The organism is Micromonospora sp. NPDC005161 (assembly GCF_053599855.1).
Genome location: NZ_JBSFYQ010000049.1, coordinates 1 through 44218, shown reverse-complemented (window position 1 = coordinate 44218; position 44218 = coordinate 1). Strand labels below are relative to the sequence as shown.

Annotated in this window: 44 protein-coding genes and 4 pseudogenes; 21 read left to right on the top strand and 27 right to left on the bottom strand. The window is 69.9% G+C overall.

The features are described 5' to 3' along the window. Positions 1–187 precede the first annotated feature (187 nt). The 4 genes from ACWD5O_RS31705 (at position 188) to ACWD5O_RS31690 (ending at position 5307) form a co-directional block, all read left to right on the top strand. Positions 188–481 (top strand): hypothetical protein, encoded by a 294-nt coding sequence (locus ACWD5O_RS31705; RefSeq protein ID WP_450087569.1) that lies wholly within the window; start codon positions 188–190, stop codon positions 479–481. An 18-nt stretch (positions 482–499) separates the two neighbouring features. Next, a complete protein-coding gene (locus tag ACWD5O_RS31700) occupies positions 500–703 on the top strand; it encodes a hypothetical protein (protein ID WP_450005261.1) in 204 nt (67 codons plus the stop codon). Positions 704–1050: 347 nt separating this feature from the next. Continuing rightward, on the top strand, positions 1051–2607 hold the full coding sequence (locus ACWD5O_RS31695; RefSeq protein ID WP_450087568.1) for an esterase/lipase family protein: 1557 nt from the start codon (positions 1051–1053) through the stop codon (positions 2605–2607). A gap of 357 nt (positions 2608–2964) precedes the next feature. Further along, positions 2965–5307: a lysylphosphatidylglycerol synthase domain-containing protein gene (locus ACWD5O_RS31690; protein ID WP_450087567.1), complete on the top strand. Its 2343-nt coding sequence runs from the start codon at positions 2965–2967 to the stop codon at positions 5305–5307. A 114-nt stretch (positions 5308–5421) separates the two neighbouring features. On the opposite strand, the gene ACWD5O_RS31685 is transcribed toward ACWD5O_RS31690, so the two are convergent. After that, the gene (locus ACWD5O_RS31685; RefSeq protein WP_354967832.1) at positions 5422–5586 is read right to left on the bottom strand and encodes a hypothetical protein; all 165 of its coding nucleotides are present in this window, start codon (positions 5584–5586) and stop codon (positions 5422–5424) included. A 118-nt stretch (positions 5587–5704) separates the two neighbouring features. On the opposite strand from ACWD5O_RS31685, the gene ACWD5O_RS31680 reads away from it, so the two are divergent. Beyond that, positions 5705–6994 (top strand): low temperature requirement protein A, encoded by a 1290-nt coding sequence (locus ACWD5O_RS31680; protein WP_450087566.1) that lies wholly within the window; start codon positions 5705–5707, stop codon positions 6992–6994. 145 nt (positions 6995–7139) lie between these two features. Further along, the gene (locus ACWD5O_RS31675; RefSeq protein ID WP_450087565.1) at positions 7140–8207 is read left to right on the top strand and encodes an integrase core domain-containing protein; all 1068 of its coding nucleotides are present in this window, start codon (positions 7140–7142) and stop codon (positions 8205–8207) included. Positions 8208–8424: 217 nt separating this feature from the next. On the opposite strand, the gene ACWD5O_RS31670 is transcribed toward ACWD5O_RS31675, so the two are convergent. Then, positions 8425–9420, bottom strand: a complete 996-nt coding sequence (locus ACWD5O_RS31670) for a helix-turn-helix domain-containing protein (protein WP_450087564.1) — start codon at positions 9418–9420, stop codon at positions 8425–8427. Positions 9421–9546: 126 nt separating this feature from the next. Between ACWD5O_RS31670 and ACWD5O_RS31665 the strand changes: the two genes are divergently transcribed. Next, positions 9547–13263, top strand: coding sequence for a S8 family serine peptidase (locus ACWD5O_RS31665; RefSeq protein ID WP_450087563.1), 3717 nt, complete (start codon positions 9547–9549; stop codon positions 13261–13263). A 132-nt stretch (positions 13264–13395) separates the two neighbouring features. Here the strand turns inward: ACWD5O_RS31665 and ACWD5O_RS31660 are convergent. After that, positions 13396–13566 (bottom strand): annotated as a pseudogene (locus ACWD5O_RS31660) (IS256 family transposase); the annotation flags it as partial. 139 nt (positions 13567–13705) lie between these two features. Here ACWD5O_RS31660 and ACWD5O_RS31655 point away from each other — a divergent pair. From ACWD5O_RS31655 to hypF, 5 genes are read left to right on the top strand one after another with little or no spacing between them, the layout of a single operon-like run. After that, complete coding sequence (locus ACWD5O_RS31655; protein ID WP_354967838.1) at positions 13706–14083, top strand: helix-turn-helix transcriptional regulator; 378 nt, start codon at positions 13706–13708, stop codon at positions 14081–14083. A 10-nt stretch (positions 14084–14093) separates the two neighbouring features. Beyond that, complete coding sequence (locus tag ACWD5O_RS31650) at positions 14094–14708, top strand: D-sedoheptulose-7-phosphate isomerase (protein ID WP_354967839.1); 615 nt, start codon at positions 14094–14096, stop codon at positions 14706–14708. Next, the gene (locus tag ACWD5O_RS31645; protein ID WP_354967840.1) at positions 14705–14947 is read left to right on the top strand and encodes a HypC/HybG/HupF family hydrogenase formation chaperone; all 243 of its coding nucleotides are present in this window, start codon (positions 14705–14707) and stop codon (positions 14945–14947) included. The genes ACWD5O_RS31650 and ACWD5O_RS31645 overlap by 4 nt, the downstream gene beginning before the upstream one ends. Before the next feature lie 55 nt (positions 14948–15002). Further along, positions 15003–15668 carry a D-sedoheptulose-7-phosphate isomerase gene (locus ACWD5O_RS31640; RefSeq protein ID WP_354967841.1) on the top strand — a complete coding sequence of 222 codons (666 nt, stop codon included), beginning with the start codon at positions 15003–15005 and terminating at the stop codon, positions 15666–15668. 9 nt (positions 15669–15677) lie between these two features. Then, positions 15678–17957 carry a carbamoyltransferase HypF gene (gene hypF, locus ACWD5O_RS31635; RefSeq protein ID WP_450087562.1) on the top strand — a complete coding sequence of 760 codons (2280 nt, stop codon included), beginning with the start codon at positions 15678–15680 and terminating at the stop codon, positions 17955–17957. Positions 17958–18023: 66 nt separating this feature from the next. Here hypF and hypE read toward each other — a convergent pair whose 3' ends face one another. Genes hypE through ACWD5O_RS31570 form a run of 13 tightly spaced genes read right to left on the bottom strand, consistent with a single transcriptional unit; the run spans position 18024 to position 27975 of the window. Beyond that, positions 18024–19175 carry a hydrogenase expression/formation protein HypE gene (gene hypE, locus ACWD5O_RS31630; RefSeq protein WP_450087561.1) on the bottom strand — a complete coding sequence of 384 codons (1152 nt, stop codon included), beginning with the start codon at positions 19173–19175 and terminating at the stop codon, positions 18024–18026. Next, the gene (hypD, locus tag ACWD5O_RS31625; protein ID WP_354967844.1) at positions 19172–20299 is read right to left on the bottom strand and encodes a hydrogenase formation protein HypD; all 1128 of its coding nucleotides are present in this window, start codon (positions 20297–20299) and stop codon (positions 19172–19174) included. The genes hypE and hypD overlap by 4 nt, the downstream gene beginning before the upstream one ends. Before the next feature lie 13 nt (positions 20300–20312). After that, positions 20313–20585: a HypC/HybG/HupF family hydrogenase formation chaperone gene (locus ACWD5O_RS31620; protein WP_354967845.1), complete on the bottom strand. Its 273-nt coding sequence runs from the start codon at positions 20583–20585 to the stop codon at positions 20313–20315. 21 nt (positions 20586–20606) lie between these two features. After that, positions 20607–20708, bottom strand: coding sequence for a DUF6893 family small protein (locus tag ACWD5O_RS31615; protein ID WP_387329349.1), 102 nt, complete (start codon positions 20706–20708; stop codon positions 20607–20609). A 29-nt stretch (positions 20709–20737) separates the two neighbouring features. Beyond that, a complete protein-coding gene (locus ACWD5O_RS31610; protein ID WP_450087560.1) occupies positions 20738–20941 on the bottom strand; it encodes a hypothetical protein in 204 nt (67 codons plus the stop codon). Positions 20942–20955: 14 nt separating this feature from the next. Beyond that, complete coding sequence (locus ACWD5O_RS31605) at positions 20956–21570, bottom strand: DUF5947 family protein (protein WP_450087559.1); 615 nt, start codon at positions 21568–21570, stop codon at positions 20956–20958. Next, positions 21567–22178 (bottom strand): hypothetical protein, encoded by a 612-nt coding sequence (locus ACWD5O_RS31600; RefSeq protein ID WP_449939229.1) that lies wholly within the window; start codon positions 22176–22178, stop codon positions 21567–21569. The genes ACWD5O_RS31605 and ACWD5O_RS31600 overlap by 4 nt, the downstream gene beginning before the upstream one ends. Then, complete coding sequence (locus tag ACWD5O_RS31595; RefSeq protein ID WP_387329361.1) at positions 22171–23970, bottom strand: nickel-dependent hydrogenase large subunit; 1800 nt, start codon at positions 23968–23970, stop codon at positions 22171–22173. Before ACWD5O_RS31595 ends, ACWD5O_RS31600 begins: the two co-directional genes overlap by 8 nt. Continuing rightward, positions 23967–25088 carry an NADH-quinone oxidoreductase subunit B family protein gene (locus ACWD5O_RS31590; protein ID WP_450087558.1) on the bottom strand — a complete coding sequence of 374 codons (1122 nt, stop codon included), beginning with the start codon at positions 25086–25088 and terminating at the stop codon, positions 23967–23969. Before ACWD5O_RS31590 ends, ACWD5O_RS31595 begins: the two co-directional genes overlap by 4 nt. Beyond that, entirely contained in the window at positions 25085–25624 is a 540-nt protein-coding gene (locus ACWD5O_RS31585; protein ID WP_354967851.1) for a hemerythrin domain-containing protein, read from the bottom strand. The genes ACWD5O_RS31590 and ACWD5O_RS31585 overlap by 4 nt, the downstream gene beginning before the upstream one ends. Continuing rightward, positions 25624–25980, bottom strand: coding sequence for a hydrogenase maturation nickel metallochaperone HypA (locus ACWD5O_RS31580; RefSeq protein WP_354967852.1), 357 nt, complete (start codon positions 25978–25980; stop codon positions 25624–25626). Before ACWD5O_RS31580 ends, ACWD5O_RS31585 begins: the two co-directional genes overlap by 1 nt. Then, on the bottom strand, positions 25973–26569 hold the full coding sequence (locus ACWD5O_RS31575; protein ID WP_387329366.1) for a hydrogenase maturation protease: 597 nt from the start codon (positions 26567–26569) through the stop codon (positions 25973–25975). The genes ACWD5O_RS31580 and ACWD5O_RS31575 overlap by 8 nt, the downstream gene beginning before the upstream one ends. Beyond that, positions 26566–27975, bottom strand: a complete 1410-nt coding sequence (locus ACWD5O_RS31570) for a hypothetical protein (RefSeq protein ID WP_354967854.1) — start codon at positions 27973–27975, stop codon at positions 26566–26568. The genes ACWD5O_RS31575 and ACWD5O_RS31570 overlap by 4 nt, the downstream gene beginning before the upstream one ends. A gap of 194 nt (positions 27976–28169) precedes the next feature. Between ACWD5O_RS31570 and ACWD5O_RS31565 the strand changes: the two genes are divergently transcribed. The 4 genes and pseudogenes from ACWD5O_RS31565 (at position 28170) to ACWD5O_RS31550 (ending at position 29374) form a co-directional block, all read left to right on the top strand. Next, positions 28170–28304: a hypothetical protein gene (locus tag ACWD5O_RS31565; protein ID WP_354967855.1), complete on the top strand. Its 135-nt coding sequence runs from the start codon at positions 28170–28172 to the stop codon at positions 28302–28304. 1 nt (position 28305) lies between these two features. Then, a pseudogene (locus ACWD5O_RS31560) lies at positions 28306–28614 on the top strand (IS5 family transposase); the annotation flags it as partial. A gap of 11 nt (positions 28615–28625) precedes the next feature. Further along, a complete protein-coding gene (locus ACWD5O_RS31555) occupies positions 28626–28883 on the top strand; it encodes a hypothetical protein (protein WP_450087557.1) in 258 nt (85 codons plus the stop codon). Continuing rightward, the gene (locus tag ACWD5O_RS31550) at positions 28859–29374 is read left to right on the top strand and encodes a hypothetical protein (protein WP_354967857.1); all 516 of its coding nucleotides are present in this window, start codon (positions 28859–28861) and stop codon (positions 29372–29374) included. Before ACWD5O_RS31555 ends, ACWD5O_RS31550 begins: the two co-directional genes overlap by 25 nt. On the opposite strand, the gene ACWD5O_RS31545 is transcribed toward ACWD5O_RS31550, so the two are convergent. Then, positions 29346–29840 (bottom strand): transposase, encoded by a 495-nt coding sequence (locus ACWD5O_RS31545; RefSeq protein WP_450087570.1) that lies wholly within the window; start codon positions 29838–29840, stop codon positions 29346–29348. The two genes, ACWD5O_RS31550 and ACWD5O_RS31545, sit on opposite strands and share 29 nt — an antisense overlap. Between ACWD5O_RS31545 and ACWD5O_RS31540 the strand changes: the two are divergent. Together ACWD5O_RS31540 and ACWD5O_RS31535 are read left to right on the top strand one after the other, a co-directional pair. After that, positions 29751–30200: pseudogene (locus tag ACWD5O_RS31540) on the top strand (type I restriction-modification system subunit M N-terminal domain-containing protein); the annotation flags it as partial. The gene ACWD5O_RS31545 and the pseudogene ACWD5O_RS31540 sit on opposite strands and share 90 nt — an antisense overlap. A 149-nt stretch (positions 30201–30349) precedes the next feature. Next, on the top strand, positions 30350–30796 hold the full coding sequence (locus ACWD5O_RS31535; protein WP_450087556.1) for an HsdM family class I SAM-dependent methyltransferase: 447 nt from the start codon (positions 30350–30352) through the stop codon (positions 30794–30796). A 239-nt stretch (positions 30797–31035) separates the two neighbouring features. Here ACWD5O_RS31535 and ACWD5O_RS31530 read toward each other — a convergent pair whose 3' ends face one another. From ACWD5O_RS31530 to ACWD5O_RS31510, 5 genes are all read right to left on the bottom strand, one after another. Further along, positions 31036–31947 (bottom strand): NADP-dependent oxidoreductase, encoded by a 912-nt coding sequence (locus ACWD5O_RS31530; RefSeq protein WP_322439610.1) that lies wholly within the window; start codon positions 31945–31947, stop codon positions 31036–31038. A gap of 44 nt (positions 31948–31991) precedes the next feature. After that, positions 31992–32372, bottom strand: coding sequence for an MmcQ/YjbR family DNA-binding protein (locus ACWD5O_RS31525; RefSeq protein ID WP_354967861.1), 381 nt, complete (start codon positions 32370–32372; stop codon positions 31992–31994). 45 nt (positions 32373–32417) lie between these two features. Further along, a complete protein-coding gene (locus ACWD5O_RS31520; protein ID WP_354967862.1) occupies positions 32418–33065 on the bottom strand; it encodes a nitroreductase family protein in 648 nt (215 codons plus the stop codon). Between the two features lie 61 nt (positions 33066–33126). Continuing rightward, positions 33127–33948 (bottom strand): isocitrate lyase/PEP mutase family protein, encoded by an 822-nt coding sequence (locus ACWD5O_RS31515; RefSeq protein WP_387329381.1) that lies wholly within the window; start codon positions 33946–33948, stop codon positions 33127–33129. An 80-nt stretch (positions 33949–34028) separates the two neighbouring features. Continuing rightward, entirely contained in the window at positions 34029–34562 is a 534-nt protein-coding gene (locus ACWD5O_RS31510) for a carboxymuconolactone decarboxylase family protein (RefSeq protein ID WP_354967863.1), read from the bottom strand. Positions 34563–34699: 137 nt separating this feature from the next. Between ACWD5O_RS31510 and ACWD5O_RS31505 the strand changes: the two genes are divergently transcribed. Further along, complete coding sequence (locus ACWD5O_RS31505) at positions 34700–35335, top strand: TetR/AcrR family transcriptional regulator (protein WP_354967864.1); 636 nt, start codon at positions 34700–34702, stop codon at positions 35333–35335. Positions 35336–35490: 155 nt separating this feature from the next. Next, positions 35491–36384, top strand: a complete 894-nt coding sequence (locus tag ACWD5O_RS31500) for an IS5 family transposase (protein ID WP_450087555.1) — start codon at positions 35491–35493, stop codon at positions 36382–36384. A 55-nt stretch (positions 36385–36439) separates the two neighbouring features. On the opposite strand, the pseudogene ACWD5O_RS31495 reads toward ACWD5O_RS31500, so the two are convergent. From ACWD5O_RS31495 to ACWD5O_RS31480, 4 genes and pseudogenes are all read right to left on the bottom strand, one after another. Then, a pseudogene (locus ACWD5O_RS31495) lies at positions 36440–36682 on the bottom strand (IS630 family transposase); the annotation flags it as partial. 83 nt (positions 36683–36765) lie between these two features. Then, positions 36766–37269, bottom strand: a complete 504-nt coding sequence (locus ACWD5O_RS31490; RefSeq protein WP_449941775.1) for a hypothetical protein — start codon at positions 37267–37269, stop codon at positions 36766–36768. Between the two features lie 63 nt (positions 37270–37332). After that, positions 37333–37515: a hypothetical protein gene (locus ACWD5O_RS31485; RefSeq protein WP_354967866.1), complete on the bottom strand. Its 183-nt coding sequence runs from the start codon at positions 37513–37515 to the stop codon at positions 37333–37335. A gap of 311 nt (positions 37516–37826) precedes the next feature. Next, positions 37827–38825, bottom strand: coding sequence for a helix-turn-helix domain-containing protein (locus ACWD5O_RS31480; RefSeq protein ID WP_450087554.1), 999 nt, complete (start codon positions 38823–38825; stop codon positions 37827–37829). Between the two features lie 184 nt (positions 38826–39009). On the opposite strand from ACWD5O_RS31480, the gene ACWD5O_RS31475 reads away from it, so the two are divergent. Further along, positions 39010–43296: a carboxypeptidase regulatory-like domain-containing protein gene (locus ACWD5O_RS31475; protein WP_450087553.1), complete on the top strand. Its 4287-nt coding sequence runs from the start codon at positions 39010–39012 to the stop codon at positions 43294–43296. An 82-nt stretch (positions 43297–43378) separates the two neighbouring features. On the opposite strand, the gene ACWD5O_RS31470 is transcribed toward ACWD5O_RS31475, so the two are convergent. After that, positions 43379–44218 (bottom strand): hypothetical protein (locus ACWD5O_RS31470; RefSeq protein WP_450087552.1); only part of this gene is annotated, 840 nt, incomplete at its 5' end.

Here is a 44218-nt window from a genome sequence, read left to right as displayed (position 1 = left end):
GGACAGCCCTGTCATCCGACGATCCGTCATGATCGCAGCACCAACCATGGCACGATCATCGATGCTCAAGCATCTACAACCGTGCACGAGGTCGTAAGGGATGTCTCGTAATGGTGGGAATCATGACTGGCCTTCTTCCGCCTGCTCCCTGATCACCGGGCCACCCGGCGCCCACTACATGCCGATCTTGAAGGGGAATCAGCCGCTCACCTATCAGGCCGCCCAAGCACTGCTGTCCGGCACCGACACCGAGTACGCCGACCACATGAGCATCGACGAGGACCGGGGACACGGGCGTAACGAACGCCGAACCCTACGGGTCGCACCCTGCGACGACAGCCTGTTCCCCGGCGCCCGGCAAGTCTTCCGACTACGCCGCGACACCGGCGGACTCGACGGCATCCGCACGAGCGAAGAAATCATCCACGGCATCGTCAGCCTGAACGCCGACCCGGCCAGCCCGCACCACCTCAACGCCTAACCCCGGGGGCATTGGTCCGTGGAGAAACGTCTGCACTGGACCCGGGACGTGACCTTTCGAGAAGCCGATTCCCAGCTCAGGACCGTTGCCGCGCCACGAGCCCTGGCCAGCTTCCGCAACCTGACCCTCAACACCTTCCGCCTCGCCGGACGCGCCAACATCGCCCATGCCCGCCGCGACCTACACGACCGCACCGACGCCTTCGCCGTCTACGGCATCTAACAAACCGTGATCAAACCGGACACTCCCGAACAACGCCGGGGCCGTGGAGCCGATCCGACGCACGGGGAGAGCCAGCCCACGTCCGCGGGCGCGGGCTGCTCCACCCGAACCGGCCGGTCCTCCTGCCCGTCACTGGTGTCCCATCCATTGGACGGAGAACACGCTCGGACTTACCAGTCACACCACCGCGCAGGTACCGCCGCCGAAATCGGAGGAATGTCCTGCAGGGAAGCGGGTACCCGGCGACGCCAAGTTTGGGCCGAACAGCGAGGTGTGTGATGCGATCAGCACGGCTACTCCCACTTCTCGCATTGACCACCTTGGCGGCAGCGGCGGAGGCAGGGGCGATGAACGCGGCCGGCTTCGAACGCACCAGGGCGATCGCACCTCAATTCGCCACTATCTGGCCGTACGGCATGTTCCACGACCTGCGTTGGGTATTGGTCTACCACGACAGCTGGTTCAGTTTCGGCATCGGGCTGGCCTGCGCGGTCATCGTACGAGGGCTGTTCTGCGCTGGATGCGTCGCGCTTGCCTGGCCCACGGCAATCCCGCGGCCGCCACTACGCCGGCTCATCGGACGTAGCCTGCTCTTCGCCGTGTTCATCGCCGTGATTCTGCTGCCCTGGGCCGCGGTCGCGGTTGCCACCGCCCAATTCGCGTTGGCCGGGATCCTGTTCCTCGAACTGCTGCCAGTGCTGATCCTCGCCCCGCTCGTTGCCCGCGGCGGAATCGTGCCCGACTGGTGGCGTGGCCTACCCACGCTCCGACTGGCCGGCTGGTCGCTGCTCACCTTCACGTTGCTCACCCTGGGTGGCGCCGAAGTGGCTGCCACTCCAGGCTGGAGCGTGGTGGCAACGGCAGGCGCGGTAGGCGCGATCAATGGTCTACTTTGGCGACAAATGGTCCACGCCGCCCTCCGTCAGAAGCCAGTGCACTGGCGACTGGCGCCGGTAGCTCCGCTCGTCGCCGTCCTGGCAGTCGGCTGTTTGTATGCCGTCGATATTGCCTCGACAAGGTTCAGCAGCAAGCGGCCCGTACCGGCATCGTCGCTGCCCGACCTACCTGCCGTACCCCAGGCTGTGATCTACCTTGCTGGCTTCAACTCCGCCTACCCCGGTGATCCCGCGCCACCGACCGGACCGGTGATCCGCTTCTCCTACCGGGGCATCGATGCCGACGGCCGGGCTCGGCCGTACGGACCCGTCGACACCCATCAGTCGATCGTCGACAGCGCCCGCCTCCTTGCCGAGCAGGTGGACCGGGCCCATGCCATTACAGGCCGCCGGGTGGCACTTGTCGGAGAGAGCGAAGGGGCAATGGTCGTCCACTACTACCTCCGCCGACTGCGGAAGCCGGCGGTGACAAGCGCCGTCCTCACCGACCCGTTGATCCGGGCCGGCCGCACCTACTACCCACCGCCGGACGCCGAAAGCGGGTGGGGAATCGCTACCGGCTGGTTGATACGCACCTTGCTCGCAGTGCCCGGCGGAGCCAGCTCGGGCGCCCCGGACCAGCCGTTCCTGCGTTCACTTCTGGACAACGCGCCGCTGTTTCGCAACCACCTGCTCTGTCCGGTGCCTGGGGTAACGACAATCGCGTTCCTGCCGACCATCGAAACGATAGTCCTCCCGCCCTCGGGACGGAGCGTTCCGCAGATCCCCCTACTCGAGGCCAGCGGTATCCACGGCCAGCTCACCAATCGGCCATCCGTGCAGCGCGCCATCGGCGCCTTCCTCAACGGCCAGCCACCGGTCGACCCACAGCTGCATCGCTACCGCCGCGCCCGACTGGACTTCTTCGTAGCGTGGCAAGCCCCAGCCCTCCCGCTGAGACTGAACCCGATGTGGCGGACGCAGGCCCGCTCTGACGCCCTGTTCCAGCCGGTGGGCTGCCAGTCCTGACACATGCCACGACGACACCGCACCGCACGATCCGGTGCAGCGTTTCGAGCGCCGCCGCGAACACCAAGGCCCGCAGCGGCCCTGCGGCGTGCGCTGCCAGCCCGCCGATCAGGATCGCCGTCTCGCCCGGTACGACCAGCCCGAGCAGGGTCGAGGACTCCAGGGCCGGCAACACGAGCACCAGGGCCAGGACGAGGCCCGGCGGTAACCGGTGAGCACCGCGATTACTTTGTCCACCTGCTGATTGTCGCCCCTAGCGGGTTGATATTCGGGCAAGAACCGATCCGCCCGCGGGCGGTCCGTAGGGTTCGGACCGACAGCGGGAATCGAGCCGGATGAGGGGTCAGCCGAGGATCGGTGGTAACGCGGAGGCATCGCCCGTCGCCGGCGCTGCTGGTCAGCCTGGCCGTCTCGGCCGGTCTGCTGGTCGTCGTCAGCGTCTTGGTGCGGCACCGACCCGTAGCGCTGTGGGAGCGGGACCTGTTCGCCCTGATCAACCACCTACCCTCAGGGCTGACGCCGGTGCTGGTCGTCGTCATGCAGGCCGGCTCGTATGCGGCGGTGTTCGTCGCCGCCGCGACGGCCGTCATCCTGCGGCGCACCGGCGTCGCGTGGCGTTTCCTGCTGGCCGGCAACCTCGCGTACTGGCTCGCGCTCGCCGTCAAGGCCGCGGTCGCCCGGCAACGACCGGCGGCGCTGCTGACCGAACTGACCCTCCGGGACACGATCACCGGAGCGCTCGGCTACCCCTCGGGGCACGTCGCGGTCGCCACCGCCCTGGCCCTCGTCGTGGCGCAGGCCGGCAACTCCCGCTGGCGCCGCCTGGCCTGGGCGGTGATCGCTCTGGTCGCCGTAGCGCGGATCCACGTCGGCGCTCATCTGCCGGTCGACGCGGTCGGTGGGATCCTCGTCGGTTGGCTCGCGGTGTGCCTGACCCGGCTCGCCGTCGGCGAGGTCGGACCGCAGCAGTCCGCCCGCGATCTACGCGAGACGCTGCGGCGACGCGGATTCGACGTGCGGCGGCTGGAACCGATCGGCGGTGACGCCCGCGGCTCCCACCCGTGGCAGGCGGTCACCACCGATGGACGGCGGCTGTTCGTGAAGGTGACCGGCGGCCAGCAACGCGATGCGGACTGGGCCTACAGGCTCTACCGGAGCCTGCGCTACCGGCACGTCGCCGACGCACCGCCATACCTGAGTCCCAAGCAGCAGAGCGAACACGAAACCTACCTGACCCTGCTGGCCGAACGCGCCGGCGTCCGAGTCCCGGCCGTCGTCACGACCGCCACCGCACCCGGCGGAAACGCCCTGCTGGTGCAGGAGTTCATCGACGCGGCCCCCCTCGGCGCCGTCGTCGAGCCGGTCCCGATCGCCGCCGTGCGGGACGCCTGGGGACAGGTGGCGCTGCTGCACCGGGCGGGCATTGCGCACCGCGACCTGCGGGCCGCGAACGTGCTCGTTGACGGCGACCGCGCGTACCTGGTCGACCTCGGGTTCGGCGTCGACGACGCCCCGGCCGACCAGCGGGCCCGGGACATCGTCGAACTGCTGGTCGCCCTCGCCAGCCGGGTCGACTCGGCGAGTGTGGTCGCAGCCGCAGTCGACCGACTCGGCGCCGAAACGGTCGCGGACAGCGTCCCGTTCCTGCAACCGCCGGTGCTCTCCCGCGCCGGCCGCAACGTCCTACGCGCCCACCCCGGCCTGCTGGAGTGCCTCCGCGAGGAGATCCTGCGGCGCTGCCCGGACCGGGAGCGGCCCCCGGCCAAGGTGGTCCGGGCAGCGCCGCGGGACATCCTCCTGCTGGTGGTCCTGGGGCTGATCGTGCTCCTCCTGCTCCCGCAACTTGGCGAAGTACGCACCGCAATCCACCTGATGGTGCACGCGAATCTGGTGGCCGTCGCGGCAACGCTGCTCGGCTCGGCCCTCACCTACCTGCTCAGCGCCGTCGTGCTCCGGTTGGCCACGGCCGGCCGGGTACCGCTCGGCGAGGCCACTCTGGTGCAGGTCGCAGCGTCGTTCGCCAACCGGCTGGCCCCCGGCAGCCTCGGCGGTGCCGCGCTCAGCCTGCGCTACCTGCACCAGAAAGGACTCGACACCGCGGTGGCGGTCACCGCCGTGGTCGTCTCCCGCACCGCCGGCGTGGTCTCGGTCGTGGTGCTGCTGCCGATCCTGCTGCCCTTCGCGCGGCAGCCCGCCCGGACCCTCACCCACGGCGCGACCAAGGCGCTGCCGCTGCTGCTGGGCGCCCTCGTCGCGCTGCTCGTCCTCGCGGCCGTCCTCGCCGCACCCCGGATCCGGTGCCGCGGACGCGCGGCGGCCGGCCGCGTCATCGCCGCCCTGCGCACCTTGATTCACCAGCACCGCCTCCGGCGGCTCGTCGCCGCGTCCGTGACGCTCACCCTCACCTACGGCCTCTGCCTCTACCTCGCGCTACTCGCCACCGGCCAGACCGTCGACATCGCGCTACTACCTCCGGTGATCCTGGTCTGCGTCATCGGCGAGGGCGTCGCCTCCGCCGCGCCCACCCCCGGCGGGCTCGGTGCCACCGAGGCCGCGCTCGTCTCCGGCCTGCTGCTCTACGGAGTGCCGCTGGACACCGCCGTCGCCGGCGTCCTGATCTACCGTCTCGCGACCTTCTGGCTCCCGGTGCCGCCGGGCTACCTAGCCCTCCGCCACATGACCCGTCACCGCTTGCTGTAACCACGACGGCGCAGAACGAGACGACGACCAGCGCTGCGGCCCACACTCGACGGGAGCGGACCACCAAGGGCACACGACACCAAGGCAACGTTGCACATGGTGCGATGTCCGGGTTCAGTGGCCGCGGCTGTAGCGCACGGCCACCCGATCGGCTGCGGCGAACAGCCACCCGTGGTGCGCGTCGTCGGTCTCCTGCCGCGCCCGGTGGTGCATCTTCTCGAACACCCGCGGCACGGCGAGAATGAACGTCGGCTGATATTCGCGCAACTGGTCCAGCACCCCGTGACTGCCGGATCAGCGATGAACACGAATACGAGACAGTTGGATTACGCGACCCTGCCAGTCCGTTGTGTGGCTTCCGCCGCCGGGACGGGCGGGGGCTGCCAGACTGGGCGGCATGAGCACCGGCCACTGGCGGGGTCGGATCCTGCCTGCCGCGCCGGGGTCCCGCGTCACTCGCCTGGAGTTGTTCTACGACCTGGTGTTCGTGCTCGCGTTCCTCAACGTCACCACCCTGCTGTCGGCACACCTGCACGTACGCACGCTGCTCGCGGGGCTGGTGGTGCTGGCCCTGCTGTGGTGGTGCTGGGTCTCCTTCGCCGCCCTCGGCAACATGGTCCGCACCGACCAGGGGGTGCTGCCGCTGATCGGCGCGGTGACGGTGGTCGCCCTGTTCGTGCTCAACCTGAGCGTGCCGGAGGCGTTCACGAACCGACCCGGTGGGCCGCCCGGCCCGCTCATCTTCGCCGCCTGCTACCTGGTCATCCGGGTGGTTCAGGTGCTGGCGCTGCTGACCCGCGCCGACGCCCCGGGCCGCGCGGCACTGCGGTCTGGCCTGCCGCTGCTGGCCAGCGTGATGCTGATCCTGGTCGCCGGGGCGCTGCCCCACCCGTCCCAGGTCGGAGTGACGTGGCTGCAGCTGGCGCTGTGGGCGGCCGCCGTGGGCATCGAGTTCACCGCCGGGGGCCTGGTCCGCAGCGCCGGTCTGGCGGTGGTCTCCGCCGCCCACTTGGCGGAGCGGTACGCGCTGATCCTGCTCATCGCGCTCGGCGAGTCGATCATCTCGCTCGGACTGGGAACCAAACCGGCCGCCGGCCTGCCGCTCAGCTGGGCGGTGATCGTGGCGTCGGTCCTCGGCGTCACCACCATCGCGGCGCTGTGGTGGATGTACTTCGACACCCTGACGCTCGACCTCGAGCAGAGGCTGCACGGCACCCGCGACCCGGACGCGCGGGCCGCCTACGCCCTTGACGTCTACGCGTACCTGCATCTGCCGTTGATCGCCGGGATCATCCTGTTCGCCCTCGGCCTGAAGCGCTACCTCGCCGTGATCGCCGACCCGCACGGTGACCCGTGGCGGGTGCGGGCGCTCAGCCTGGACTACCGGGTGCTGTTCGCCGGCGTGATCATCTACATTCTGGGTCTGCTGGCGTTGGGGGTGCGGGCCAGCCACCGGGTGCGCCTGTGGCCGACCGTGACGGTGGTGGCGCTGGCCGTCGTGCTGCTGCCCGCAGGCCGGTTGCCGGCGGTCGCCGGCCTGGCGGTGCTCGCCGCGGCCTGCGTCGCGCTGGTGCTGGCCGGGCTGCGCGCCAGTGACCCGCTGCGCCGCGAGGTGCGGCAGGTCGCGCTGCAGGAGCAGGTCGCCGCCGAGCAGGAGCAGTCCGAGTGGCGCCGCCGCCACCTGTGAGCCGAGGGGCCGGCCCTTGAGGATCGACGGCCGGAAATCCGGCGCTGTGCCCACACCCCCCGCCGACAACACCCCCCCGGATCATACGTACGTGCGCGTGTGGCTGGACGACCCGCCGCGGGACCCCAAGGGCTGGCTGGTCACCGTGGCCGCCGTCCTGCGCCGGCAGAACCCGAAACCGCGCCTGGACTGGGCCGACCGGGCGGTGCTCGCGGCTCTGATCAGGCTCCTACCTCGGCCGTTGAAGACGCATCGGCTCGTCACCCCGGCCACGGTCCTTGCCTGGCATCGGCGGCTGGTGGCGCACCACTGGACCTATCCGAATCGGCCCGGCCGGCCACCCATCGACCCAGCCATCGCCGCCCTGGTTGAGCAGATGGCCCGGGACAATCCCGGCGGGGGCTACCTACGCATCCAAGGCGAACTACTCGGACTCGGCCACCGCGTGGGTGCCTCCACGATCCGCCGGATCCTCAAACGACTCGGCTTACCACCAGCGCCGCTGCGCCGCGACCACACCATCTGGCGGCGGTTCCTGCGCACCCAGGCGTTGACCATGCTGGCCTGCGACTTCTTCCACGTGCACTGCACACTCACCCTCCAACGCCTGTACGTGTTCTTCGTCATCGAGGTCGACAGCCGCTACGTGCACATCCTCGGCATCACCACCAACCCCAACGGGCCGTGGACCAACCAGGCGGCCCGTAACCTCCTTATGGACCTTGGTGAACGCGCCGAGCAGTTCAAGGTCCTCATCCGTGACCGAGCCGGCCAGTTCACCGCCGCCTTCGACGCCGTACTGGCCGATGCCGGCGTGACCGTGTGCAAGATCCCCCCGCCATGCCCGCGGGCGAACGCGCATGCGGAACGGTTCGTCCTGACCGCCCGCAGCGAGGTGACCGACCGCATGCTCATCTTCGGCGAACGACATCTACGCCGAACACTCGATCAGTACGCACGTCACTCCAACGGCCACCGTCCGCATCGGGCCCTGCAGTTGCTGCCCCCACGGTCCGACCGCCCGTCGTTGACCTCACGCATGAGCGGATCAAACGCCGACCTTCCTCGGCGGGCTGATCAACGAGTACGAACGAGCCGCGTAGAAGTCCAGCTCGGGCCCCATGACAGGGATTTGGCACCCCACAGGTCAACGAGTGCTACGCACAGGAGGCACTCGCAGAGGCGCGGCGAGCTCTTCGGCCGGGAAGCATGACCGGCTAACTGGCAAGAACGCGGCGGATCTCGTCACGCAGGCTGGCGGGGTGCGCGGCGCAGCGCTCAAGTTCGGCGATCACCGTCCGCTCGCGACAATGAATCTGCCCGGAACCTCTGCGAACAGACAGGATCAAGAGGGGACCAGCAGGTCGATAGGCAGCAGCGCGAGCCAAATTCCTCGCGGACGGACCGCCTGGCCGCACCAGGTCGCCCGCTCACAGCCAGCCGCGGCGTTCCGCCAGGCAGCCTGCTTGGAACCGGCTCGACGCTCCGAGCTCGGTCATCACGCGCTGGAGCCGGCGGTACGTCGTCCGGGTGCTCCAGCCGTTCACGCGCGCGATCGCCGTGTCGGTCAACCCCGCCATCATCATCGTGAGCAGTGACCGGGTTTCCTCGTCCGGCCGAGTGAGGCCACCAAAAGCACTCGGCGTCACCGCGGACGCGTCGAGCGGGGCGGCCTGGGCCCATTCGCCCTCGAACAGAGCTTCGAGGGCGGTGAGCAGCGGGGAGCGCCGGACGAGGTAGGCGACCTGCAGGCCGCTCCGGCTGAGGTCGAACGGGATGAGGGCGTCCTGGTCGTCGCGGATGATCAGCTTGATGGGCAGGGTCCGCCGGGTCCGGGCTTCTTCGCCGCCGCGTACGGCGGGCAGGATGTCCGTCTCCAGCTTCTGGGGCCAGGTCACCGCGTCCAGGCTGTAGATCACGCGGTGCGCCACGCCGTCGTTCTGGTGGCGGGCGATCTGCGCCTGGGTGTTCCTGGCGGCGCCTGCGCCCCCGGGCACCTCGTAGTAGGGCGGCGTGTCGAACACCCGGACCTGCTGGTGCGCCTCGGATTCCAGGTGGGCGACGGCCGCGGCGATCGTTTCCCGGTCGGTCAGCTGCTCGATCACGAGTTCGGGGCTCGTCCGGTGCGCGCTGCGGTGAATTTCCGAGAGCGAGTGCACCTTCGCGCGCGCCGCGCTCAGTTCGCGCTCCCGCAGCTGCACGAGCTGGTTGATCGCGATGTCAGGGGGAGCGGCCAGGTACCGCGCCGGGCTCCCACTACCGGCCACCAGGTGCTTCGCGTTGAGGGCGGCAAGGGTCCGCTGCAACGGGCCCGCCGGGGTCGACAAGTGGTCGGCGAGCGCGGCGACCGTCGACCCGGGCAGGGCGACCAGCGCTTCGTAGACCCGCTCCTCGTCAGCGGACAACCCCAGGACTGCGAGCTTCATTGTCGAGATTGTGCCAGCTGGCAGTAAGCAGCCACGAGGGGATCTTGCGGCGTTGATCGACGGCTGGCACTGTTCGGCCGCAGTGGCGCCCGTTGAGCTGCGCCCGCGCAGGAAGGAACCCCACCGTTGAGAACTTCACGCACGCGTCGGGCCATCGCGGCGGCCGCATGCCTCGCGTTGTCGCTCAGCTCGATCGTGGTCGCCGGTTCGGCGTCGGCCGCTCCCGGCGGATCATCGGGGCGCACCGCCCCGCAGACCCACACTGTCACCCTGATCACTGGTGATGTCGTCACGGTGAACGCGACCGGTGACGCCGGTGACAGCGGAGGGACGATCTCGGTCAACGGACCGGACGGCGGACCCGCCGACGCGAGGATCTTGGAGTCGGCGGGAGACGTGTACGTCTTTCCGTCCTCGGCGCTGACCTACCTCGGCAAAGGCGTGCTCGACCGGCGGCTCTTCAACGTCACTGACCTGATCGCCGACGGCTACGACGACGCTCACCGCGCCGACCTGCCCCTGATCGTCTCCTACGCCACCCAGTCGGCGGGGTTCCGCGCGAACGCCGCGCCACGGGGATCGGCGCTGGTCCGTCCACTCACGAGTGTCGACGGTGCCGCCATCACCGAGAACCGCGTGCAGGCGCGCGATTTCTGGGCCGCGGTGACGGCAGGCACGCCGTCGTTCTTCGCGGCGGGTGAGGTGACCCCGGCTTTCGCCAACGGCATCAAGCAGATCTGGCTCGACGGCAAGGTGTACGCGGACCTGGCCGAATCGGTCGCGCAGATCGGCACGCCGGAGGTCTGGGCCGGCGGCGACACCGGGCAGGGCGTCGACGTCGCGGTCCTCGACACGGGTGTCGACGAAGGCCACCCCGATCTGGCGGGACGCATCGTCGAGACCCGCAGCTTCATCGCCGGCGAGGACGTCCAGGACGTCCGCGGCCATGGCACCCACGTCGCTTCCACCATCGCCGGCACGGGCGTCGCGTCCGGCGGCGCCGAGAAGGGTGTCGCCCCCGGCGCTCGCCTGCACATCGGAAAGGTGCTGGCGAACTCCGGCTCCGGCAGCGACTCCCAGGTCCTCGCCGGCATGGAGTGGGCGGCGGTCGAGCAGCACGCCAAGATCATCAACATGAGCCTGGGTACGCAGGAGCCTTCCGACGGTACGGATCCGTTGTCGCAGGCCGTGAACCGGCTCAGCGCGCAGACCGGCGCGCTGTTCGTGATCGCGGCGGGCAACACCTCCGGCCCCGGTACGGTCAGCTCGCCAGGTGCAGCCGACGCGGCCCTCACCGTGGGCGCCGTGGACAGCGGTGACCACCTCGCCGATTTCTCGAGCCAGGGTCCCCGGGTCGGCGACGGTGCGCTCAAGCCGGAGATCACCGCACCCGGCGTCGACATCCTGGCCGCGCGGTCGCAGTACACCGCCGAAGGGGAGGGCTTTTACCAAACGATGAGCGGCACGTCGATGGCCACGCCGCACGTGGTCGGCGCTGCCGCGCTGCTCGCCGCGAAGCACCCCGAACTCACCGGCGCCCAGCTGAAGGACCTGCTGACCAGCACCGCCAAGCAGACTCCCGACTACACCGCGTTCCAGGCCGGCAGCGGCCGCGTGGACGTGGCAACCGCCGCCCGTGCCGGGATCTTCGCTTCGGCCACCGCCTCCGCCGGGCAGAACGAAGCCGGCCCGGTCCGCCGCCCGGTGACGTACACCAACCTCGGTGGCACGCCGACGACGCTCGCACTGTCGGTCGCGGCCTCCGGCGTACCCGAGGGAATGTTCCGGCTCTCGGACGACCGGGTCACCGTGCCCGCGCACGGCACCGTTACGGTCACCGTGACCATCGATCCGTCGGCCGCGCCCGGCGGGTCCAACGGCTTCAGCGCCCAGATCCTGGCCACCGAACCGGACGGCGCGCTCGCCGCGCACACCGCGGTCTCGGTCGGCGCGCCGGCGCACCTGCTGACCATCAACGTCAAGGACGCCGCGGGCAAACCCGCGTCGGCGTTCGTCATCGTGCTCCGGGCGGGCGATCCAAACCCGATACCGGTGCCGGTCGACGGCACGGTGAGCTTCTACACACCGGACGACCAGTACTCGGCGCTCGGCTACCTGGCCGTGTCCGGGGTCCACGGCCCGAATTCACAGGGGCTGGCGCTGCTCGGCGATCCCGACTTCACGTTAACCCGGGACCGCACGATCACGCTTGACGCCGGCCGCGTCCGGCTGGTCGACGAGACCACCCCGCAGCCCGGCGTCCCCGCCTACCTGCGGCTCGAGTACTCGCGGATGGTCCACGAGGACGGCCGCTGGCACGACTTCGTTCTCGCGAACGAAAGCGTCGACAGCTTGTGGATCCAGCCGCAAGGCAAGGTGACGCACGGCGACTTCATCGTCGGTGCGCGGTGGCGCAAGGAACAGCCCGCGCTGACGGTGTCCGCCCGGGGGACCGATTACACCGACGTCCTCCGGCAGCGGGGCGTCACCGCACTGCCCGACGGAACCCGGACCCTGCCGTTGGTCTTTGCGGGTGCGGGGGCGCCGTCGGACTACGCCGGCCTCGGCGCGAGGGGCAAGGCGGTGGTCATCCGGCGGTCCGCGTCGGCGACCCCGTCCGCGCTCGCCGAGGCGGCGGCTGACGCGGGCGCCAAGCTGCTGCTGGTGGCCAACGACCGGCCCGGCCGGCAGAGCCTCTATTTCGGGACGGCCTCGGGGCAGCCGAGCCCCGTCGACGTCGGGCTCCTCAGCTCCGACGAGGGCGAGAAGCTGATCGCCCAGGCCCGGCAGCGCAACGCGCTGCGCACGGAGTCGCACCCGGCGCCGGCCTACGTCTACGACCTCATGCACACCTGGGACAACGAGTTGCCCAAGAGCATGGTCGTCCACGCTTCGAGCAAGAACCTCGCGCGCATCGACCAGACGTTCGCCGGCGCCGTCCCCGCTGGTGCGGGCGAGGAGTGGCGGTACGACTTCCCGGCGTACTCGGAATGGGGTATCGGGAACTACGTCGCCATGGCCGCCAGCGGCCGCCGCACGGACTGGGTCAGCACCGACGGTGCGAACCGGTGGGGCCACGAGGTCTACGACGGCCTCCTGGGCCAGTGGGGCGTCCGCCGGTCGTACAAAGCCGGCACCGTGTCGGACGACGAGTGGTTCACGCCCATCCAGCGGCCCTACCTCAACAACAACTACCTCGGGCCGGCGCGTACGGAGAACGAGATGCGGATCGACGTGCCGGGGTACGGCAACGCCGACCACACCGGCGCGATCTCGGACTTTCAGCACGCGAGTCAGACCGTGACCCTCTACCAGGGCGACACCCAGCTGGGCACGTCCAGCAACGGGCTCATCATGTACCCGACGGCACCCAGCGCCGGGCCGCGGCAGTACCGCCTGGTCGTCGCGAACCAGCGCGACGCGTCCGTCAGCCCCTACTCGTCCTCGACCACGACAGCATGGACGTTCACCTCCGCCGCCCCGAAGGTCCCCGGCCAACGGGACCTGCTCCCGCTACTGCAGATCCGCTACGCCGTTGACCCGGACGCCTCCGGATCCGTGCCCCGCGACTCGACGTTCGGCGTCACCGTCGAACAACGCGCCCCTGTCTCAGTCGGCCTGACCGCGGTAACGGTCGCCGGCGGCGGCACCCCTCGCTCGCCCGGCGTCGAGGTCTCCTACGACGACGGCGCCACCTGGACCCGCCTCCGCGACGACCACCGAGGCGCCTACCGCCTGGACGCACCGAAAAAGGCGCACTTCGCCTCCCTCCGGGTAACCGGCACCGATTCCGCCGGTAACTCCGTCACCCAAACAATCCTTCGCGCCCTCGGCCTCCACTAACCCTTACCCCTTGCGGCCCGCCCCAAGGGGCGGGCCGCAAGTACGCGAACCTCAACGTTCTTTCGCGGTCACTTGCCCTGTGGGGTGCCAAATCCGGGGCTGTCTCGCTAACGGTGTTTCCGGCGATCTTGGTTAGTAGGTTTCAGCGGCCGGGAAGCGGTCGCTGAAGGTGATGGCGAAGGCGTTCAATGCGGGTTTCCAGCGCATCGTCCATCGGGTTCTGCCTGCTCCGGTGGGGTCCAGGGACCGGGTCACCAGGTACAGACACTTCAACGCGGCCAGCTCGTTGGGGAAGTGGCCGCGGCCCGCGGTTCCGGATGTTCGATCCGGCCGCGGCCGCGGCGCTGCTCATGGTCCGAGCCGAACCGGGCATTCCGCCTCGTTTGGGAGCGAAAGTGTGTTTAGCTGTTGAAAAGGTGGCGCGCGGCGGGAAGGGATTGGCATGCACGGACGTGAGCTGCGTGGTCTGCTGCATCCGTTCCTCCTGCTCCTGATCTTCGAGCGGCCCGGTCACGGGTACGACCTGATCGACCGGCTCCGGGACCTGGGACTGACCGATGTGGAACCCGGCCATGTCTACCGCGTGCTGCGCGGCCTGGAACGCGACCGGTCGCTGGTCTCCGGATGGGAGACCGCCGAAGCGGGGCCGGCCCGCCGGTGCTACCAGCTCACCGCCAAGGGCCGCGACGATCTCCGGTCGTGGACCGTCCAGCTGGCGCAGCTCGACCAGGTCATCGGCGCCTGTCTGCGCCGCTCGGCAGGCGCCTTCCAGAGCGCGCATCCCGGCGGCGCTGACCGGTACGTCGCTGCCCGACCCTGAACGGAGGAGCATGGAGTCGTCTGTCCTGCCGGCCGTTGGCCGCGCGTTCGCCCGCCGGGTGGCACCGGCGCAGGCGCTCGCCGGCGACGCGCCGCAGATCGCCCGGGCCTGCTACGAGATGGCCGTACGCTTCCATCGCGGCGGAAAGCTGATCGTCTTCGGCAACGGCGGGCCGGCGACCGACGCCCAGCACATCGTGGTGGAGTTCGTTCACCCGGTCATCGTCGGCAAGCGAGCCCTGCCGGCGATCTCGCTGACCAACGACGCCGCCACCCTCACCGGGATCGCCCGGGCGGAGGGCTTCGACGAGGTGTTCGCGGCTCAGCTGCGCCTGCTCGCCGCCCCGGAGGACATCGCGCTCGGCCTGTCCGCCGATGGCCGGTGCACCAACGTGCGGCGCGGTCTGGTGACGGCCCGCGACCTCGGTCTCCTCACCGTCGGACTCCTCGGTGGCGATGGCGGTGACATCGCTCGGGACGCCATCGCCGACCACGTCGTCGTCGCCCGCTCCGAGGACCCGTGCATCGTCAAGGAGGTGCACGTGACGATCTATCACATCCTGTGGGAGTTGGTGCACGTGTTGTTCGAGCAGCCCGGACTGCTGGAGCCGGAGCTGGTTCGGTGAACCCGCAGCCGGTGACGACGACCCGGGCCATGCCCGAGTGCCACGACGACGTGTGCATCACCTGTTCCGATGCGGCGGTCGCCGTCCGGGTACGGGAGGTGCTGGCCGGCGGCTTGGCGATGGTCGACACGGACGCCGGGCCGGAGGAGGTCAGCGTGGCCCTGGTCGACGCGGGACCGGGCGACGTAGTGCTGGTGCACGCCAAGGAGGCCATCGCCGTCGTGGAGAAGCGGTCGTGAGCGCGAGGAGTGAGCCGGATCTGCGAGCCCCGCAGCCGCGAACTGAGGTGGCCCCGTGAGCGCCGGGGTCGAGGGCGCGATCGGGGCGCTCTACCCGTTCCTGGACACCCGGCCGACCGACGTGGACGCGGTGCTCGCCGAGGTGGCGCAGTCTACCGCGGCGAAGGCGGCGGAGATCGTCGCCCTGCGCGAATCCCTTGTCGCCGAGCACGGGCAGCGGCTGGTCGACTGCGCCCGCCGGTGCTCCGCGGCTTTCCGGGCCGGCGGCACGCTGTTCGCGTTCGGCAACGGCGGCAGCAGCACCGACGCGCAGGACATCACGCAGTTGTTTCTGCACCCACCGGCGGTCGCCCGGCCGTTGCCGGCCATCTCATTGGCCCACGACGTCGCGTTGATCACCGCACTCTCCAACGACGTGGGGTTCGAGGTGGTCTTCGCCCGGCAGCTGGCGGCGTTCGGTCGGGCCGGGGACATCGCGGTGGGGCTGTCCACCAGCGGCGGATCGAACAACGTGCTGCGCGCATTCGAGGAGGCTTCCCGGCGCGGCATGCTCACCATCGGGCTCGCCGGGTACGACGGCGGCCGGATGGCCGAGTCCGAGTTCGTCGACCACCTGTTCGTGGTGCCGTCGGCATCGGTGCACCGGGTCCAGGAGGCGCAGACGACGGTCTACCACGTGCTCTGGGAACTCACCCAGCAGGCGCTGGCCGACGAACTCTGACCGGTCGTCATGGACCTGGCCAGCGTGCGGCGGGTGCACGTCCGCGTCGAGGGCATCGTGCAGGGGGTGGGCTTCCGGCCGTTCGTGCACGCACTCGCCACCGAGTACGACCTGGCCGGCTTCGTCGGCAACGACACCGCGGGCGTCTTCGTGGAGGTCGAAGGGGACGGGGAACGGCTGGCCGCCTTCGTGGCCGACCTCAGCCGGCGGGCGCCGACCCTCGCCGAGGTCGAGCGGCTCACCACCGAGCCGGTCCCGCCGACCGGCCGGCCCGGCTTCGCCATCGTCAGCAGCGTCACCGGCGCCGGCCGGGACGCCCTGATCTCCCCGGACACCGCCACCTGCCCGGACTGCCTCGCCGAGCTGGCCGACCCGGCGGACCGGCGCCATGGCTACCCGTTCACGAACTGCACCAACTGCGGCCCGCGTTTCACGATCGTCGAGGACGTCCCGTACGACCGCCGCACCACCACCATGGCCGGGTTCCCGCTCTGCGTCGAGTGCGCCGCCGAGTACGCCGACCCGGCGAACCGCCGCTTCCACGCCGAGCCGGTGTGCTGTCCCGCCTGCGGTCCCGCCCTCCGGTTCGTCACCGCCGACGGCGCCCCGGTCCCCGGTGACCCCCTGAACACCGCCGTACGGTGGCTGCGGGACGGCCGGATCGTCGCGGTCAAGGGCCTCGGCGGCTACCACCTGGCCACGAGAGCCGACGACGATCGGGTCGTCACGGCGCTGCGCGCCCGCAAGCACCGCGAGGAGAAGCCGTTCGCCGTGATGGCCGCCGACCTGCCGACGGCGCGCACCCTGGTCGACGTGGCGCCGGCGGCCGAGGCGGTGCTCACCAGCGCCCGCCGTCCCGTGGTGCTGCTGCCCCGCCGCGCCGACGCCCCGGTCGCCGGGTCGGTGGCGCCGGGCAACCGCGAGCTGGGGGTGCTGCTGTCGTACACGCCGCTGCACCAGCTGCTGCTCGGGCGACTGGGCATGCCGATCGTGTTGACCAGCGGCAACGTCTCCGACGAACCGATCGCGCACCGTGACGACGACGCCCGTCGGCGGCTCGCGCCGATCGCCGACGGATTCCTCGTGCACGACCGGCGGATCCACGTCCGGACCGACGACTCGGTGGTCCGCGTGTTCCGCGGCCGGGAACTGCCGGTACGGCGGTCCCGCGGTTACGTGCCCGCCCCGATCACGCTGCCGTGGCGGTTCGACCGGCCGGTGCTGGCCTGCGGCGCGGAGCTGAAGAACACCTTCTGCGTGGCGAAGGGACGGCGCGCGTTCGTGTCGCACCACATCGGCGACCTGGAGAACTACGAGACGCTGCGGGCGTTCACCGACGGCATCGCGCATTTCACCCGGCTCTTCGACGTCCGGCCGGCGGTCGTCGCCCACGATCTGCATCCCGAGTACCTGTCCACGAAGTACGCCCTGCGGCGCGATGACGTCGAACTGCTCGGCGTCCAGCACCACCACGCCCACATCGCGTCCTGCCTGGCCGACAACGGCGACCCCGGCCCGGTGATCGGCGTCGCCTTCGACGGTCTCGGGTACGGCCCGGACGGCACCCTCTGGGGCGGGGAGTTGTTCGTCGCGGACCTCACCGGGTTCGAGCGGGTCGGTCACCTCGGCGCGCTGCCGATGCCGGGTGGGGCCGCGGCGGTACGCGAGCCGTGGCGGATGGCGGCGGCCTATCTCGACGAGATCTACGGCGACGCCGTACCGGAGCTGCCGGTGCTGCGCCGGCACGAGCGGCAGTGGCCCGCGGTGGTGGCGCTGGCGCGGACCGGGACGAACTCGCCGCGTACCTCCAGCGCCGGCCGGCTCTTCGACGCCGTCTCGGCGCTTCTCGGCCTGCACGACCGTGTCACGTACGAGGGGCAGGCCGCGATCGCCCTGGAGCAGCGGGCCCACCGTGACGAGCGGGGCGGCTACCCGGTCGAGGCGGGCGGCCCCGTGCCGCTCCTGGAGGCCGGGCGCGGGCTGGTCCGGTGCGTGGTCGACGACCTGCTCGCCGGCGTGGATCCCGGCCGGATCGCCGCGCGCTTCCACCATGGCCTGGCGGACGCCGTGGTCCGGTCGGCAGGAGCCGTCCGGGAGAACACGGGACTGACCACCGTCGCGCTCTCCGGCGGGGTCTTCCAGAACGTGCTGCTGCTCGACCTGGTGGTGAGCGGGCTGGAGCGGGACGGCTTCCGGGTGCTGGTGCACTCGCGGGTGCCACCCAACGACGGTGGCATCTCGCTCGGCCAGGCCGTGTTGGCCGCAGCGCGGGCCGTACCGGCCGGCTGACCTCGCGGCGCGATCAGCGGTGGCCGCGGCGCGCGCCGTGCCCGCCGGCTGGCCCCGCGACCGCCGTCAGCAGATGCGGGGGAGTGGGTCGCCGACCAGCATGTCGACCACCCGGGTGCCCCCGAACGCGGTCCTGAGCAGCACCATTCCGGGCGGGTCGGCGGCGACGCGGCCGATCACCGCCGCACCTTCGCCGAGCGGGTGGCCGCGCAGCGCCGCCAGAGCGGCCTCCGCCTGCGTGCCGTCCACCACGGCCACCAGGCGTCCCTCGCACGCCACGTAGAGCGGATCGATGCCGAGCAGCTCGCAGGCGCCGGTCACGGCCGGACGCACCGGTACGGACGCCTCGTCGACGACGACGGAGACCTGCGCCGCCTGCGCCACCTCGTTGAGGACGGTCGCCACACCGCCGCGGGTGGCGTCGCGCAGCAGCCGAGCCCCGGGAGCCGCGTCCAGCAGAGCGTCCACCAGCCCCGGCAGCGCCGCGGTGTCCGAGGCGAGGTCGGCGGCGATGTCCAGTTCACCGCGGGCGAGCATGATGGTGACTCCGTGGTCGCCGATCGGCCCGGAGACGACGACCGCGTCACCCGGGCGGATGTGCGCGGCGCCCAGGCTCAGCGGCCGCTCCAGCACCCCGACGCCGGCCGTGTTGACGTAGCAGCCGTCGGCCTTGCCCCGCTGCACCACCTTCGTGTCGCCGGTGACGACCTGGACTCCGGCGCGCGCCGCGGCGGCGGCCATGGAGGCGGTGATCCGCCGCAGGTCGGCGACGGGGAAGCCCTCCTCTAGGATGAACCCGGCCGACAGGTACAGCGGCCGGGCGCCGCTGACCGCGAGGTCGTTGACGGTGCCGTTGACCGCGAGGTCGCCGATGTCCCCGCCCGGGAAAAACAGCGGCGACACCACGTACGAGTCGGTGGTGAACGCCAGCCGGCCGGTGCCCACGGAGAGCACGGCGGCGTCTTCGAGCGCCTCCAGCGTCGGGTTGCGGAACGCCTCGACGAACAGCCCTTCGACCAGGCTGTGCGTCGCCTTCCCACCCGCGCCGTGCGCAAGCGTGATCCGGCTCTCCCGGATCTTCGGCGCGCGCCGGCGGGCCCGTTCGATGCGCTTCAGCACCTGCTGCTCCGGCGACAGCCGCCCCAGCTCGCGCTCGGTCGTCGCCTCCGCCTCGGCCACCGGGCGCTCGGCCCACCCGGCGGTGCGTTCGGTCGTCATGCCCGGACCGCCTCCGTCAGCCGCTGCCTCGTGAAGCGGCCGAAGTTGTAGTAGGCGGCGCACGCACCCTCCGAGGAGACCATGCACGTGCCGATGGGGGTCTCCGGCGTGCACGCGGTGCCGAACACCTTGCACTCCCAGGGCTTGAGTACCCCCTTGAGCACCTCGCCGCACTGGCAGGCCTTCGGGTCGGCCACCCGTACCCCGGGCACGTCGAAGATCCGCTCGGCGTCGTACGCCGCGTACTCGTCCCGCATCCGCAGTGCGGAGTGCGAGATGAAGCCGAGGCCGCGCCACTCGAAGTACGGCCGCAGCTGCATGACCTGGCCGATCGCCTCCAGCGCCCGCAGGTTGCCGTCCCAGGGCACCACCCGGGTGTACTGGTTCTCCACCTCGCAGCGCCCCTCGGCGAGCTGTTTGAGCAGCATGAAGACCGACTGCAGGAGATCCAGCGGTTCGAACCCGGCACACACCAGCGGTTTGCCGTAGTCGCGGGTGATGAACTCGTACGGCCGACAGCCGATGACGGTGGAGACGTGCCCGGGTCCGAGGAAGCCGTCGAGCCGCAGGTCGGGTGAGTCGAGGATCGCCTTGATGGCCGGCAGGATGGTGACGTGGTTGCAGAACACCGAGAAGTTATCGATGCCGTCGGCGGCCGCCCGCAGCACGGTCATCGCGGTCGACGGCGAGGTAGTCTCGAACCCGATCGCCATGAAGACCACCCTGCGGTCCGGGTTGGTCCGGGCGATCTTCAGGGCGTCCAGCGGCGAGTACACCATCCGGATGTCCGCACCGGCCGCCTTGGCGTCCAGGAACGAGCCGTTCCCGCCCGGGACCCGCATCATGTCGCCGAACGCGGTCAGGATGACGCCCGGCTCGTTGGCGATGGCGATGGCGTCGTCCACCCGGCCCATCGGGATGACGCAGACCGGGCAGCCCGGCCCGTGCACGAGTGAGACGTTCTCCGGCAGGTAGTCCTCGATCCCGTGCTTGTAGATGGTGTGCGTGTGCCCGCCGCAGACCTCCATGAACTTGTACTGCCGTCCCGGCTCGCACAGCGCGGCGATCTGGGTGGCCAACGCCTGGGCCTTGTCCGCGTCGCGGTACTCGTCGACGAAACGCATCTGGTCGCCCCCTCTAGGTGATGTCAGATTCGGCGAGCGCCTGCAGCTCGTCGGTGTACGCCTGCCCGAGGCCGGTCAGCAGCGCCAACGTGGCGGCCGCCTCGGCTTCGTCGATCTTCGACATGGCGAACCCGACGTGGACCAGCACCCAGTCCCCGACGCCGATCCGGTCCGCTCCGAGCAGGCCGATGTTGACCGCCCGCCGGACGCCCACGACGTCCACGACGGCCAGGTCGTCGTGACCGGCCTTGATCTCGACGATCTCGCCTGGGATCCCAAGACACATCGACTTGCTGGTCCTCTCCGGTCACATCTTCTCGATCTTGATGTAGCGCCGCAGTGCGGGAAGTTCCTTCCAGAACACCCCGACCACGGCGACGCCGGCCAGCAGCGCTAACAGCTTCCGCACAGCTCACCTCCTTCGGACCCGCGCCGGGCTCAGCCGGGCGGCAGGTTCGGCATGATCGGCAGGATCGGGCCGTGCTTCTCGGGCCGGATGCCGGTCGAGCGGCGGCCGTCCACCGTCCCGTCCGCGTTGTGGCCCGCCTGCTTCTTTCTCCGCGAGTTGCCCTCCTCGACGCCCTTGGTGTGCGCCGGCGCGTCGAGTTCGATATCGGGATCGCCCACCCGGATCTCGCCCATTACCGCCCCCTCCATCAGTTGTCGCCGGACGGCCCACCGTGCCGCCGCCCGAGATCGTCGAAGAACCCCGCGATTTCCCGCCACACCGCGCTTCCCCCGGACATGCCCGTCCAGTGCCGGCGGATGAGCGCCACGAGCCGGAAGCAGTCGTCGACCGGCACCACCCACTGCTGGCCGCCGCCGCGCGGCGTGCCCGTCCACACCAGGAACGCCTCGACCCGTGGCGCGAGTTCGGCCAGCGCGGGTGATCGTGCCTCGATGGCCTGCCAGGCGCCGGCATCGATCTCCGACTCGGTCGTGCCGAGCGGGCTCGGGTAGTGCCCGAGCACCCGGCCGTCCCGCTGCTTCACGAAGAACACCAGGCCGACGGGCACGCCGAGCTCGTCGGCGGACAGCCGGGTCAACCGTCTGCCCTCGGTGGGGACGAGCTGGTACCGGCCGCCGCCGGCCGCCTCGCGGTCGAACAGCAGGGAGCACGGCGTGCAGGAGCACATCAGCTCCCCGTCCTGCTCGTCCCAGACGTGCCGGTGCTCGGGGCCGACCGGCTCGGCGCACATGCCGCAGCGCTCGACCGCGGCCGCGCGCTCCCCGGCGCGGCGGATCGCCCGCTGCAGCGCGCCTGCCGTCATGCCGGGCCACCCAGCGCCACCGGCCCCGCAACGCGCCCCGCCTCGCGCATCGTCGCCACCTCGGGCCGGTCCGGCCGTTGCCACAGACTGGTGACCGGGATCAGCGGCGGAGCCGGCGCGGGTGCTACCACGTCGACGGCGGACAGCTCCGGCGCGAACGTCAGCACCTGCTGCTGCACCAGGTCCCGCAGGACAGTGCCGCCACCGCCGCACGACCTCGCGGACAGGCTGATCCGCGCCACCTCGTCCTGGACACCGATCAGCGCGATCTCGGCACCCTGCGCCTGCAGCTGCGGCCGAAGGTCGTCCACCGCACGGGCCACCCGCCGGTCCAGCGGATCCGGATGGACGCGGTGCAACAGCAGCAGGTGCCGCAGCAGCTCGTCGCCGGTCAGCCGGTCGAGCGCGCGAGGGTCGTCGGCGGCGAGGTCGGTGACCCGGGCCAGCGCCTCGCCGTACACCTCGGTCAGCACCTCGACGGCGTTCAGCGCCAGCTCGGCGGTGCGGCCGGGGGTCTGCTCGAGCTGGGCGAGCACGGCGTCCAGGCGGGCCAGCCGCGGCTCGACGGCGGCGTCGTCGAGCCGCGGGACGTCCGGCGGCTCAGCCATGCGACGCGCCGAACATCGGCGAGTGGATCTTCTTGAGGGTCTGGCCGCCGCCGACGTACATGTGCACCCCGCACGGCAGGCAGGGATCGAAGCTGCGCACCGCCCGCATGATGTCGACGCCCTTGAAGTTGTCCGGGCCGTTCTCCTCGAAGATGGGCGTGTTCTGGATCGCGTCCTCGTAAGGCCCGGGGGTGCCGTAGCTGTCGCGGGGACTGCCGTTCCACGGTGTCGGCGGGTACGGTTGGTAGTTGGCGATCTTGCGGTCGCGGATCACGATGTGGTGCGACAGGATGCCCCGGACGGCCTCGTGGAAGCCGCAGCCGATGGCCTCGTCCGGCACCTCGAACTCGGCGAAGACCCGCATGTCGCCGGCGCGCATCCGCTCCATTGCCCGCTCCAGGAAGTACAGCGACATCGCCGCGGCGTACGCGATGAAGTAGGCCCGCGAGCGGTCCCGCTCCAGGGCGTTCGACCATTTCGGGATCTTCCACTCCAGCGTCATCTCGGGCAGCTGCTGGCTCTTCGGCAGCGAGATCAGCACGCTGTTCCCTGTCGACTTGACGTACGGGGTGTCGACCATCTTCGCCAGCGCCGTGGTGTACAGCCGGGCGAAGCAACCGCCGCCGGTGTCCAGGGCGAGGTGCTCCCCGCTGCTCTTGTCGAACCAGCGGGGGCTCATCACCCAGCTGTACTTGTCGCTGAAGTCGCGCTTGCCGGGATCCGGGAGGGTGGTCTGGTTCCAGGGGTGGCGGATGTCGACCGGGTTGCCGAGCGGGTCGTACTTGACGAACGGATCCTCCTGGCCCGCCCAGTCCTTGTAGTAGGAGCTGCCGAGCAGGATCCGAATGCCGAGGTTGATGTCGACCAGGTCCGTGGTGAGCAGCTTGCCGTCGACGACGATGCCGGGCGTGACGTGCATGGCTCGTCCCCAGTTCGTCATGGTCTCGTATCGGTAGTCGACGACGTCGGGGTTCTGGAACGAGCCCCCGCAGCCGAGCAGGACTCGGCGGCGGCCGACCTCCTCGTAGCCCGGCAGCGCCTCGTACCAGAAGTCGAAGATGTCGTCGTTCATGGCGACGGCCTTCTTGACGAAGTCCAGGATGCTGATCAGCCGGCTCAGGTAGTCGGTGAACAGCGACGGCTGGGGCATCGTGCCGACGCCGCCGGGATAGACCGTCGACGGGTGGACGTGCCGGCCCTCCATGAGGCAGAACATCTCCCGGGTCGTCCGGCTGACCTTAAGCGCTTCCTTGTAGACCTCGCCTTCGAACGGGTTGTAGGCCCGCATGATGTCGGCGATCGTCCGGTAGCCGTGGATGTCCCGGCCCGGTGCCGCGGTCTTTTCGGCCAGGGCGAGCACGCTCGGGTTGGTCTGCTTGACCATCGCCTCGCAGAAGTCGACGAAGACGAGATTGTCCTGGAAGAGGGTGTGGTCGAACATGTACTCGGCGGCCTCGCCGAGATTGATGATCCACTCGGCCAGCGGCGGGGTTTTGATGCCGTACGCCATGTTCTGCGCGTACACCGAGCAGGTCGTGTGGTTGTCGCCGCAGATGCCGCAGATCCGGCTGGTGATGAAGCCGGCGTCCCGCGGATCCTTCCCCTTCATGAACACCGAGTAGCCGCGGAACAGCGACGACGTGGTGTGGCATTCGGCGACCACGCGGTTCGCGAAGTCGATCTTCGTGTAGACGCCGAGGTTGCCGATGATCCGGGTGATCGGATCCCACGCCATCTCCACCAGTTCGCCGGGTTTCTGGCCAACGGCCGGCTTCGGTTCCGTCGCGGTCACGACTTGTTCCTTTCCATTGCCGCCTGTCGACGGGGATCTGCCGGAGCGTACGGGCGCCACCGGGGGTTGTAGCCGCTGGTGAGTTCCGGACCGTTGTGGTGCCACTTCGGTTCCTTGTTGGCGGTCGCGTTGGTGATGCTGCGCAGGCGGCGGATCAGGGCGCCGTACGGCTTGATCATCAGCGTGGAAAGGCTGCCACCGGGAGGCATGTCCATGAACGGCATGAACTTGTCGGGGAAGCCCGGCATGGTGCAGCCGATGCAGATGCCGCCGACGTTGGGGCAGCCACCCACGCCGCCCATCCAGCCGCGCTTCGGGACGTTGCAGTTGATGACCGGTCCCCAGCAGCCGATCTTCACCTGGCACTTGGGCGAGTTGTAGTCCTTGGCGAAGTCGGCCTGCTCGTAGTAGGCGGCCCGGTCGCAGCCCTCGTGCACGGTCTTGCCGAACAGCCACTGCGGCCGCAGCATGTGGTCCAGCGGCGGGGGTGGGGCCGAGCCAGCGGCGTGGTAGAGCACCCAGGTCAGGGTCTCCATGAAGTTCTCCGGCTGGATCGGGCAGCCGGGCACGTTGACGATCGGCAAACCGCCCCGCGACCGGAAGTCCCACCCGAGATAGTCGGCCAGGCCCATGCACCCCGTCGGGTTGCCCGCCATGGCGTGGATGCCGCCGTACGTCGCGCACGTGCCGGCCGCGACCACCGCCCACGCCTTCGGCGCCAGCTGGTCGAGCCACCAGTTCAAGGTCAGCGGCTCACCGGTGCGCTCGTCATTGCCGAACGAGGTCCAGTACCCGTCGCCGTTGATGTTCTCGTTCGGGATCGAGCCCTCGATCACGAGGATGAACGGCTCGCGCATCTCCCCACGGGCCGCCTTCCGGTATGGCGCCAGGAACTCCTCACCGCCGGCGGTCGGCGACAACACCTTGTTGTGCAGGTTGACCTTCGGCAGACCGGGAACGAGCCCGAGAACGACGTCCTCGATCGCCGGCTGAGCGGAGGCCGTCATCGACACGGAGTCGCCGTCACAACTCATGCCCTCGGAGATCCAGAGGATGGTGACCTCGTCGAACCCGTTCTCCTGCGGGATCACCGCGGTGTCGCGTACGCCCTGTGTCATGTGCGTGGCCTCCCTTGGATCCGATCCCGCAGCCGGTCGTAGATGGCCGCCACCGGCACCGCGAGGGCCAGCGCCGGCGGCTTGTCCGGCGCGTGCGGGTGCGGGCGCGTCGGGGCCCGCTGCTTGCCGTGGTCAATCTCCTGGCCCAGCTCGCGGAGGGCCTGCTCGTCGGCCCGGACGCTCAGCTGCGGCATGAGCTCGTTCTCGTCGTCCTGCACATGCCGTGCGACGGCGGACGCCAGCCGCTCCATCAGCTCGTCCTGCGCGTGATCGCCGGTCCGGCAGCGGTCCAGCTCGAGGAGCAACTCCTTGATCGGCCGGTGCCCGGAGAGGTGCCGGTCGACCTGGCCGTCAGCCAGGACCTTCGCGGCGAACGGGTAGAAGAGAACTTCCTCCAGTGCGGCGTGCTTCGACAGCTCGCGAATGAGGATCTCCACGACGCCGCGGCGCTGCGCGTCCGATTCCGCTGCCTGATAGTCCCGAAACAGCTGTTCCACCACGCGGTGGTCGTGCCGGAGCAACTCCGTAGCGTCCATCAGACCGCCCCCCGTCCGGCGCTGTCCACCGTGATCGATTCCAGTACGACGTCGTCGCTGCCGGTGACGTCGATGTCGACGCCCCCGCACTGCGGGCAGGACACCATCGCGAGGTGGTCGTCGACCGGCCCGCTGCGGCCGCAGCCGTGGCAGGCCACCGTCATCGGTTCGAGCACCAGGTCGACGGCGGTGTCCGCGGCGACCGTGCCGGCCGCGGCCAGCTGGATGCCCTGCGTGACGACGTCGCGGTCGACCGGATGGCCACCGATCCGCACCCGCAGCCCGGTGACCCGGCGGCCGGCGGCCCGCCGTACCGCCGCCGCCACGATCGCCTCGGACAGACCTGTTTCATGCATGCGTGCTCACCCCCCGTTCGCTGCCGTCTGCGGGCGTGCCTGGTGCCGGCCCGTCGCCGCGCCCCAGCCGCGCGGCTTCCTCCCGTACGATCCCCGTCACCGTCCGGACCGCCTCGTCGAGCGCGGCGGCCACCGGAGCCGACAGCCCCATGCGCTCGTCGAGGACCGCGGGACGGCAACCCACCACGAGGACCCGGTCGACGCTCCCGCCCAGGCCGCGCAGCAGGTGCAGCACCGACTCGGGATCCATGCCGTGCGCGTCGGCGGCCGGCGCGTCCAGCACGTCGGCCGGCCGTAGCGTCCAGCCCGGATCGTCGAGGTCCACCTGGAGTACGGCCAACGTCCCGGGCGGTTCGTCCAGCGGCAACGCGTCCACCAGGACCAGCACGTCGTGGCGGCCGTCCAGCAAATCGTAGGCCAGGTGTATCCCCCGGATGCCGTAATCGGACACATCCACCCCCGGTGGGAGGACCGCGTCCCGCAGCCGCCGGACGACCTCGACGCCGAACGCGTCGTCGCCGAGGAAGATGTTGCCGATGCCGGCGACCAGGATCCGCCCGCCGTCGGGGCTGCTCACGGCGCCGCTCACGGGGTCGCCACCTCTCCGGTCAACGGCTCGACCTCCTCGGGACGGAAGTGACGCAGCCGCCCGTACCACTGGTGCAGCTCCGCGCCCGGGTCGTCGTCCACCGTCACGGCCAGGAATCGTGACCCGTCCACGTCGAGCAGCACCTGCTCCACACGGGCGGTACGGCCCTCCAGGAACATGTCGTGGGCGTCCGTGCCCCGCCGGCGGGGCCGTAACCGGACCCGGCTGCCCCGCGCCAGCAGAGCGCCCGCGACCAGCACCGTCTCGGTCTCCGGCGCGATCCCGTCATCGGCGCCGGGCTCCCACCATGGCCGTTCCGGGTCGGGGGCGGCATCGCCACCCCGGCGTACGGGCGCCAGGGCCCGGAAGGCGCCGTGCAACCGTTCGAACACCGCGGGCGGCATGGCCTCGACCCGGTCGACGATCGCGGCGGCCCGGGGATCGGTGGCCCGCGCCTCCCGCTTCTCGGCGTCGGAGAGCGTGAGCGTCCGCAACGAGAGGATCTCGTCGATCTCGGCCGCGTCGTGCAAGTCACCCGGGCTCTCCGGCGCGATCTGCGGGTGGTCGTAGAGGATGATGGGCGACGAGAGCAGCACGTCGGCGCTGCCAGGTTCGCCTGCGAGCACCGGGAACGTGTGCACGTTGCGGCACTCCCGGGCTGCGCACGCCGCCCACTCCGGCGGGTCGAGCAGGGACAGGAACCGCCCCCGGCTGACCGTGGCCAGCGTGTGGGCCGCCAGCAGGCAGTGGCGCAACGCCTCGTCCCGCGGGCTGTCCGGCGGGATGGTCCCGTCCGTGTTCTCGACGCGTATCGCGAGCCGCAGCAGGGGGAACGGCGCTTCGGCCGGGGCGGCGGAGACGGTGACCGACGCGGACAACGGCCAGCGCCGGCGCACCACCCGCCCGACCGGCTCGCTCCGGCCGTCGACCAGCGGCTCGACGTCGTCCCCACCCGGTAGCCGGACGTCCAGCCGGCGGCCCCGCCGCAGGTCACCCACCGACGCCTCGATGTCGAACTCCCGCGGCACCGCCTCGTCGAAGCTGAGCTCCGTGCGGCCACCGGCCTCGATCCGGTCGACCGGCCGGTACCCGCCGGCCGTCCGCTGCTCGGTCAGCTTGCGTTGCAGGTGCAGGAACCGCAGCCGGATTCGGACGTTCGCCGGGTCTGGCGCTTCCAGCAGGCACTCGGTCTGCTGCCACGGCGACTCCGCGGAGCCGGCCACGCCGCTGTCGACCAGGCCGTGCGCCGCCGCCCAGGTCGGGGGCACCAGGACCCCGAACTGCCAGCGGACCCGGTTCTTTCCCGATGAGCGCCGATAGGGATAGAGCAGGTAGCCCTCGTACAGGATCGCGTCCGCGACCGCCTCGGCGCGGTCGATCCGGGAACTGGGGCGATCGGTCGGCACGGTACTCAACCCCCTTCAGGGCCTGCTCGGAACCCGCTGCGGCAAGCGGTCACACTGGTCTAACCCGTCCCACCAGGCGGCCGTAAGTGCGTGCCGCCGGTACGTGCCGAGCGCACTCACCGGACCAGGTGACCCGGCAGCAGGTGTGCCCGCGCCGTCGCCGGGTACCCCGACGACCGGACAAGGAGGCGTCGATGACCCAGGAAGCACCGGACCACTTCCGGCCGGAGGGCGGCATGGTGCTCACCCAGCTGCTGATCGTCCGGGACGTGGACCGGTCCCGTGAGAGGGTGGTTCGGTTGCTTATGCCCATTGTGGGCTTGGCTTGACGCGTCGGTCACGGACAACGCGATCGGCGTGCGACTGCTGGACTCCGTCCTCGCGCACACCCCTTCGGTGACCAAAGGCATGGGTGGACGCCGGGTTTAGAGACGACGTCGCGATCCACGGCGCCGTGCGCGGTATCGACGTCGAGCAGGTCAACGCAGCGACATGGCGGCCGGGTTCGTGCCGGTCAAGCGCAAGAGCCGACCCGCCTCGGCGGTGTCTCGCACCTGGTGGGCGTCCACAGCGAACCTGATCCGCCGGCTGACCGGCACCACTACCGCGTCCTGGCGCGACCCAGACCACCAGCGGTGACCCGGCCCTCGGTGCTGGACCTGCTCACCGAAGGCGAGACCGCCGCCGGCATGACGGCCGAACGGCTCCGTGAACAGATCGCCACGCTCACCGAGCAGCTCACCGCGGCCGGGACCGAGCTGGCCGAACTCGCCATCACCCGCAAGACGCTGCTGCGCCTGACCGGCCACGCCGTGTACCGTGCCAAAACTCATCGCACCTGGTGTGAGCTGCTGTTTCGCGTCCCTGGCACAGGATGGGGGGCGTGTTGGTTCGGTTGCTGTACTTGAGCGCGGTGCGCGTGTTCGGCTGGCTGCGGCAGGCCACGCGGAGCGAGGCCGCGATGGTCGCGGAACTGCTGGTGCTGCGCCACGAGGTTGCTGTACTGCGACGCCAGATCGGCCGGCCGCGGCTGTCGTGGCCGGAACGCGCGGTGTTGTCCGCGCTGGTCCGGGCCCTGCCACGAGAACTGTGGAAGCACCGCTTCGTCACCCCGACGACTCTGTTGGCCTGGCATCGCCGACTGGTCCGCCGACGCTGGACCTATCCGAACCAGCAGGGACGGCCACGGGTCAGCGACGAGATCCGTGACCTGGTGCTGCGCCTGGCCCGGGAGAATCCCGGCTGGGGGCACCGGCGCATCCAAGGCGCCTCATCCCGCCGCCGTCGCCGCAGCGAGCGCCAAGACGACCGCAACCGGATGGTCCCAGCCCGGCGACGACCGTTTTCCGAGGCCCCGCTCCTTCATGCCATCAAGAGGCGGCGAGGAGTGGTGTTCTAGGCTGGGGTTCGGCGGGTCCGGGAAGTGACTGTTCCGAAGTGTTGACCCTGGGGTTCGGGTCAGCCGCGCTGGATTGAAGAGTCGCCCCCACGTGTCCTCCCGGGCCCGTCTCGGCTTTCTTGGCGTCTTTGATCATTTGCTTGTAGACGATGTCGGACAACCGTCGCTTGAGTGCGCGCATGGCCTCCATCGGTGTTTTGCCGGCGGCGAGTTTGCGCCGGTAGTGGGCACGGCCTTCGGTGTCGTGGCGTAGCTGGACGACGGCCATGATGTGCAAGGCACGGTTGATGCGCCGGTTCCCGGCCCGGGACAGGCGGTGGCGCCGCTGGTCACCGGACGACGCGTCCAGGGGTGCGGTGCCGTTCCAGGACGCGAGGTGCCCGCGGGTGGCGAATCGGCTGATGTCGCCGATGTCGCCGATCAGGCGGGCGGCGCCGGAGGGGCCAATGCCGTTGAGGTCCTGCAGGCTGCTGCCGGTGGTCTCGACGAGCTCGGTCAGTTCCTTGTTCGCGGCCTTGATCTTCTTGTCGACCTGGACCAGTTCGGTGATCAGCTCGGACGCGAGCCGGCGGCGGGTGCGCCCGACCAGACCACGCGGCCGGACCGTGTTGAGCAGGGCCCGGGCCTGATCCTGCGACGCCTCGACTGCATCCTTGAGCCCGACCGGGAGGCGGTGCGCGCGCTGGCGGCGAAGTACGCTAACCCGAACCGGCTCAAGATCGAGGTCAAGAAGGCGACCGGCAGGCCGTTCTACAACACCTCGAACTACTCCTTCGCCAATCTGCTGGCTGACGCCGATGGGCTGGCGGACAACCTGGCCGACTACATCGACCGGTTTTCGCCCGATGTCGACGTGTTCCAGTACTTCGACTTCAAGAAGGAGATCCTCGCCCTGGACAAGGCGGGCTCCTGCGCGAGGTCATCACGTCCTTCAAGGCCGTCGACCTGCATCCGGACGTCGTTTCCAACGCCGACATGGGCGATGCGTTCGAGTACATCATCCGCAAGTTCAACGAGGCCGCGAACGAGACCTCCGGTGACCACTACACCCCGCGGGACCCGATCCGGCTGCTGGTCGACCTCCTTTTCGCCGAGAAGGACGCCGACCTCACCGAGGCCGGCATCGTCCGCACGCTGTACGACCCCACCACAGGCACCGGCGGCATCCTCGCCCTGGCCGAGGAGCACCTGCTCGCACAGAACCCCGACGCGAAACTGAGCCTGTACGGGCAGGATTACAACTCGCAGTCATACGTAATCTGCAAGTCCGACCTACTGGCCAAGGGCCACGACAAGGCCAACATCCAGGGCCTCGGCAAGATCGGCCCGCTACGCCACGCCGGACAAACCGACATCGCCAAAGCCTCACGCCACAACGCCCGAAATCACCGCAGACCTCTGCTACTCCTCGGCATCACGTGACCAAACCGAGAAATCCCTACCTTGATCTTGCGGAGGCCCTGAAGGGGCGACCGCACCTGGACTGTATGCATGATTCCGTCGAGACGTTCCAGGTCGGCCAGCACGTGTAGCCCGGTGATGCGGTCGCCGTCGATGGTCAGGGGCAGGGAGAAGGGCGGTGTGTCACGAAGGCGCTGGCCCCACATGACGCACGAACACCATCATTTCGGACGATCTGCAACGTGCTTCTACCGCGGACGTCAGAACTCGAGGACGTACTTGACCCCACCAGAGCGGCCGCCCGCGACCTGGTCCGCGATCGCGGCGCCGTCCTTGATTGGTGTCGTCTGGACGTCAAATCTCAGTTCGCCGGAGGCGGCGAGTGCCGCGAGTTCGCCGAGTGCACGTCCGTCGGGCTGCACGTAGAGGTCCGAGGTGGTGATTCCGCGAATCGGGTCGGGTGCGTCCGAGGTGATGGAGGTGAGGCGGCCTCCGTCGGTGAGCAGTCCGATCGCGTCCTCGGCGGTGCCTGTCGCGGCGATGAGGACGGCGTCGAATCGGCGATCGCTCTTCTGCGCCCAACCGTCAGCGTGGGTGTCGATGACCTCGCTGGCGCCGAGGGCGCGGAGCTGATCGGCGCGGGCCGGCCCGGCACCGGCGACGATGTCGGCGCCCCGGAGGTGGGCGAGTTGCACGGCCAGTGACGCGGTGGGGCCGGACGCTCCGACGACGAGCAGGCGGGTGGTGGCGTCGACCTGGAGCTCGTCGAGGGCCTGCTGGGCGGTGAGCCCGGCGACCGGGAGTGCCGCCGCAATCTCCGGAGCCAGGTTCTCGGGCAGTCGTGCGACGTGCGCGGAACGGACTAGGACGCGCTCTGCCCAGGTGCCGCTGCCGCCTGGCAGGGGCGCCTCGTGGACCAGCACGAGGTCTCCCGTGCGGAATTCGGTCTCGTCCGGGCCGGTCGCGGTGACGCGGCCGACGGCTTCGACGCCCAGAGCTGCGGGCGGAACGAGGCCGACGTCCCATCCGCCCGTGTGAAGCAGGGCGTCCCACGGCCCGATCCCTGCCGCGACCACCTCCAGGACGAGCTCGCCCGCGTCAGGCTGGCGGGGGTTCGGAAGGTCGAGGATCTCCAGAGCGCCGTTGGCGGCTCGAACACCGAGTCCGATCATGGTTCTTCCTTCTGTGTTGATTCTGTTCGTGCGTGTTTCGGGTTTCAGGCGGCCCGGTTCGTGCTCGGGTCCACGGGCCGCTTGGATTTCGGGAGTTTGTCGACCACGAGCCGGTAGGAGTCGGTGACGAGTTCCTTCACCAGGTTCTCGTCGAGGCTGGGCCCCCCTGCTGCCGTGATCCAGTGCTTCTTGTCCATGTGGTAGCCGGTCGTGATCTCTGCGTACTGCTCGCGCAGCCCAACGGCCTCGTCCGGATCGGCCTTCAGGATCACGACGGGGTGTCCCGGCATGTCGGTCATGAGCATGAAGACCTTGCCGCCCACCTTGTACAGCTCCCAATTCGGGCCGACACGGTGCTCGAACGTCACGTCCGGCAGCTCTGTCGCGTACTCGTTCGCGACCTTCTGGAGTTCCTGTCCGTCCATAGCTGATCAACTCCTCTAGCGATCGGTTCGCCCGGGCCGGGCCGCTCAGGCGAAGGTGAACAGGCGCTCGGGCTCGAACCGCGACACCGGGGTCTTGTACTGCTTCGCCTCGTCGGGGTAGCCGAGCGCGAGCAGCACGGTGGTGGTGTATCCGGTCGCGCGGATGTTGAAGGCCTTGTCCACGCTGATCGGGTCGAAGCCTTCGAGCGGCATGGCCTCGACGCCGAGCTCGGCGGCTGCCATCATCGTCAGACCCATCACCATGTAGGTCTGCTTCTCCATCCAGTGGTAGGTGTCCTTGTAGCTGTATTTGCGCAGGCTCAGGAAGTCACGGGTCATCGATTCCCACCGCTCCTGCTTGGCGTCATCTGCGAACCGGCCGTCGGCCCGCTCCTTGGCGAACACCGCTTCGAGGTGGTGCTCGGGCACATCGGCCCGAGTGGTGAGGATGATGGTGTGCGAGGCGTTGAGGATCTTCTCGGCGTTGTCCTGGAACCGCTCGCCGAGGTTGGCGGCCAGCCGCTCCTTGCCCTCCTGAGTGGACACGACGTAGAAGTGATTCGGCTGGATGTTCGTCGACGTGGGAGCCGAGCGCAGGAACCTCAGCAGCTGCTGAAGAGTCTCATCCGGGATCGTCTTGCTGCCGTCGAAATACCGGCTGAGGTGCTTGCTCATGAGCTTGTCGAGATCCATGTCATCGTGCTTTCTGTGCGTGATGAGTTGAGGGGTTGTAGATGGTGAAAGTCGGATACGGCTAGGGTTTGCGGGCGAGGAGTTTGCCCACCCGGTCGAAGCTGATGCCTGTCGTGGCCGAGGCGATGTCGCCGGCCTTGAGCGCCGTGGCCGCCTGTTCGAGAGCACCCATCGCATGCGTGTAGAGCGCGGGGCCCAGGCTGATGCGCTTGACCCCGGCCTTCTGCAGTTCAGAGACGGTCAGCACCTGGTCCGCCGGTGAGATGAGAACGTTCACGGGTGTCGGCGCGACGGCGGTGACGATCGCGACCAGGGACTCGAGGTCGGGCGGGAACGGCGCGTAGAGCACGTCGGCGCCGACCTCGGCGAAGGCCGTCAGCCGTCGGATGGTGTCATCGAGGTCAGGCCGCCCCTGGATGAAGTTGTCGGTGCGAGCGGTGACGACGATGCGTCGCTTCGCCGCGGCGACCGCACTGCGAACCCGGCCTACCGCGTCGTCGAAGTCGCGGATCGGGTCATCGGGATTCCCGGTGGTGTCCTCGATCCCGATGCCGGCCAGCGCGTGCGCGACGGCACTGTCCACAGTCACGGCGACGTCCTCGGCGGTGACGCCGTAGCCGTCCTCGAAGTCACCGTTGACGGGCAACCCCGTGAGCCGGCCGAGCAGCTGTGCGTGGTCGAGATGCTCGTCGCGGGTGATGCTGTGGCGTCCGTCGATGCGGCCGAGCGCGGCCGCCAGGGCCGCCGACGACGTGCCGATGGCCTCGAAGCCGGCATCCGCCAGGACCAATGCCGACACGCCATCCCAGGCGTTCGGCATGACGAGGCCCCCTTCTCGGGTGTGCAGTGCCATGAACTTCTCATAGAGCTCAGAACCGGGCATGTCGTTCCTTTCCAGTGCGGTCGATCAGGGCGAGGGTTCGACCGGTCAGGCCGCTGTTCTCGCGAGTTTGGTAAGCGCTCTCATGCGAGGTCGGGGGCCGGGATGTCGACGTCGGTCAGGTTCACGTTGTTGAGGTAGTTCGTCAGCAGTGCCCGGACGACCAGCGTGACGATCGCCAAGATCTGTGGATCGGTGTACCCGGCACCCTGGACGGCCGCGAGGTCGGCATCACTGACCCGTCCGCGCGTCTCGATCACCTGCTGGGCGAAGCGAGCCACCGCAGCCCGCTTCGGATCGACCGAGCTTCCCGCCCGCGCCAGCTCGATGTCCTCCACGGACATGCCGCCCTTCACGGACCCGGCCGTGTGCAGCGCCAGGCAGTAGTCGCAGCCATCGGCTTCGGACACGGCCAGCGCGATCGTGTGGCGCGTCCTCGCGTCCAGGAGCCTGCTCGCTTTCGTCTGCACCGTCATGACGAGATCGAGGACGGTCGGGTTCGACGCGAGCATGGTGAACATATTCGGTACGAAGCCGAACTGCGCTTCGACCTGGTCAAGCGTGCCCCGCACGTCGGCGGAGGGCTCATCGGCAGGAAGAACGTTCAGGCGTGACATGGGAAATCCCACTCCGGTCCAGGTGGGTGGTGGTCGGTAACCGACCTTGGTCAAGTTTTGGGCTGCGTAGCCCACTCCGTAGATACAACACTACACACGACTGGGCTGTCAAGCCCACTCTTGCTAAGATGTGAATCATGAAGTCCACGACGGCAGCGCCAGAGCCTCGCCAGCTCACCGAGAAGGGGCAGGCGACGCGTGCCCGGATACTGGAGCACGCCGCCGCGCTCATCTACGCCGAGGGCGTCCACGCCACGAACAACGATAAGCTCCGGCGCGCCGCCGGCGTCAGCGGGTCGCAGATCAACCACTACTTCCCGACCAAGGAGAGCCTCGTCCTGGCGGTGATCGAATGGCAGGCTGAACGCGTCCTCGGGCTCCATCACAGCGAACAGTTCGACGGCTTCGAGAGCCTCGAGGGGTTTCGGAAGTGGGCAGCGTTCTATATCGGGTATGAACGCGCCTACCACGAAGGCTGCAGCCTCGGGTCGCTCGCCAGCGAGATCATCAAGACCGACCTCGACGTTCACGATGAGCTTGCGGATGCGTTCGCTAAGTGGCGAGAGATCTTCCGCGACGCACTCCTCCGCCTGCAGCGGCAGGGCCGTCTGAGCAACGAGGCCGACCCCGAGCGGCTCGCGAGCCTGCTCCTCGCCGCGTTCCAGGGCGGCATGCTCCTCGCACAAGTCGCCCGGGGCATCTCCCCCCTCAGGGAGGCCCTGGAAGCCGCTCTCGACTACATCGAGACCTTCGCTAACCCACACGACACATAGGCAGTTGGAACCGAATCCGCCGCTCGAGTTCCCTAAGGCGTGTTTCGAAAGTGGGGCTGTCGCGCGTGAAGTTGCGGCGTGGCGGTGATCGATAACTGAAGAGGTCTCCGGTATCTGGTTCTGCGACCAAGCAAGAACTTCATACCGGAGACCTCGTGGCCAGCGTAGCGGTGAGGAGGCGGCATGACCTGACCGACAGGCAGTGGGCTGTTCTGGCCCCGCTGCTGCCTGCCGCGTCGACGACAGGTCGTCCGCCGAAGTGGGAGAAACGGCAGCTCATCGATGGGATCCGGTGGCGGATCCGGATCGGTGCCCCGTGGCGCGACGTTCCGGCCGAGTATGCGCCCTGGCCCACCGTCTATGGCCTGTTCCGCCGCTGGCAGCGGGACGGGACCTGGGACAAGATCCTGTCCGCGTTGCAGGCGGCCGGCGACGCGACCGGCCGGATCGCCTGGACGGTGAGCGTGGACTCGATGACCAGCCGTGCCCACCAGCACGCCGCGGGCGCCCGCAAGGACGGGCACCTGCAGAAGGAACCACCCGGTGGCGTGCACGACGAGCCCGCCGATCACGCGCTCGGGCGTTCCCGCGGCGGGCTGACCACCAAAGCCCACCTGGCCTGCGAGCAGGGCCAGAAGGTCCTCTCCCTGATCGTGACCGCCGGGCACCGTGGTGACAGCCCGCAGTTCATTCCCGTCCTGCGCCGTATCCGCGTGACCCGCTCGGGCGTGGGCAGGCCCCGGACCTGCCCCGACCTGGTCCTGGCCGACAAGGCCTACACCAGTCGCGGCAACCGCAGATACCTGCGCTCACGCGGGATCAAAGCCTGCATCCCGAGCAAGAAGGACCAGGACGCCCACCGCAAGGCCAAAGGCTCCCAGGGCGGCCGCCCACCCGCGTTCGACCGGCAGCTCTACCGGTTGCGTCACGCCGTCGAGAACGGCATCAACCGGCTCAAACGCCACCGCGGCGTCGCCACCCGCTACGACAAACTCGCCGTCCGCTTCCAAACCGTCCTCACCATCACCATCATCACCGAATGGCTCTGACCGGCTTATGAAACACGCCTTAGTGCCGTGACCACGAACGTTCAGGGTGTTGGGGTCAGGCTGCGCGGGTGGTGGGTTGGCCCCATCGTCGTTGGCGTTCGCTGCGGATGCGGGCGCGTTCTCGGCGTTGGGCGGCCAGGACGTCGGGGTGGCGGGCGTTGGCGTTGCGCCGGCGCAGGTAGGCCTGCAGTTTCCGGGTCAGCGCCGGGTGGTTGGGGTGGTTGGAGCCGGCGATGACGAAGGTGCGCAGTGGCCCGAACTGGGCCTCGATCGGGTTGGCCCAGGAGGCGGCAGTTGGTCGACGAGTTGAACCGATCCTTGCACGCAGCGGCGCCCGGTGCTTCGGCTGCACCTGGCCGACGATCGGCGGGCAGCAGGCGGTCAGCCTTCCCGGTAGGCGGGCAGCCCGAGCGCGGTGCGGACTTTGCCGGCCTCCCTGGCTCCGCTGTGCGCCGCTGCTGCGCGGATCTCCCGCATCAGCGCGTCGGCGTCCGCCGCCTCGCCGGCTCGCCGCCAATGCCGTAACGCGACGTCGTTCTCTTTGAGGAGTGCGCCCATCGGCGCCCGGACCTCTGCCGGCCAGACCGTCTCGCGTAGCTCAACCGCGTGTGCTGCGTTGGTCCGGGCCACGTCGGCGGCCAGCGTGCGGACCGTCCGCCACGGCTTCCCGGCGTTGACCGCGTCCTCCAGCTCTTCCAACGCGGTGTTGTACGGCGCCACGATCGCCAGATAGCGGTTCTTCGCCTCAGTAGGCGTCAGCGTGGCCGGGGTGGTCGGCGCGGCGCTCTGCCAAACCGGCGGTGGAGCCTGCGGGTCGACCTGTTCGCCTCCACCGCACCCTGTGAGCAGCACGATCAGGGTCAAGGTGGCCGTCCAGCGACGCACGGAAACTTCCCATCTGTCGAGGTCCGAGATACCGGGAGTCTAGGGGCGCGCCTGCCCGGGCGACTACCCAGCGACGGCGGCGCCGCCGGTGGGAAGTTGAACGCGGATCCGTTCACCGGCAACCGGGACGCCTTCGGCGGCGGTAACCCGATCAGCAACGTCGAGGTGGATGGCCATTTCTTCAACATCACGGGCATCGTCAAGATGGCGGAACTCCTCGGGCCCGGTCGGTCGCCCGAGTGTCACCGGCATGATGCTAGGTCGACATGACGTCATGATCCCATGGGTCTCCAGCCATCTATTCGGCTGCCGCCGCCGCAGACACGACCGCTTCCGCCGTGACGTGCGCGGAATGCGGCCAAGTCCACCACGGTGGGGTCACTCGCAACGACGCGGCGAGCTGTGCTGGTGCCTGCATGGTGCATGCCCGGCCACGATGGCCTGGTCGTCGGCTATGCCACCCCGCCAGACCAGGGTTACGGACCGGCGCTGGAAGCGCTGTGCCCGATTCTCCCTCCGGTGTCCTGACCTTTTGCATTCCTACCCTCGGATCCGTGTCAGAGCAGGCCGCGCTGGACCGCGCGGACACCGGCCTGGAACCGGCCGGTGGCGTCGAGTTCGTCGAGCAGCTCGGCGATCCGGCGGCGGACCGTCCGGGGGCTCACCCCGAGGTGGCGGGCGATCGACTCGTCCTTCACCCCCGCGTTGAGCAGGTCGATGAGTTCGCTCGTGTCGGCGTCGTGCGTCGCCGTGGCGCCCTGGCGGCCCGACCCGAAGCGGATGGGGCTGGCGTGCGTCCACAGTTGCTCGAAGATGGCCTGGAGACCGTCGGTCAGCGCCGAACGCGCCGCCACGACCGAGAGGGTCTCCGGCGCGGTCTCTTCGCCGGCGAGGAGCACCACGGCGGTCTCCCGGTCGACCACCAGCAGCTTCATGGGCACCTGCGGCAGTGTCCGAGCCTCCTCGCCGTTGTCGACCATCCACTGGATACGGGCGACCAGCGCCGGCTCATCGAGGACCTGGCTGGCATACAGCGAGCGGAACCGGACTCCTCGGCGGAGTAGACCGAGTTCGGCGTCACTGATGGGCGTGCTGTTCGGCGCGACGTACGGCGGGGTGTCGATCCCGACCACCTCCATCCTCGCCGAGCCGAGCAGGTCGTGAATGCGGCTTGCGGTCGCCGTACGCCCCTCGACCACCTCGAAGAGTCGTCGCGGTTCGGTGCGCATCAGGCCGGCGGCGAAGACCCGGGACAGCTCGTACGACGCGGCCTCGAGCCGGTCCAGGGCATGTCGGCGTTCCCGCACCAGCGCGGCCAGGCCGGCGAGGGGGTCCACCGCCTGGTAGCGGCCGTCGGTCCCGGCGTCGTGGCGTATCAGGCCCAACGAGGCCAGACGGTCCAGCGCGGCGCGTACATGCGCGGCCGAACACTTCAGCGCGTCGGCGTGGGACTCGGCGTCGGCCCTGGGATCGAGCAGGAGCCGTCGGTACACCTGTTGGTCCAGGTCGGACAGCCCGACCAGGTCCCACGCTCCCCGCTCACCGTTGTCCGTCACGGCCCGAGCATAGGCCCGTGCGTCCGGAACGGGCATCTGGCCGAATCGGGCACCGTCGGGCGTCATCACGCTGTTATTGTCTCGCCGCCGGTGATCTAGGTGCATGGAAAGCATGTGGGATCCCCTCGTGACGACGCGTGACGACCGTGACGCTCGGTGCCGGCACGATTGAGGAGGAGCAATCATGTCGCGTCGTCTGTTACGCGCGCTCGCGGTAACCGCCATAGCTGTCAGCACACTGGTCGCCCAAGGTTTTCCCGGTGCCATGGGCGTGGCCCACGCAGCTCCCCTGACCACGGCATCCATAGGTCTCGCCACCACCGCGACCGGCCCTGGCCCGTCCAGCGATTGGCGGGTCGAGCGAGTGTGCAGCGGGCCGGTGCGGGCGGGGTACGCACAGTGCCATTCGATCCGCCGCACCCCGCCCACGGCGTCGACGCAGCCGTCGCCATCGACGTCCAGGCAGGCCGGCGCCGCCGAGACGGTCTACGGGTACGGTCCGGCCGACCTCGCCTCGGCGTACAACCTCCCTGCCGCGGCGGGTGACGGCGTCACCGTCGCGGTCGTGGCCGCCTTCGACAACCCGACGGCCGAGGCCGACCTCGGGGTCTATCGGGAACACTGGGGCCTGCCCCCGTGCACCACCGACAACGGCTGCTTCAAGAAGATCGACCAGCGCGGCGGCCAAAACCTTCCCATACCGGACGAATCGTGGGCCGGGGAGATTTCGCTCGACCTCGACACCGTGTCGGCGGTGTGCCCGCGCTGCCACCTCCTGTTGGTCGAGGCCGACACCAACTCGGCCGAAGACCTGGGCCAGGCCGTCGACCAGGCCGTCGCCAGTGGCGCGCACGTGGTGTCGAACTCCTACGGCGGTCCCGAGGACGCCGACCTGAGCGCCACCTACGGGAAGCACTACCGGCACCCGGGGGTAGCGATCGTGGCGTCCTCCGGCGACAGCGGGTACGGCATGTCCTTTCCCGCCTCGTCGCCGCACGTGACGGCCGTCGGCGGCACCTCGCTCACCCGTGACGACACCACCAGCCGCGGCTGGACCGAGCAGGTGTGGAACAACTACTCCGGGGCGCCGGGCAGCGGATGTTCCGTGGTGGAATCGAAGCCCTACTTCCAGGCCGATCCCGGATGCGACGGCCGCACCGTCGCCGACGTGTCCGCCCTCGCCGACCTGCTCAACGGCCTGGCCGTCTACCAGACCTTCGGCGGCTACGGCTGGGCGCAGTACGGGGGCACGAGCCTCGCCGCCCCAATCATCGCCGGCGTGTACGCACTCGCCGGTCGGACGCCGGCCGGCGACATGCCGAACTGGTACCCCTACGCCGCGCCGGCCGGCAGCCTCAACGACATCACCACGGGCAGGAACGGCACCTGCGACCCGGCGGCGGCGTACCTGTGCACCGCCGGTGAGGGGTTCGACGGCCCGACGGGCCTCGGGACCCCGAACGGTGTCTCCGCGTTCCGGGCACCCGGCCCCCACGGCCGTGTCGCGGGCACCGTGACCGACGCGAGCAGCCACGCGCCGGTCGCGAACGCCACCGTCACGGTGAGCGGCGGCGGTCACAGCGTCACCGCCACCACTGATGCCGCCGGGCGGTACTACGTCACCGAACCCGTCGGCACGTTCACCGTGGCGGTCGCCGCGTTCGGCTACGTCGACGTGACCCGTAGCGTCGAGGTCACCGACGGGCAAACGTCCACGGTGGACCTCGCGCTGCACGCCCAGCCGCTGGTCACGCTCTCCGGCACGGTGAAAGACGGTTCCGGGCACGGCTGGCCGCTGTACGCCACGGTGTCCGCACCCGGCACGCCACTGCCGGCCGTGCGCACCGATCCCTTCACCGGCCGCTACCGCATGCGGGTGCCCGTACAGTCCGCCCTGACCCTGCGAGTACGGGCCGAGCCAGCCGGATACCGGACCGCCGACGCGCAGGTCACCATCGACGCCACCAACGTCGGGCGGGACATCGCGGTGCCCGTGGACGACGAGATCTGCAAGGCCGCCGGCTATCACCACAACTACGCCGGCATGCCCGCCCAACCGTTCGAATCCACCGACGTGCCGGAGGGCTGGCGTGCCGACAACGCGACCGAGAACGGCGGGTGGGAGTTCAACCGGGGCACGGTGATCCCGCGTACCAACGAGACGACGGGCAGCGGAAACTTCGCCCTCATCGACACCCAGTTCCAGAACCGCAAGGACACCACGCTCACCACACCGCCGGTCGACCTGACCGACGTCGACCATCCCGTCGTCGGGCTGCGCACCCGCTTCGTCGGGTACCTGCCGACGCAGTCGGCCGACGTGGGCGTGTCCATCGACGGCGGCGCCACCTGGTCGACGATCTGGAAGCAGGACGGGCTGGCCATCATCAACGGGCCGCTGTCTCTGCCGATCCCGCAGGCGGCCAACCGCCGCGGGGTGCTGGTGCGGTTCCACTACGCCGGGCAGTTCGCCCGCTACTGGGAACTCGACGACGTCTACGTCGGCAGGCGTACCTGCGACCCGCTGGCCGGCGGGATCGTCGCCGGACGGATCCTCGACGCGACCACCGGCGACGGCGTCAACGGGGCCACGGTGGCGGCGGTCGCCCACCCGGACGCGCAGGCCAGGTCGGTGGCCACGCCCGACGACGACAACGTCGGCGACGGCTACTTCGCCCTGTTCGCGCCGGGCGACGGTGACCAGCAGTTCACCGCGTCGGCGCGCAACCGGGTCAGCCTCACCCGGTCGGTGCACGTCGCAACCAACGCGGCCACCAGGGCCGACTTCTCGCTGGCCGCCGCGGCGCTCACCGTCAGCCCGGCGACGGTGACGCGGAACGTGCGGCTCGGCGAGAGTGGGCAGGCGAAGTTCACCGTCACCAACTCCGGGTCGGCGGAAGCGCATGTCTCCCTCGTGGAGCAGCCCGGCGGCTTCACCCCGATCGGCGCACCGCCCGCCGCCGCAGCGGCGGTTCCGGTGCGACGGGTCCCCGGCGTCGCCTCCGGCGGCCGGCGCGCCGCCGACGGGCGGCTGGTCGGCGCAGCGCCGACCGTCACCTCCCCGCCGGCCATGACCGCCTCGGCAGCGTCCGGCGGTCCGGCGTGGGCGCCGCTGGCCGACTATCCGGGCGGCCCGATCATGGACAACGCGATGGCCCGCGGCGACGACGGCAAGGTCTACGTCGTCGGTGGCACGCCTGACGGGTACGGACCCACGGCGAAGGGGTACGTCTACGATCCGGTCCGGCTGCTGTGGTCGGCATTGCCGGACCTGCCGGTGCCCGTGCAGAAGCCGGTGGCGGCGTTCGTCGCCGGCCGACTCGTCGTCGCCGGCGGCTGGGGACCGCTGGACGCGGTCACCGACGTGCAGATCTACGATCCGGCGACCGGAGCGTGGACGCGCGGCGCGCCGCTGCCCGCACCGCGCGGCGCCGCCGGCACTGCCGTGCTCGACGGCCTGCTGTACCTGGTCTCCGGCTGCGATGTCGGCGATTGCCTGACCGCCACCAACAGCGTCTTCGTGTACGACCCAGTACACGACCGGTGGAGCAGCAGGGCGAACTACCCGGCGAGCGAGGCGTTCATGTCCTGCGGCGGACTGACCGGACGGGTCATCTGCGCCGGAGGTGTCGACTTCGGGACCGGCAACGGGTCGGCCGCCGCCTACTCGTATGAGCCGCGCACGGACGCGTGGACCCGCGTGGCCGACCTGCCGACCGGCTGGTGGGGCGCGGCGTCGACGGTCGCCAACGGGCAGCTGTTGCTCAGTGGTGGCGTCGCCGGTGGCACGGGCCCGACGTCGTCCGTCACCAACGAGGGGCACGCGTACGATCCGGTGGCCAGCAAATGGCACGCCCTGCCGAACGCACCCGCGCCGTTCTACCGTGGCGCTGCTGCCTGTGGCGTCTACCGGGTCGGTGGGGCGCGGCAACACTTCGAGGCCACGTCGAGCACCCAGGAGCTGCCGGGATACGACATCTGCGGGCCGTCCGGCGACGTGCCATGGCTCTCCGAGCGCGACAGCGCCTTCACCCTTCGGCCTGGGGAGAGCAAGACCGTGACGCTCAAGCTGGACGCCGGCAACGCGTCAACCGTGGACCAGCCGGGCGACTACGGCGCCGCGCTGGCGGTCCGGGTCGACGGCCCCGTGCAGCCCGCACCGGTCCAGGTCACGATGCATGTCGATCCGCCCAAGAGGTGGGGCCGGCTGAGCGGCACGGTCAGCGGTGCCGGGTGCACCGGTTCCGTCGCGCCGCTGTCGCGCGCCACCGTCACGGTTCGGACGAAACGCTTCACCACCACCCTGTGGACCGACGAGGCCGGCAACTGGTCGGTCTGGGTCGACAAGCGGGACAGCCCGATCACGCTGGTCTACTCCAAGGACGAATTCAGCACTTTGACAAGAAGGGTCAAGGTGCAGGCCGGTAGCACGGTCAGCACAGACGTGGTCCTGCAGCCAACTAGCTGCTGAGCTTGCGGGCACGGGTCAGCCAACGCTTCGGCGACGACCGGCCCGTGCCCGTTGGGTGTCTGCTGGGTCAAAGCGACTGTGGCTACGGTGGCTGTACCAAAGCGAGGTGTACGGATGCTGCTTCGATGATTGGGTTCCGCTTCGAGCTGGCGCGGGCAACCTCCATGTCGAACAGCCGGACCGAAGCCGGACCACGTGCGTACCGGTCCAGGTCGATGATGGTGTCGTCCACCTCGAACCCGAGCTGGACGCAGGACTGCACGCGGACCGCCGAGGCCCAGCGGCATACCGGGCGCAGGCCGATGTCCCCGGCCACCAGGCGGGACTCCTGGGCCCAGCGTAGAGCCGTGCGGGGCCGGCCCCTGACCAGCGAGACCTGGGCCAGCACGAGAGCGTGCAGCGCCTGGCTGACCGGATCGGGCGGATGCGGGCTGGTCTCGTACCCGGCCAGGGCGAGCTCGTGCGCCGACCCGGGGTCGGGACGGTAGCAGTGCACCAGTGCGAGGAACGGGGAGAGCCCACTGCTCTGCATCTGGCTCGATCTGAGGTGGCGGCGGGCCAGCGGCAACGTCTCCAGGATCAACGCCTCCGCCTCGGCGATCCGACCGGCGAGCAGCAGCGCGCACCGGCGGCGCAGCTGGCGGCGAGCCGGGACGAGATCGGCCCGGCGCGGTCGCCAGGGCCGGGGGTCGGGCGGTTCCGCCGCCACCGGCCCGTCCGAGCGAGGGTGCCCCGCCCCGGCCCCCGCCCGTCCGGACGCGAGTTCGTGCATGGCGCGTGCGGAGTGCACATCGTGGGCGGCGTGCACGAGGATCTCGGCGTGCTGGATCGCCACCTGGCAGCGGTCCTCCTCCGTCCCGTTGACCGCGACCCGGCCGGACGGTCCTGACCGGATGGCACTGCTGGCAGGGCGGGTCAGCCC

What these genes read in the sequence shown, in the direction of transcription:
- ACWD5O_RS31580 (WP_354967852.1), bottom strand. Translation starts at nt 25,980, where the DNA reads ATGCATGAAACAGGTCTGTCCGAGGCGATCGTGGCGGCGGCGGTACGG.
- ACWD5O_RS31590 (WP_450087558.1), bottom strand. Translation starts at nt 25,088, where the DNA reads ATGACACAGGGCGTACGCGACACCGCGGTGATCCCGCAGGAGAACGGG.
- ACWD5O_RS31505 (WP_354967864.1), top strand. Translation starts at nt 34,700, where the DNA reads ATGAAGTCCACGACGGCAGCGCCAGAGCCTCGCCAGCTCACCGAGAAG.
- ACWD5O_RS31670 (WP_450087564.1), bottom strand. Translation starts at nt 9,420, where the DNA reads ATGAAGCTCGCAGTCCTGGGGTTGTCCGCTGACGAGGAGCGGGTCTAC.
- hypE (WP_450087561.1), bottom strand. Translation starts at nt 19,175, where the DNA reads ATGACGACCGAACGCACCGCCGGGTGGGCCGAGCGCCCGGTGGCCGAG.
- ACWD5O_RS31610 (WP_450087560.1), bottom strand. Translation starts at nt 20,941, where the DNA reads ATGGGCGAGATCCGGGTGGGCGATCCCGATATCGAACTCGACGCGCCG.
- ACWD5O_RS31525 (WP_354967861.1), bottom strand. Translation starts at nt 32,372, where the DNA reads ATGGACGGACAGGAACTCCAGAAGGTCGCGAACGAGTACGCGACAGAG.
- ACWD5O_RS31650 (WP_354967839.1), top strand. Translation starts at nt 14,094, where the DNA reads ATGGAGTCGTCTGTCCTGCCGGCCGTTGGCCGCGCGTTCGCCCGCCGG.
- ACWD5O_RS31600 (WP_449939229.1), bottom strand. Translation starts at nt 22,178, where the DNA reads ATGGCTGAGCCGCCGGACGTCCCGCGGCTCGACGACGCCGCCGTCGAG.
- ACWD5O_RS31515 (WP_387329381.1), bottom strand. Translation starts at nt 33,948, where the DNA reads ATGCCCGGTTCTGAGCTCTATGAGAAGTTCATGGCACTGCACACCCGA.
- ACWD5O_RS31680 (WP_450087566.1), top strand. Translation starts at nt 5,705, where the DNA reads ATGAGCACCGGCCACTGGCGGGGTCGGATCCTGCCTGCCGCGCCGGGG.
- ACWD5O_RS31585 (WP_354967851.1), bottom strand. Translation starts at nt 25,624, where the DNA reads ATGGACGCTACGGAGTTGCTCCGGCACGACCACCGCGTGGTGGAACAG.
- ACWD5O_RS31520 (WP_354967862.1), bottom strand. Translation starts at nt 33,065, where the DNA reads ATGGATCTCGACAAGCTCATGAGCAAGCACCTCAGCCGGTATTTCGAC.
- ACWD5O_RS31695 (WP_450087568.1), top strand. Translation starts at nt 1,051, where the DNA reads ATGAACGCGGCCGGCTTCGAACGCACCAGGGCGATCGCACCTCAATTC.
- ACWD5O_RS31655 (WP_354967838.1), top strand. Translation starts at nt 13,706, where the DNA reads ATGCACGGACGTGAGCTGCGTGGTCTGCTGCATCCGTTCCTCCTGCTC.
- hypF (WP_450087562.1), top strand. Translation starts at nt 15,678, where the DNA reads ATGGACCTGGCCAGCGTGCGGCGGGTGCACGTCCGCGTCGAGGGCATC.
- ACWD5O_RS31620 (WP_354967845.1), bottom strand. Translation starts at nt 20,585, where the DNA reads ATGTGTCTTGGGATCCCAGGCGAGATCGTCGAGATCAAGGCCGGTCAC.
- ACWD5O_RS31565 (WP_354967855.1), top strand. Translation starts at nt 28,170, where the DNA reads ATGACCCAGGAAGCACCGGACCACTTCCGGCCGGAGGGCGGCATGGTG.
- ACWD5O_RS31535 (WP_450087556.1), top strand. Translation starts at nt 30,350, where the DNA reads ATGGGCGATGCGTTCGAGTACATCATCCGCAAGTTCAACGAGGCCGCG.
- hypD (WP_354967844.1), bottom strand. Translation starts at nt 20,299, where the DNA reads ATGCGTTTCGTCGACGAGTACCGCGACGCGGACAAGGCCCAGGCGTTG.
- ACWD5O_RS31510 (WP_354967863.1), bottom strand. Translation starts at nt 34,562, where the DNA reads ATGTCACGCCTGAACGTTCTTCCTGCCGATGAGCCCTCCGCCGACGTG.
- ACWD5O_RS31605 (WP_450087559.1), bottom strand. Translation starts at nt 21,570, where the DNA reads ATGACGGCAGGCGCGCTGCAGCGGGCGATCCGCCGCGCCGGGGAGCGC.
- ACWD5O_RS31475 (WP_450087553.1), top strand. Translation starts at nt 39,010, where the DNA reads ATGTCGCGTCGTCTGTTACGCGCGCTCGCGGTAACCGCCATAGCTGTC.
- ACWD5O_RS31530 (WP_322439610.1), bottom strand. Translation starts at nt 31,947, where the DNA reads ATGATCGGACTCGGTGTTCGAGCCGCCAACGGCGCTCTGGAGATCCTC.